Below are 57,671 nucleotides of genomic sequence, written 5' to 3' on the forward strand. Positions count from 1 at the left end.
CCCATACCGAACACGGAAGTTAAGCTCTTTAGCGCCGATGGTAGTTGGGGGCTTCCCCCTGTGAGAGTAGGACGTCGCTAGGCACACAAAACAGTTAGCTGATTGCTAGCTGTTTTTTTATATGTTCTTTAATAGATAGTTGGATAGCACGCATCTATAAATAATAAAGTTTTAATTGAAGAATTTTTTACTATATTTTATTAAAATATGAAAATAAACATTGTGTATTGAACATATTTATGTTATATTTATTAATGTCTTAATGAGGTCCCGTGGTGTAGCGGTTAACATGCCTGCCTGTCACGCAGGAGATCGCCGGTTCGATCCCGGTCGGGACCGCCATTTATTGATTATACAGCGCTTATGATATGAAAATATCATAAGCGCTTTTTTTATGTTGGCATAAAAAATTATCTTGAAAGAATATACAAATTGAAAAGAAGCCATGCACACGGATGTTATAGGAACTAAATTGTACATCATTACATATGAATAGTGAGACAAATAACATTTAAGCAAAAAAGTTTTTGAAGTTTCTCAAGCGACAGTGATGGATACTGATTTAGTAGTAGAGCGAATGTGTACGTTACGGGGGTGATTGTATGCGACATTACTACTTCTGGAGATTGATACATACAGGTATATTCATAGGATTATTAGTTATTTTGGGAGGCTGTGTAGATCGCATTATTGAAATAGAAGAGTCAAATACGTATCACTGGCAAAAAAATATGAATCAAACCGAATTTGAACAGTTAAAAGAGGGCATGACATATTTAGAAGTCATTGAAATTGCAGGAGGCTCTGGGGAAAAGGTAAAAAATAATCATTACCGCTGGGATGATGAAATACTGATGACGCAAGCCTATATAATTCAATTTAAGGATGAAAAATTGATAGGTAAAGAGGTTGTTATAATTAAGGGGCATTCGACTAGAGAGTAGACACGTCTTCAAAAGGATGACGTGTTTATTTTTTTTTGAAAATTGCTGGATGCTTTGAACATTTGCGCTTGTTTCGGTAAACTAGAAGTAATGTAGCTAAGAGAGGACAAAAAAATGATGTTTGAAATAATAATGAATTCACTTGAGGATACGGAACATTTTGCATTAAGGCTGGCGAATTTACTAGAAGCACAGGATACGATTACGTTAGAGGGGGATCTTGGAGCTGGTAAGACCACATTTACTAAGGCACTTGCAAAAGGATTAGGTGTGACGAGAACAGTTAATAGTCCAACGTATACAATTATTAAACAGTATGAGGGGCGTTTACCTTTTAATCATTTAGATGTATATCGATTGGCAGAAAGTGACGAAGATCTTGGCTGGGACGAGTTATTTTACGGAGATGCCGTGTCAGTTATTGAGTGGGCCCATTTAATTGAACAGGATTTACCGCGGGAACGTTTAGGAATTGAGATTCGTCGAATTGGGGAAAATGAACGTCAATTCGTGTTAACGCCTCATGGAGAGCGATATGAGGCATTATGTGAGGAGCTAATGAAATGATTTGGTTAGGAATTGAAACAGCGAATGCGCCGCTTTCTGTAGCTGTTGTAAAGGATGGCAAAGTAGTGGCGGAAGTTGTCCAAAATATTAAATTAACACATTCAGCAGGAGCGATGCCTGCCGTTGAAAATATTCTAGCGAATGCAGGGATAAAACCCAATGAATTAGATGGCATTGCTGTATCAGAGGGACCTGGTTCATATACGGGTGTACGCATCGGTGTAACGCTTGCTAAAACATTGGCATGGACATTACGCAAACCATTAGTAGGTGTATCTAGTTTAAAGGCATTAGCTGCAAATGCTACACTCTATGATGGACTAATTTGTCCTCTATTTGATGCACGTCGTGACAACGTCTACACAGCTGTTTATAAAGGAGCTGAACTCGATGTGGTTATAGAGGATTATCATGATCATATTGAGGGACTGTTAAGCCGTTTAAAGGCGTTTGAGTTGCCAATATTATTTATTGGAGCAGATGTTGATGCTTATTGGGGTAAGATCGTAGAGGTACTTGGTGATTACGCGCTTCGTACACCATTTAGTAATGACTTACCACGTGCTAGTGAGGTCGTACGGTTGGCAAGTATGCGAGACTTGCCAACTGTAGAGGCGATACATCACTTTATACCACAATACAAACGTATTGCAGAGGCTGAGGCAAATTGGTTAAGGGAACAAAAGGAGAAGGCCCATGAGCAGTAATGTTACATATCGGAAAATGTTATCTGATGATGTACCAGCAGTATTTGCAATTGAGCTTGCAACATTTCCAGTACCTTGGACGCTTGATTCTTTTTACTATGAAATGCATGAAAATCAGTATGCCTATTATGTGTTAGCAGTGGATGAAAGCAATAATATTATAGGTTTTTGTGGTATGTGGATGGTCATAGATGCTGCGCAAATTACGAATGTGGCTGTTACAGCGGCTACTCGTGGTCAGGGAATTGGAGAAGGCTTGATGCGAGAGGCGATACGCATTGCACGTGAACACGGAATGGATATAATGAGTCTAGAGGTGCGTGAGAGTAATATTGTGGCACAAAATCTTTATCGTAAGCTAGCGTTTCAAGATGGCGGCATACGTAAAGGCTATTATACAGATAACGGGGAGGATGCCCTTGTCATGTGGGTGAATTTATAATGGATAATCGAGTTATTTTAGCAATAGAATCGAGTTGTGATGAAACAGCAGCAGCAATCATTCGTAATGGCGCAGAGATTGTTTCAAATGTTGTCGCTTCACAAATTGAAAGTCATAAACGATTTGGTGGGGTTGTTCCAGAAATTGCATCACGTCACCATGTAGAACAAATTACAGTCGTCATTGAAGAGGCATTAGCAAAAGCAAATATGAAACCAGCAGATTTAGATGCAGTTGCGGTAACAGAAGGGCCAGGTCTTGTAGGAGCGCTGTTAATCGGTATAAATGCAGCGAAGGCTTTTGCATTTGCAAACAACTTGCCTATTTTAGGCGTACATCATATTGCAGGACATATTTATGCGAATGCACTGGTACAACCAATGGAGTTTCCACTACTGGCTCTTGTAGTATCGGGGGGACATACAGAACTGGTTTATATGAAAGCGCATGGCTCGTTTGAAGTAATTGGAGAAACACGTGATGATGCAGCAGGTGAAGCTTACGATAAGGTGGCGCGGGTATTGGGTTTGCCCTATCCTGGAGGACCGCGTATTGACCAATTAGCACATGAGGGGGGAGAAGCAGTTATTTTCCCTCGTGTATGGCTGGAGGAAGATTCCTATGATTTCAGCTTTAGTGGTTTGAAGTCTGCAGTCATTAACTATAAGCACAATATGGATCAACGAGGAGAAGAAATTTCCCCAACAGCTGTTGCAAAAGGCTTTCAGGAAAGTGTAGTTGAGGTGTTAACGGCAAAAACGTTGCGTGCAGCACGTCAGTATAATGTTAAGCAAGTCATTGCCGCTGGTGGTGTAGCAGCGAATAAGGGCTTACGTACATCACTTGAAGTGACATTTGCTAACGAAGGCATCCCATTTTTTGTGCCACCATTGAATTTATGTACAGACAACGCTGCAATGATTGGAGCTGCAGCATCGCCGATGTTTGAAGCTGGTAAACGTGGTAATTTGACGATGAACGGTCGCCCAGGAATGGAATTGAAGTCTTGGGTGGATTAGTGTCTTAGTAGCGTTAGGATGACTTTCACAACAACAAGGTATCTCAGAAATAATTCTGGGATACCTTTTTTTTACTTTTTCGAAAAGAAAATAGAAATTAAAAAACGAGAAAATATGTTCATCTACTAGGAAATAATAATTGACAAATTTTTCAGAAAATTATCCACAGGCAAGGATGAAATATCGGGTAAAAAAACTGCGAACATCCGTACTTATGCACAATTTGTTGATAACTTGTGCATAACTTGTGATTATTCTATATATAGTAGGATGTTTTTCACAAAAGTATGTGGATTAAATAATTTAAAATTGTGGACAATGTGGAAAAGTCTGTTGATATGTTGATATTACTAGATTTATAGTGTGTATAAATCTGTGGGCATTTTTTGTCGAAAAATAGCACTTGACCAATATATATGAAAAGATAAGGCGAGTAAAGAAAAAAACCATGTGACAAGGCACATGGCTTTACTAAATGTTATGCAATAATATTTTCTAGTTCTTCGTTTAACTCTAGCCACTCCATTTCAATTAGCTCATGTTGCTCTTTTGCGGTAGCTAATTCACTTTGCAATTGCGTAATTTTTTCGTGGTCTGTGAAAATTTCAGGATTACAAAGGGCTTCTTCTAAACGGACGATATCTATATCTATTTCTTGCATTTTCCCCTCTAATTCCTCGATGGAGCGTCGAATTTGACGCTCGCGTTTTTTTACTTCTTTATCAATTTTAGAGGTAGATGTCTTTTCGGGAACTGCTGTATGCGCTTGAGGAAGAGCAGCTGCTTTCATTTGTGCAATTTCTAAAAGTTCCTGTTTTTTCTCAAGGTAATAATCATAGTCACCTAGATACTCGAATGAGCCATCGCCTGACAGCTCGACTACTTTCGTAGCAATTCGATTGATGAAATAGCGGTCATGAGACACAAATAATAGTGTTCCAGGATAATCGATCAGTGCATTTTCTAGGACCTCTTTACTGTCTAAATCTAAGTGGTTGGTCGGCTCATCGAGAATAAGGAAGTTGGCCTTTTGCATCATCAATTTAGCTAATGCAAGTCGTGCTTTCTCACCACCGGATAGAGAAGTAACACTTTTATCAACATCTTCGCCACTAAATAGGAAGCGACCAAGTACTGTACGGATATCCTTTTCATTCATCAATGGCCATTCATCCCACAGCTCTTTTAATACACTTTTATTGCTCGAAAGTTTCGCTTGTTCTTGATCATAGTAGCTAATCTGTACATTTGTCCCGTAGCGAATTTCTCCTGCAAGTGCTGGCAGATCCTTCACAATGGTTTTCAATAAAGTTGATTTGCCGACCCCATTTGGTCCTACTAGTGCAATACGATCCTCACGGAAAGTACGAAGTGTGATACCATGTGAAATTTGCTTGTCAGCATAACCGACAGCTAAAGCATCAATAGACAACACATCGTTTCCACTTTGGCGGTCAATCGTAAAGCCGAAGCTAGCTGATTTTTCATCGCCATCGGGAGAGTCCATCCATTCTGTGCGCTCGAGCATTTTACGACGGCTTTGGGCCATTTTTGTCGTAGAGGCACGCGCTATATTTTTTTGAATAAACTCTTCAAGCTTGGCCTTTTCGTCTTGTTGACGTTCAAACATTTTCATGTCACGCTCGTAGTTTTTCGCTTTTTCGTCTAAATAGGCACTATAGTTTCCTGGATATTTTGTAACACGGTGACGAGAAACTTCATAGACGGTGGAAACCACTTGGTCTAAGAAATAGCGGTCATGAGAAACAATCAAAATTGCGCCTTCATATCCTTTTAAATATGTTTCTAACCACGAAAGCGTTTCGATATCTAAATGGTTAGTGGGCTCATCAAGTATTAATAAGTCAGGCTTACTTAATAAGAGCTTAGCAAGTGCTAAACGTGTACGCTGTCCCCCTGATAAGGAGCTAATAGCTTTTTTATAGTCTTCAGGGTAAAACTGCATGCCATGTAGCACAGAACGAGTATCTGATTCATATTGATAGCCGCCAGCATCCTTAAAATCGTGCTGTAATTGGTCATACTCAGACATTATTTTGGCATTCATATCGGCATTTTCATAAACAGCTGGATCAGCCATTTGTTGTTCAAGGGAACGCAAAGTATTTTCTTGTGCATGAAGCGCTTCGAAAATAGTCATCATTTCATCCCAAATCGATAATGTAGAGTTTAGCCCAGCATGTTGTTCTAAATATCCAATTTGTACACCCTTCGGAATAATGATATCACCAGAGTCATAGGACATTTGACCAGCAATTATTTTTAGTAAAGTAGATTTGCCAGCGCCGTTACGCCCTACTAATGCTACGCGATCACGGTGTTGAACTTCTAGTTTTACGCCACTTAAAATTTCATCTGCAATGAAGGATTTATATAGTTGATTGACTTGTAATACAATCATTCTTGACACCTCAATTCCTTCTTAGTGTAATGGATGAGAGAATTGCTTGCAATGTCAGTGCTTTACTTATTCTAAGCTGTCATGTAAGATTGAAACGATTTCCCTTTAGTTAGTGGCGTCTACTACGCCACTAACTAAAGGGAAATCCTCCAGTGGATGTCAAAAATTTTAATCGTATAAGCATGTTTCAAAATTAGTATTCAAATCCGTAAAAGCGAATTTGAAGTGTTTATAAGGAGGAAAAAGTTTGAAACAAGAAGTGAAAATTCCACAAGCCACTACCAAAAGACTTCCTCTTTACTATCGATTTATCCAAAACTTTGCCCAAGAAGGAATGGAACGTATTTCGTCGAAGGAACTGAGTGAAGCAATGAAAATTGATTCTGCGACTATTCGCCGTGACTTTTCTTATTTCGGAGCTCTTGGCAAAAAGGGATATGGCTATGATGTGCAACATCTATTAAAGTTTTTTAGCCAAACACTCGATCAGCATGAAGCAACAAAAGTCGCGTTAATTGGTGTAGGGAATTTAGGTAATGCGTTATTAAAGTATAATTTCCAGAAAAATCATAATACACATATCGTGGTTGCATTTGATTCAAAGGCACCAAAAGAAGGGAAAATGACAAGCAATATTCCTGTTTATCATCCTGATTTATTAGAGGAGAAGTATGCGGAATACGGTGCAGAACTTGCCATTTTAACGGTATCTCCACGCTCAGCACAAAAAATGGCAGACAGATTAGCAGCAATGAACGCAAAGGGTATATTAAATTTTACACCAGAGCGTATTACAGTACCGGAGAAGATGCAACTCTTAACAATTGATTTGTCTGTAGAATTGCAAGCATTAATTTATTTAATACGTAATCAGGAATAATAGAGATTACATAGTTGATTGATATTTTTGTCAAATCACAGTGCTAGATGTATAACGTAGAGAAGATATCTAGACGAAAAACTTTCACATATTATTAATTAGCAAATTGACGAAATATGCGTTAAAATGATGGATATAAAGAGGAGGTGGCTGTAATGGGTGGTATTGGTCCTATGAGCCTCATTATTATCGGTATTGTCGCGTTACTAATTTTTGGTCCTAAGAAGTTGCCAGAACTCGGTAAAGCATTTGGTTCAACACTGCGTGAATTCAAAAATGCTACTAAAGGTTTAGCCGACGAAGATGATGATGATAAGAAAAAGAAAGAATTAGATAAGTAAGTTAGGATGTTTGAGGAATGAATCCAAAAGATCTAACTGTTATTGAACATATAGAAGAATTAAGAAAACGGCTTTTCATTGTTGCCGTTTTCTTTGTTCTCGCTATGGCAGGGAGCTTCTTTATTGCGAAGCCACTCATTAAGTACATCCAGTATACTGGTGAGTCCAATAATATAGTGCTCCATGCTTTCAATGTAACGGCACCACTTGCAATTTATTTCCAAGTAATATTTTTAATCTCGTTTATTTTCACGTCACCTCTTTTGATGTATCAATTATGGGCTTTTATCAGCCCGGGGCTACGTGAAGTGGAACGAAAAGCGACACTGAGTTATATTCCGTATTCGTTTATATTATTCATTGCTGGTTTATCGTTTTCTTATTTTTTACTATTTCCATATGTCATGAAGTTCATGATGAATTTATCAAACGAATTAGAAATTCAACAAACAATCGGGATTAATGAATATTTTTCATTTTTATTTAAACTCACAATCCCGTTTGGTTTTTTATTTCAATTACCTATCGTGATTTTATTCTTTTCTCGTATCGGAATGTTGAGCCCTGAATTACTAATACGTGTTCGAAAATATTCATACTTTGGTTTATTTGTCTGTGCTGCATTAATAGCACCACCTGAATTAGGATCACATTTAATGGTATCCGTACCGTTATTTTTACTTTATGAATTTAGTATTTTGATTTCACGTGTGGGCTATAAGAAATACTTAAAGTCGGAAGAAATTCGTTTGAAGGAAGAACAAGAAGCTGAGCAAAAGCGTCAGGTTGAAGAAGCTCTTGAGCAACAGCGCCGTCAAATTGAAGAATTAAAATAATAGTTTACTAAATGAAGCTCGGTGCGTAATAGATGCACCGGGCTTTTTGGTATTTTAGAGGGCACAAAGGGTCTATAGCTACATCCTAGTAATGTTCTGTTAGTAGCAATTATGCTCAGGTATAATCAACTAGAACCCGGGCTATGTAAAATAACGTTTGACTATAGAAAAACCACTCAGCTAATACAGTACCAGAGCGGTTAGAGACTTTTATTGCATTTTTTCTAGTTCTTCAAGAAACTTTTGCAGTGGTTCTGCATAGAATTGTACAAGTGTCACAAAACCATTTAGCATTATATGTGCGATAATTGATGTCCATATCCGTTTTGTTTTGTGATATAAAAATGCAAAGATTAGACCACAAATTGTATAAAGCAAGATATGTGAAAAATCGAAGTGAATCAGCGCAAAAAAGATGGCACTAACGATGGCGGCTACCCAAAAGTTTGTTGTTTGGACAAGCGAACCAAAAATAACACGACGGAAGACGAATTCTTCCAAAATAGGTCCAAATACTACAATGGCCAAAATGGCAATGGGCGCACCTTTCGCAAGAGCTACAATGTCAGCTGTGTTTTGTGAGCCGCCTTCAATACCAAAGATGGCCATTTCAATAGCTGCACCGATCATTTGTCCGAAAAATACTAAGAAGAAACCAATGATGCCCCACATAATTGTTAGTGGTACTGTTTCCTTTTTACCTTGATAGACATCCCAAAAAGTTTTATCACGAGATGTTAAGATTAAACTTAGAAGCAGTGCAATCGCAAAGCTAAGTGCGATATACCAACCTTGTGTTATGGGGGCAGCTTGTTCAGCAGGTAAACCTGTCGTACTCATCACAACTTTGTGGAACGGCATAATGAGCCATCTACCTGATAATTGCATGATAATGTAAATCATTAAAACATAGAGAGCAGTTTTTTTATGTTTAATACCTACTAGAGAATTATTCACAGACAAAATCCTTTCCATTCATATAGCTTCCTTTCTATTGTAGAGGAATACGGAAAGAAAACAAAATTTTTCGTAGTTCTGGCTTGCAAAAAAAGAAGTGATTGATTATCATAATAAATGTGTTAGCACTCATTGGTGTAGAGTGCTAATAAACTCTCAACAAATATTTCATTAATAGGAGGTTGTTTCACTTGTTAAGACCACTAGGAGATCGTATTGTAATCGAACTAATCGAGGTAGAAGAAAAATCTGCATTTGGAATTGTACTACCGGATTCTGCGAAAGAAAAGCCGCAAGAAGGTAAAGTAGTAGCAGTTGGGACAGGTCGTTTTTTAGAAAACGGACAACGTGTAGAGCTTGACGTTAAAGTTGACGACCACATTATATTCTCTAAATACTCAGGTACAGAAGTTAAATATGAAGGCAATGAATATTTGATTTTACGCGAAAGCGATGTTCTTGCAATTATTCAATAAAACATAACTATATTAATTAAGCTTAACGAATATTCCATTTCAGGAGGGTAAATTCAAATGGCAAAAGATATTAAATTCTCAGAAGAAGCTCGTTCATTAATGCTTCAAGGTGTAGATAAACTAGCTAACGCAGTGAAAGTGACATTAGGTCCTAAAGGTCGTAACGTCGTTTTAGAAAAAAAATTCGGTTCACCACTTATTACAAATGATGGTGTAACTATTGCAAAAGAAATAGAGCTTGAAAATGCATATGAAAACATGGGTGCAAAATTAGTAGCAGAGGTTGCTTCTAAAACAAATGAAATCGCAGGGGACGGTACAACAACTGCAACTGTTCTTGCACAAGCGATCATTCGTGAAGGTCTGAAAAACGTAACAGCTGGTGCAAACCCAGTAGGTATCCGTAAAGGAATCGACAAAGCGGTAGCAGCTGCTCTAACTGAATTACATGCAATTTCTCGTCCAGTAAGTAACAAAGAAGAAATCGCACAAGTTGCGGCTATTTCTGCTGCTGACGAAGAAGTTGGTGAATTAATCGCAGAAGCTATGGAGCGCGTTGGTAACGATGGTGTTATCACAATCGAAGAGTCAAAAGGCTTCACAACTGAACTTGATGTTGTAGAAGGTATGCAATTCGACCGTGGCTATGCATCTCACTATATGGTAACAGATACAGATAAAATGGAAGCGGTACTTGATAACCCATACATTTTAATTACAGATAAAAAAATCACAAATATCCAAGAAGTTTTACCATTATTAGAACAAGTAGTACAACAAGGTCGGCCATTATTAATCATCGCTGAAGATGTTGAAGGTGAAGCTCTTGCCACACTTGTTGTAAACAAACTTCGTGGTACATTCAACGCTGTAGCGGTTAAAGCGCCTGGATTCGGTGATCGTCGTAAAGCGATGCTTGAGGACATTGCTATTTTGACAGGTGGTCAAGTAATTACTGAAGAATTAGGATTAGATCTAAAATCTGCGGATATTACTTCACTTGGTCGCGCAGCGAAAGTTGTTGTCACAAAAGACAATACAACAATCGTAGAAGGCGTTGGCGGTGCAGATGCAGTGGAAGGGCGTATTGGCCAAATCCGTGCACAACTTGCTGACACAACTTCCGAATTTGATAAAGAAAAATTACAAGAACGCCTTGCAAAACTTGCTGGCGGTGTAGCAGTCATCAAAGTTGGTGCTGCAACTGAAACAGAACTAAAAGAACGTAAACTCCGCATTGAAGATGCCCTAAACTCAACTCGTGCAGCAGTTGAAGAAGGTATTGTTTCAGGTGGTGGTACGGCACTTCTTAACGTATACGCAGCAGTTGAAAAAGCAGCGGACGTAGTTGATGGAGACGTAGCAACAGGTGTAAGAATCGTCCTTCGCGCATTAGAAGAGCCAGTTCGTCAAATCGCAAACAACGCAGGTCTTGAAGGATCAATCATCGTGGATCGCCTAAAACGCGAAGAAATCGGTGTAGGCTTCAATGCTGCGACAGGCGAATGGGTAAACATGGTGGAAGCGGGCGTAGTAGACCCAGCGAAAGTAACTCGTTCAGCTCTACAAAATGCAGCATCAGTGGCAGCTCTATTCTTAACAACAGAAGCGGTTGTAGCAGATATTCCAGAACCAGCAGGCGCAGGTATGGGTATGCCTGACATGGGCGGTATGGGCGGCATGATGTAATCGAACCTAAGGTTTGAATTGCTGTTATATTTTTTAAAATATATTTAATAAAACCTCTCAAGAATATTCTTGGGAGGTTTTTTGTGGTGATGATTCCATAAGGTGAGTGTAATAGAATAGTAGTTTTAAGACCGAATCATCGTTAAACCTTTATTTTATACATTATCAAAATTAGGAGAAGCCTATCATTAATTTTTAGGATTAATGATATGTTCTTCTTTTTTTTCGCATGTTTTCTGTCGCTATTGCAAAAATAGAGAAAATACTTAAATGTCATATTTCAATAGCAAACTACTAGTTCACAATTGGGTAAATCAATTTTTGATAAAATTTCTTGTTGTTTTTCAATTAATTATAATTTACAATACAAAAGTAATTGAAAATGATAATCGTTATCATTTGAAATCAGTATTGTAGATAGAGGTGAAATTTTGAATAAACAAGAAATAAACAGAATAGGGATGGGCAACATTTATTATGTGATTATTGTTCTTTTAATAGCCTTAATACTGTTATCCGCTGTTTTTTCTGTATCGATAGGACAAGTGAATATACCGTTCAAACAATCCATGGATATATTATTGCATACTATTACCAATGGACGGCTTGGCTCACTAGATAATGTCCAAAGTGAATCTTACTTGAATATTATTTTACAGGTGAGGATGCCTCGCGTTATTTTGGCATTGCTGATAGGTATTGGGCTGTCACTGTGTGGAGCTGTCATGCAAGCAGTCGTGCAAAATCCGCTCGCTGACCCTTATATACTTGGTATTTCATCAGGCGCCTCATTAGGTGCAACATTTGCCATTTTAGTTGGATTTGGAAGTAGTGCGCTTTTGGCTCAATTTGGTGTAGCATTCGGCGCTTTTGTTGGTGCAATGGTTACGTCAATGGCAGTCCTTATTTTATCTAGTATAGGCGGCAAAGCAACATCGGTGAAACTCGTTTTATCAGGGGTGGTTATTGGTGCATTGTGCAGTTCTTTCTCAAGTCTAATTATCTTTTTTGCTAATGATGCTGAAGGAATTAAAACAGTTACTTTTTGGTCAATGGGAAGCTTGGCCTCTGCAAGTTGGGAGAAAACACCTATCATGGCAATAGTAATTTTACTTGGTTGTGGTATGTTCCTGTTCCAACATCGCGTTTTAAATACGATGCTATTAGGTGATGAATCAGCTATTACGCTTGGTATTAATTTAAGTGTCTATCGTAAATTTTATATGATTGTTACTGCACTTATTACAGGAACAATGGTTGCGTACGCAGGAATGATTGGTTTTGTAGGTCTGATTATCCCACATATCACTAGAGGAATTTTTGGGGCTGATCATAAACGATTAATGCTTGGAACGTTACTTTTAGGAGGCCTTTTCATGATCTGGGCAGACATCTTGTCAAGAACATTAATACATAATGTGGAATTGCCTATTGGAATTATTACCTCTGTTATTGGTTCACCATTATTTATCTATATGATTGTAAAAAAAGGCTACAACTTCGGAGGGTAGAAAATGGAATTAACAGCAAACGAAATGGAAATAAGGATTGGGAAGAAAGAGATTGTAAAAAATGTTTCAATCCACGTCAAAAAACAACAATTTGTTGGCCTTATTGGACCAAATGGATGTGGGAAATCAACGCTATTAAAAAGTATTTATAAAAGCTTGGTTCCACAAAAGGGGATGGTTTTTTTAGATGATTTGGATGTATTAAAAACTTCAGAGAAAAAAATTTCTCAGCGATTGGGTGTAGTAGGGCAATTTAATGAAATGCATTTTGACTTATCGGTACAGCAAATGGTGATGTTGGGCAGGACGCCACATAAAAAAATGCTAGAGTCAGATAAACAAGAAGATTTTGAGATTGTGGAGGAAGCTTTAACGAGAACAAATTTACTAGAGTACAAAAATCGTGGTTTTTTATCGTTGTCTGGTGGAGAAAAGCAAAGGGTCATTTTAGCAAGAACCATTGCACAACAGCCAAAATTCATGATTTTAGATGAACCTACGAATCACTTAGATATTCGTTATCAGATTGAAATTTTGTCATGTGTTAAAAGTTTGAACATTGGTGTTCTTGCAGCACTTCATGATTTAGAGATGGCAGCGCATTATTGCGATTATCTATATGCGATAAAAGATGGCGAGGTCTATGCTCACGGTACACCCGAAGAGGTTCTAACATCAAATACAATTCAAGCATTATATCAAATAAAATGCCAAACATATACGAATCCTGTTACAAATGGATTAAGTTTTGCATATGGAATATAGGAGGATTACAGTGAAAAAGAAATTATTACTTGGAATTGGTTTAGCGGCCATGTTAACATTAACAGCTTGTGGGGGGACAACTACAAGTACCTCAAAGGAAACAGAAACGAAAGAACATTACCCATTGACGATAGAAAACTTTACGAAAGCTGAAGGCGGATCAACATGGGATAAGAAAGATCAAGTTTTTGATAAAGCACCTGAAAGAATAATGGCTAATACTCGTCCAGCGGCAGAACTATTATTGCATTTAGGCTTAGGCGATAAAATTGTAGGAGTAGGGGCGAACTTTGGAGAACCCGACAAATCAGTAGAGGAAGAATATTCGAAATTAAATATTCTAAGTGATGAGTATGTGGGTAAAGAAGTAACTTTAGGAACTAACCCAGACTTAGTCTTTGGACGAGGTGGTTTATTTGATAATGCAGATTGGGGTGTAGGTACAGTAGATACACTCAATGATATGAATGTTAAAACGTATGTACTAGAGTCATCTGTTACAGGCGGAACGTATGCTTCAATTTATAAAGATATTGAAAACATCGGTAAAATTTTTAGTGTTCAAGACAAAGCAGATAGCTTTATAAAAGAGCTAAAAGACAGACAAACGGCGATCACATCAAAATTAGAAAGCATTAAAGAGCACAAAACTTTTGCTTATTTGCATACAAACGATCCAAAAGAGCTTTTTGTCTATCCAGCACATGGTGAAACATTCTTCAATGATGCTTTTAATATGATTAAGTTAGATAATGTATTTAAGGATGAAGCAGGAGATGTAAGTGTTGAAACACTTATTGAGGCTGATCCAGATGTCTTAATCATACCGAACTGGGATGGCTCGGATCTTGGAAAAGTGCGTGAAGCGATCTATGCTAATCCAAAATTATCGAGCATGAAGGCAATCAAAAATAAACAGATGTATATAGTAGATTACAATTATTTATTTGGTTATGGCTATAACACAATAGATGGGATGGAACTTTTAGCAAAAGAAATGTATCCAGACTTGTTTAAATAGATTGAACGAGGCTATCTTGAAAATGATATTTGCTGTCATCCAATCAATCGAGATGGCATAAAAACATTGAGTTACACATACCTGAACCATATGAAAAACAAGAAGCCCCTTTGCAGTTAAATCGCTGTAATAGGGGCTTCTTGTTATGTCAAAATTCGTTTAGCGGTGGCTGTAATAAATATACTGACTTATGTTACTCATGGGGAAGATTAAATAAAAAAGCATCAGATTCCCATTGTTATAATTGTGGGCCGACAGGAGGGATGCATAAGTGTATACCACTTTTCATCCGTCCTAATCTCGACATCATTTGACTCCAACAGGTATCGGCTTCGGAAAATAGCCCACTTGGACGCCATAATTAACCATTGTTCGGATAAAGGTTGGACTTGGCTCAGCACAAGTGACATCCGTATTCATAAGAAATGCTTGTGTCTTATTCGTATTAAATATAAATGGGGAGTTGCTTGCTCCATCACCATCGAGTTGAGCAATGGCCAATGATAAATATTCGTGTAAAGCGTGTGGATGCTCCGCGTTCAATAACCAGTGTTCATACGCTTCTGCCGTTATAATTTCTAACTCATAGCCAAGATCCTTCAGACCTTCCATAAAATCGAGATATGGTAAGGGGACAGGGTTGCACAGGTGAAATGTATGTCCGTTCGATTTAGGCTGGCGAGCTAATGCAACAAGTGCTTGGCTTGCATAATTTATCGGTGTAAAATCAACAAGCCAGTTCGCTTCCGGCGTTTTCCCTAAACAAAGCACGGATTTAATCATGCGATAAAAAGCATTATCATCCATATTACGTTGAAATTTACCTGTTTCAGAGTGACAAGTTAAATTTCCTACGCGGTAAATAGAAACTGGCATCCCATCTTGCACAGCATTTCTAACAAGCTTCTCTGCCTCTAATTTACTTTGGTTATAAACATTTTCAAGTGAAACATCGTAGTCAACATCTCCATGACCTTCATTAGGTACCGATTGTCTTGCAGCGAGCTCCTCTGAAATACCAATGGTTGAAACATGATGGAAATGCACGCCGGCTTTGCGTTTCGCAAGGTCAAGCAAGTACCTCGTGCCCTCAATATTGACATCGTGAAATTGTGCAGCTGCTCCAAAATGTCTTACATCGGCACCACAATGAATAATCGCATCGATTTCTTCAGCAAGTGTACGTTCGTCCTCGGTTGATAAATTGAGTGCACGTTTTCCTAAATCACCCTGAATGACGGAAACGCGCTTTTCCAGCATGGCAACGCTTGCATCTTCAAAATAAAATTGTATAGTATCTTTTAATTTTTCATCCGGTGTTGCATGTGAACCTTCTCTAATCAGACAGTATATATGGACGTTCGTTTTATCCAATAGCTCGTATAAAACATGACTACCTAAGTAGCCGGTTGCCCCAGTTAGTAAAACAGTATTCATTGGCAATGGTTTTGTGCTTTGAGCGATTGGCAGAGCACTTGGTTCCATCAAATCCTTCAGTACAAAGTCAGCTGATTGAGTTTGAGCAGTTGCATCATTATCCTCAAACTGGTAGCTACTTATATAGTTCTCTAATTCTGCAATGGTTTGATAGTGGAAGAAATCTTGGATTTTTAGAATTGGTGCATGTTTTTTTACTTGAACAAGAATTTCAAGTATTTTGAGTGAATGTCCACCAATATGAAAGAAATTATCATGAATTCCTACACGCTCAATACCAAGTACATGCTCCCAGGCTTGCGCTAACATTTGCTGTATAGCATTTTCAGGTGCATCATAGCGACTTGTTACCGGTGTTGCAACATCCATCTTAGCTAATTGTTTACGATCGATTTTACCGGTAGGGGATAAGGGCATTTCTTGCACTTCAATTAAGCGCTCAGGTAGCATATATTCAGGTAGATTACGTGCCAAATACGTGCGGATTTCCTCTTGTTCTACATGTTCACCGCCGGATAAAGTGTAGTACGCGTATAAGCTATTATTGCCATCATCCATTTTCTTTGCGAGAATAACTGCTTCTTGAATGCTAGGTTGATTGGTCAACACAGCTTCGATTTCTCCTATCTCAATTCGAAATCCTCTTACTTTGATTTGTGAATCTTTGCGACCTACAAATTCAATGACGCCACTTGGTGATAAGCGTACTAAATCGCCTGTTCGATACATCAATTTCTCAGGCTCATGTGAAAATAAATGTGGGACAAATGCTTCAGCAGTTTTTTCAGGCTGATTTAAATAGCCAGCAGCTAAACCAGTACCTGCGATATATAATTCCCCGGGTTCATTGATAGGACAAAGTTGTCCTTCCTTATTGACAATATACATTTCATAATTTGCAATAGGTTTGCCGATAGGTATACTTGATTGACTGTCCTTTACATAATCTTTCACCCTGTAATAGGAAGACAAAACTGTGCATTCTGTTGGGCCATAGACATTAATAATTTCTGTATATATGCCGAATTTTTCTTGCCACTTTTGTATAACAGCAGACATAAGTGCTTCTCCACCAACTGACAAATATTTAAGAGATGACAATGAATCTTTGTGCTCTATAGGCAAATAGGTAGCAAGTTGAGTAAAGAAAGCATTCGGTACAGTAGCCGCTGTCACTTGTTCACGCTTAATCATATCAGCAAATGCCTCAATCGATACCCGTTCTAAGCTTGTTAACATATGCAATCTAGCACCGGAGAAGAAAGCTGTAAATGTTTCCGTTATAGATGGATCAAAACTATAGGAGATAAATTGAGAAAAGACATCTTGCTCGGAAGATTGATAAATTCTTTGATTATCCGTTATTAAATTGATAACAGAATAATGTCTGAGCATCGTCCCTTTTGGTTTGCCTGTAGATCCCGATGTATATATGATATAGGCTAAATCAGCAGGAGCTAAATCGATGTTGATATTGTCTTTTGAAAAAGCTTGTTCCGTTTGATTCAGTGTAAATATGGTACGAGAGTGAAAATCGCTATGTAATAAATCATTAAGTAATTGAGTATGTTCAACTTTGGTTAATATAAATGGAGCACCTGTATCGTTCAATAGGTAATGACAACGTTCTCTCGGGTAGCTTGGATCAATGGGCACATATACGCCACCAGCCTTTAAAATGCCGAGCAGGCTGACCACAGTTTCCGGGCAACGTTCCATGACAATCGCTACATAATTGCCTTTTTGTAGCCCATTCGCTACCAGCATATGTGCAACCTGATTGGAGTGTTCATTTAGCTGACGATAAGTCATTGTGCCACCATCAAAAGAAAGTGCAATTCGATCAGCAAACAGCAACGCTGATTGATAAAAAATTTCCGGTATAGTTTTATCTTTTTCATAACAGGCTTTTGTTTGATTTAACGCAAGATATAGGTTTTTTTCTTCATTCGTTATCAGTTGCGTACGATTGGCAAGTAGCATTTGTTGGTCATAAATATTTGTTTTATGATTTGGTGTAACTAAATCCAGTCCTTGTTTTAAATTCAATCATGACAACTCCTATCTTGTAAAAAAAGTATTCAATGGAAAAGTCATTCCCACTGAATACCTTTTCATTATGATTTCACTATAAATGTATGAACAACAGTCAATAATTCAGTGGACAGCTCAGTTAACACTTGCGCCTCGTCTGAAACTTTGTTGACAGTATTTAGCTGAGTAACTGACGCTTCAGCCACACCTCGAGTATTATCTCTAGAATGTACCGAAAATTCCTCCATATCCTGAACGGATGAAGTTACTTCCTCCATACCTGCTGCCATTTCTTCGATTGTTGCCGATAGTTCTTGAATTTGACCTGAAACTTGATGAATCGATGTTAGAATTTGGCCGAAAGACTTCTCGGAATCGTTAATCATTAGTAAGCCATTGTCTACTTCCTCCACAGCACGTATCATCACATTGACAGATTCATTTGTATCATGTTGGATATGAGATATTAGTGTAGAAATTTCTCTCGCGGATGCCTCTGATTGCTCAGCAAGTTTGCGTACCTCATCTGCGACCACAGCAAAACCACTTCCTGCCTCTCCTGCACGAGCAGCCTCAATTGCAGCGTTTAATGCGAGTAAATTTGTTTGAGATGCAATCCCTGTAATAATACCAACGATTTCCTCGATTTTACCTGAATGTGCACCTAACATTTTAACGGATGCAGCTGATTGATTTACCGCGTCACTGATTGCATTCATCTGCGCCACAGATTTGTTGGTAGAATCGTTTCCTTTTTCAGCTTCCTCTGATGCAAGAATAGAGGATTCCGATATTTGATTTGACGTCATAGCGATACGTTGGATCCCGATACTCATTTCTTCAATCGTTATTGTACTTTCTTGTGCTTTTTGCACTTGTAAATCCGCACCTCCAGCAATTTCTTGCATGGATGAAGCTACATTGTTATATGAATCTGTTGCCCCCTGCATATGTGTAGATAAGACATGTGCCGAATTTGAGACACGTGATGAAACATTGGTTGCACTTTGAATGACTGTTCTCAGATTTTCAATCATGAGATTAAAGTTATTTGTCAACAAACCGATTTCATCGTTTGATTTAACGGGCAAGACTTCCAGCTCCAAATTACCCTCAGCTACTTTTCGCGATTGTTGTGAAAGCTGTTGAATAGGTGTTAGCTTCCTTTTCAATAGCGAATAAACTACGATTGAAGAACCAATTAAAAATAGGACTGTCACTAATAGTGTCCATAATACTTCTGACATCGCTTTAGCGGTTACCATGGATACATCATAGTCAATTGCATAAGCGGCTAGGATAGAGCCATCCTCAGCTAATATAGGTGTTAATCCAGTTTTATAGCTGCCAAAGTCATCGCTGTAAATATCGGTTGCAGTTGCTTTCTGTGTTTCAAATACCTCTTTAATTCTTGCTAGAAAATCAGAGGATAGCCCCATTTCAATCATGTCTTGATTATATTGTGCACCCAAATCCAGAACGCTGGACGATAGAACGGGAGCATTTATATTTTCACCATTTACTGTAATAAGAAATAGGTTTGTGATAATGTCTGAAGCATCGTTGATTTTATCCATTTCCTTTGTCAAAAGACGCGCATCTGGATTATCAGCGCTTGGTTGTTCCAATATAGAATTTAATGTATTAATATCAATTGTCTGAGATAAAATCATCCCTTTATCATAAAGAGATTGATCCATATCTTTTAAATTGCTATTTTTTACAATATAATAGGAGAGTCCCATAGTGACTAATCCGAATAACAATAAAATACTTACCATTATCACCGTCAATTTTTTGCTGATTGACAAGTGCTTTTTCTTACTTTTTTTCATACTCTCTCTTCCTCCTAAAATTACATATAAGACATATTTCTAGTGAAAATGGACATCCGATGATGTAATGGCAAAATGTAAATGAAATAGACATAATGTTGCAAGTAGCTAGTTTTATGTAATTACATATGGTATTCTTTTTACTTTTTTGTCAGTATTTACTTGATAAAATAGTAAAGTAATCCATTCATTTCCTAATCTAAATCCACTATACTGCCTATAAATACGATTCACAACCCAAAAAACTAACTATTTAAACAGTAAAACTTTGATGCTACTATGAAATATTTAGTATTTTTTTACCATTTAACTTAGGTATCAATGCATATAGTTGTCCAAAAAAAATACTATAATAGTATGAATGTGAAATTGATAGTGGATGTCCTATCTTAACGTCTGTGTACTCAAATAAATGAATAATGCTGTCTTGTTCTTGACATAGTACCTCGAACTACATAATTCAACTTAAAGAAGAATAAGGAAATAACATGAATGGCTTCCCATAGTTCATACTGAACATTAAAGGAAGCCTTCTGTTTGTACACTTCTAAATTTTCTTTTCTAAGTTATGTCTTTTAATGTATTTGTTATAGGTTAAAGGCTAAGTATAAGTCAGAACAAAGATACTAAATGTGAATTTGTTATAAAATATAACAAAATTAATTATAATAGAAGAAAATACTTTTAAGGATGTTTAAACATAATGGCGATAATAAAAATCAAGAAAATAAAGGTGCAAAATTTAAGAAATGTACGCAAGGGTGAGATGACATTTGCGGTGGATTTTGAGTCCTTTTTTAAAGCAAATGTTGTTGGTCTATATGGACAAAATGGTTCAGGGAAAACGACAATTGTTGATGCATTTGGTTTACTGAAGACGCTCATTTCTGGTTGGCTTGCTGACGTTAAACTGCCTACTCGAGAAAAACGAATGATTATGGCAGGGGCGGACAAAGCAAGTATCGATATAGAATTTCTTGTGGAAAATCAATTTGGCACTTTTTATGTCCATTATTTCGTGGAGTTACAAGAAGATGGAAAAAGACTGTACACAACGGCCGAACGAGTGACTTACAGAGAAAACAAAAAAGGCAAACGCACAAAGGTTCTTGTGTATGTGACAGAAGAGGATGTGCAAATACGTAATGTATCCCTCGCAGATATGAATGAAAAACAGCGTGTTAAAATGCTTGTCATCCATCAATTAGCAAGAAAGCAATATACGTCTTTTATCTTTCACAAAGATCTAAAGCTATTGTTACGAGAGAAGTTGACAGAACTAGAAATGGAACTGTTGCATAATTTGGCAATCGACTTTAATCAAGACTTGCATGTCGTAAACAATCAAAACATCGCCCCTTTATTTGAAGAGCGGTTTATGCCATTTAGCGTCCATTTAGAAAGAACGCGTGGCTCAATTTCTTATGATTTGAATGGACCAGCGTTATTACCAGAAGATGCTTTTTATGTATTATGCGAAGTGATTGAACAAAGTAATCGCGTATTGGCCACGATTATTCCAGGGCTTACCATTAAGATCAATGTTATTACAGAACAGACATTGGATAATGGTGAAAAGGGGATACGTTTTGAGTTTTTATCGCAGCGAGGTGACCGAGAATTACCTCTTCGTACTGAATCAGAGGGGATTTTAAAAATTATTTCAGTTCTTAGTGTACTAATCGCTGTCTATAATAATCCGAATGCTTGTGTGGTAATCGATGAATTAGATTCAGGTATATTTGAATATTTATTAGGTGAGTTGTTAACAGTGATGGATGAGGGCGGGAAAGGACAGCTTATTTTTACGTCTCATAATTTACGTGTGTTAGAGGTGCTTGCCATTAAAAATTTATGGTTTACGACGACAAATGAAAATTGCCGCTATATACAACTCAAAGGCATTAAAGAAGTAAATAATGCGAGAGATGTCTATTTACGTGCCATTCAGCTAGGCGGACAGGACGAAGAGGTTTATAGGGAAACAAAAACATTTAAAATTAAACGTGCTTTTAGAAAAGCAGGTGTGCAATATGACTAAAAAGGTATTATTAATTATTGTAGAAGGACAAACTGAACAAATTGTTTTAGAAGATTATTTAGATGAGCATTTTGTTAATTCGACGATTCGCTTTGATGTGCAACGAGAGGATATCTTAACAAAATGGGATGCTAAAAAGAATATACCCAATATTAAAAACAGTGTAGCACGAGTTATTCATAACTATTTAGAAAAGTATAAATTTCTAGCCAAGGATCTAACCGCTGTTGTTCATATTACAGATGCAGATGGTTGTTTTATCGCACCAGAATTTGTACAGGTAAAGTCTGATATTGAACAAAATTTATATTATACAGAGGATGCAATATTCGTAAAAACAGAGAAGCGTAAAGAGCAGATTGAACAACGTAATGAGATGAAGGCTAATAACGCCAAAATTCTAATAGCCAATGATTATTTTAGTATTAATCGCTTAAAAGTACCTTATCAGCTATTTTATTTTTCCACTAATTTAGAGCATGTTTTGTGGAATGAGCGCAATGAAGTTGCGACTGAAAAGATTTTAAAAGCGGATACCTTTATTGAGAACTTATCCGGCTCGATTGAAGAATATCTTGGCGCGTTTCTTCCTGTGAATCCAGCACTTTCTTATCGGGAAAAAATGAAAGAAAGCTGGGCTTTTTTAATGGATGGCTGTAATTCTCTTCAACGTGGAACGAATGTGCCGTTATTGTTTGAAATGATTAAGTCCACTGTGCAAAAATAAAATATGACAAGCCTCCCATGACAAGAAGTAAATGGGGGGTTTTTTATGTTTAAAAATAAATAAGCGGTGGACCTTTTTTATATGGCTCTTATTTTTGTAGATTTAAATGTACGAACTTAAAAAATTACTACCTAACTATGTGTGTTTTACAATGACATGTTTTCCTTAACCATTTCATAAGCTTTATAGGTATGATTTCATCACGTTAAGGAGGAGGCAAGCACATTCAAATACATGTTGTGCGGGCAGGTGAGTCCATATGGAGTATTGCGCAAGCTTATGGGACATCAGTTCAGAGCATTGTAGACGCCAATCAAATTCCCGAACCTAATAAATTAGTCATTGGGCAAGCACTTGTAATTCCAATTGTGGGGAGTTTTTATTATGTGCAGCCTGGAGATAGTCTATGGTCAATTGGACAACGCTTTGGTATCAATTATTTAACGCTAGCACAGGTAAATGGCATGAATCCAAATCAGCCTTTATCAATTGGTATGCGACTTTATATTCCGCCAGCTCCGAAAACAAGGGCTGAAACATTGGCATATTTAGAGCCGAGGGGTACATCTGTAAGTGAAGCACTATTGAGTCAAGCAAGAGAAGCGGGACCTTATTTAACGTACCTTGCCTTATTTAGCTATGAGGTAAGGAGAGATGGGACACTAAAGGTGCCACCAAGCCAAGGTGTGCCCGAAATTGCTAATGATACCAGGGCGGCACTGGCAATGGTGATCTCCAATTTGGAAGATTTCCGGTTTAGTGGCGAGTTAGCAAGGGATATTTTCCAAAGTACGGCCGTACAAGATCTACTATTTGATAACATTATTAAAGAAGCAAAGCGAGTAGGTAGCATTAAGGATATACATTTTGATTTCGAAAATTTACCAGGTGATCAAAGAGAGGCATACAACAATTTTTTAAGAAGAGCAGTGGAGCGGTTCCATGCAGAGGGTTATACGGTTTCTACAGCACTTGCTCCGAAAACGAGTGCCGATCAGCAGGGTCCGTGGGGTGTTGCGCATGACTACAAAGCACATGGTGAAATTGTGGACTTTGTATTGCTAATGACTTATGAATGGGGCTATTCAGCGGGTCCACCTATGGCTGTTTCACCACTTCCTGAAGTAGAGGCAGTTGTAAAATATGCGGTAAGTGAAATACCTGCCAATAAAATATTGCTCGGACAGAACCTATATGGTTATGACTGGACACTGCCATTTGTGCAAGGAGGTCCCATTGCTGAGGCAGTTAGTCCACAAAGAGCTATTGAGATAGCTAAGAAATACAATGCAGCCATTCAATTTGATTGGAGGGCGCAAGCACCTTTCTTTGAATATTACGATGAACAAGGAAGAGCACATATTGTTTGGTTTGAAGACGCAAGATCTATACAAGCCAAGTTCAATTTAATCAAACAGTACAAGCTTCGAGGGGTTGGTTATTGGAAGCTAGGTCTACCATTCCCACAAAACTGGTTATTAATAGGCTCGAATTTTGATGTGGTGAAGAAATGAGGAATTATAGATATTACCTTTACTCAATACCCAATCTATTTTCTTCAAAGTGGAAATAATCTGTAAATAACATTCCCAATTTTGGTAATGTAGTATATAATTATGGTAAATAGTATTTTAGGAGGGATATTTTGGGTAAATTTAAAAAGTTAGGAATTATTTTGACGTCTACTGCATTTTCTGTTGGTGTGCTTTCACCCATTGCACATGCTTCTGCAAATGGAAAGGAATCACCAGAGAGAATTGAGATTCAAGTAGCTTCAACGGAGACGAATGTTACAAAAAGCACGCTTATTAAGCAATTGCGTACACTATTCCCCGATAAGTTTAATTTCGTAACAGATAATGATTTCCATACGGGACGTGGGCATTTCTTTAGAGATGATACGGCAATCCGTTACGAACTAGGCTTCCATAAAACAATCAATGGTAAAGATGTTTATGGTAGTTTTACCTTTAAGGGAGACGATTTAGAATTAGAAAATTTCCATTATCAACCTGCTAACATAGCAGATGCTGTCTACCCTGCAAAGTATTCAGAGGTTGAGGCTCAAAAAATTGCACAGGATTTTCTGAAAAAATTTCCGAATACGGCAAACTATAAACTGAGAGAAGATGGCTTCGGTTTTGGTTATGATATTAATATAAATAGACCGCTATCACAGCCAATTTCTTACTCATTTGTTTACTCGCCAACACATAATGGTGTGCCGATTAGCGATCAGCAAATCTCTATTGATGTTCTAGGTAATGGAGAAATTACTGGTATGTATCGTAATACAGAGTCTAATAGTAAGGCCACATTCGATGGTTTAGAACAGAAAAAGAATGAGGCAGATATACTGGCACAAGTTCGTGATAACTTGGCAGTAGAACTACGTTATTTTATTGATTATAACTATCACACAGGCGACCGTAATGTAAAACTTGTCTATATGCCAGCTGCAGGTTTCAACGGCGTACATGCTTTAACAGGACAGTGGCAAACAGCGAATGGCTTCACTTCAAATGTGCCAAAGACGAAAAGCGTAGAAAAGCTTTCATCACAACCACTTTCACCGAGAAAGAGTGGCATGACGATAGCAGAGGTTGAAGAATTTGCAAAATCTTTCTTGAAAGTTGATTCTGACAAAGCAAAGCTACAGATTGAAATGGTTGATGAAAGAGAAAATGAAAATGGCGAGACAATTTACTCAGTAGGTTATATGTACATGTATGCTAACGGTGGCTCAGGCTCATCATTTGAAATTAATAAAGCGACAGGTGAAATTTTACAGTACCATGACTTACGTAGAGAATTCACCCAAACAAGTGATAAAGAAACTACTATTTCTAAGGATGCAGCATTGACGAAGGCTATCGAATACTTAAAGGAATGGGCTCCATCCTATGTGCATGAATATTCGAAACCAATTGATGATGTTGAATTTAATCAATATAGCAAACAATATCACTTCTCCTTCCCGCGTGTTGTAAATAATATTGCAGTTGTTGGCGATGAATTGTATGTAACTATTGGTGCTGATGGTTCACTAGGTTCTTTATCGATTAATAAGCAAAAGATTGATAATTGGCCAAATGCAAGCAAGGCTATTTCGGCTGATAAAGCAAAAGCATCCTATAGTGAGGCACTTGAGTTACAGCTCCAGTATGCTAAGCAAGATAGTGAGGATAAACAGCACTTTGATTTAGTGTATTCTCCAATTTTTGGTGGTAATTTATACAATCAAATTGATGCCATCACTGGTGAATGGCTAAATAGTATAGAAGGATCAAAAGAAAAACCATTAATTTCTCATCCAACGGCTGCTGATGAGTTGAATTACTTATTGAACCAAAATGTGTTAGAAGTTAAAGACCCAGCAAGCTTTAATGCAAATACAGCTGTGACAAAGGGAGAGGCATTGAAAATAATGCTGAAATCTATGACATATGGCTACTTTGGTCCTCAGGGTGAAGAGGGTGGTAAGCAATCCTTCAGTAATATAGATAGTAAGCATCCATTGTATGCTATCGTTGAACAAGCTGTAACGATGGGCATTTTACAACCAGCTGATCAATTTGCAGTAGATGCAACATTGACTCGTCAAGAGCTTGCGGAATGGTATGTCCGTGTACTACGTTTAGAAAATGCTGCAAAGCATAGCGACATTTACAAGTTAAACTTCGCTGATGCTGGCACTATTGATCCAAAGTACGCAGGATACGTTGCTTTAGCAAGTGCGATGGGATTAATCGATGCGCAGCAAAATAATTTTAACGCTACTGAAAAAGTGACATATGCTGATCTAGCCGTTTCGACAATTCGTTTAGCACGTGCCATTAACGAGCACAATAGTAGTCGTAATTACTACTAATAATTTAACTTTATGCACTAGATGAATACCATTTAGCGGAAAGGGCGTCTCCTCATTTGAGGAGATGCTCTTTTTAGGTTTGTTTGCTCTCTATTTGGGAATAATAATGATAGAAAGGAGTGTGTGAAATGGGAAGTTTTAAGTTTTTATTAGTAGCGCTTTTACTAGCAGGAGTGCTGTATGGTTGTAATAAGGATGAGGTAAAAAATGTACCCGCTAATGCTCCTACTGAGCAAAATGCTACGCAACAAGTGAACGAAGATACTGCCGAGCTAACGGAGTTTAACTTTTTAGAGTTTTCATTGGATGTTGATTATTCTGCAACAGAGTCCTATGAGGTAGAATTTGAAAATAAAAAATCAGGCATCGAAGCAAAGTTAAAAGATGATCGTAACAATGAAAAGCTCCAAGGTGATGAGGCTTATACAAAGTTAGAGCCATTATTTAAACAATTGACATTTGATTCGACAACACCCAATGATAAAGTGATTGAACAGGTAATTTCAGTATTTCATATTGCAGACGACTTCCAATCTATTGAAGTTGAAGTGGAGTTTTCTGATGGCACCGAAAAAGAATTTAAACAAATAAAGTAAATAAAGTTCCCTATGCATTTATTTGTATAGGGAATTTCACACTGTAGACAAACTGGAAAAAAGATTTTAGGGTTTGCCTAGTCCGTATGAAGAGAGGTGAAAATAATTGCTGTTTGATAGACCCTGTGTTATTATTGTCTCGAATTAAAGATATTTAATTTCAAGGTAACTGAAATGAGGGAGTCGTATGAAGGAAGGCAATCGTAATTTAAAAGCTTTTACGGTCATGTTCCGAGCTTATCAAGCAATTCAAGATGCGACAAAGAAGGATTTACTTCAATATGATTTAAATCAAACAGAATTTGGGGTACTTGAATTTTTGTACCATTTTGGCGAACAGCCGATTCAAGTCATTGGTAAGAAAATATTAATTGCTAGCAGTAGTATTACGTATGTTATTGATAAGCTTGAGCACAAAGGTCTTGTTTATCGTCGTGCTTGTCCTAGAGATCGGCGTGTTACCTATGTATTATTAACACGCGAGGGACAGGTAATGATGGAAAGAATTTTCCCACAGCATGAGCAGGTTATAAATGAGATTTTTGAAGTATTAGATCCACATGAAGTGGAAACAATGACCCTGTTACTAAAAAAGGTTGGCCTTAATGCCGCTAAAAAATAAAAATTTTTTACACATATATCTCGAAACTGAGATAAATAGAAGGAGTTAATAATATGAATCACTTAAAGGGAATCCACCACGTTACAGCTATTACAAGTAGCGCTGAAGAAAATTATAAATTTTTTACGTATGTGTTAGGCATGCGTTTAGTGAAAAAAACGGTCAATCAGGATGACATTCAAACGTATCACTTATTCTTTGCAGATGACAAAGGTAGTGCAGGCACAGATATGACATTCTTTGACTTCCCAAATATTTCAAAGGGTGTTCATGGTACAGATGAGATTTCAAAAACATCTTTCCGCGTGCCAACTGATGGCGCTTTAAATTATTGGGTAAAACGATTAAATCGTCTAAAAGTTAAACATACAGGCATAAAAGAGCAATTCGGTAAGCAAACACTATCTTTCGTTGATTTTGATGACCAACAATATCAACTTATTTCAGACGAAAACAACACAGGTGTTGCTTCAGGCACACCATGGCAAGATGGTCCAATCCCTCTCGAGTATGCAATTACAGGATTAGGACCCGTATTTGTGCGAGTTGCTGATTTTAAATATTTTAAAGAAATGCTGGAAAAAGTAATGCTCTTCACAGAAATTGCAGAAGAAGGTGATTACCACTTATTTGAGGTTGGCGAGGGCGGTAACGGTGCACAAATAGTGGTAGAATATAACACAGTACTACCAGTAGCTCGTCAAGGTTTTGGTACTGTGCATCATGCTGCTTTCCGTGTAGAAGATCGTGCTGTTTTAAATGAGTGGACAGAACGTCTAGAAGGTTTTGGTTTTCATACATCTGGTTACGTAAACCGTCACTTTTTTGAATCACTCTATGCGCGTGTAGCACCGCAAATCTTATTTGAATGGGCAACAGATGGTCCAGGTTTTATGGGTGATGAGCCTTACGAAACGCTTGGTGAAAAATTATCATTGCCACCTTTCTTAGAACCTAAGCGTGCACAAATCGAAGGGTTAGTACGACCAATTAATACTGTAAGAAGTACGCATTCTTTCGATAAAGAATATGAGTAAAGTTTTAATATTTGGGGGTCGTATAAGTGGAATTTACAAAGCTAATTGATAAACGCCGTTCCGCAAACAATTTTATCCAAGAGGTCCAAATGACCGAGGAAGATATCCGTCCAATTTTAGAGGATGTGAAGCTTGCGCCATCTGCATTTAATTTACAACATGCAGAGTACATCATAGTCTTAGATGAACAAATGAAAGAAAGTGTACGCGAAGCGGCATATGGTCAATACAAGGTGCACACTGCTTCAGGCGTAATTTTAGTATTAGGAGATAAAGACGCCTATAAGCAAACGGCCCATATTAGCCAGGGGATGGTTGATTTGGGAATTATAACGGACTATGAGCTTCAGAATCTTATTGATGAAAATACGAATTTTTACGAAGAACGTGGCGAGGAATTTATGAAGGAAGATGCAATTCGTAATGCATCCCTTTCAGCTATGTTATTCATGTTGGCAGCGAAAAATCGTGGCTGGGACACATGTCCAATGATTGGTTTCGATCAAGAAAAAATGAGAGCTCTTTTCAATGTGCCAGACACGCATGAAATTGCACTGATGATTACAATCGGCAAGGAAAAAGAAAGTAGTCGTCGTTTACGTGGATATCGTAAACCGGTTGAAGAGTTTGCAACCTATTATTAAAGCGGAATACAATTAAATTGCAAAACAAATAATAATGGCAATGTACAATTAGGAGGAACATCATGAAAGTAGTAGCAATCGTAGGTAGTATCCGTAAAGAATCTTATAATATGCAACTAGCAAAATTCATTCAAAAACGTTATGCGGAAAAAGTGGAGCTTGAAGTATTAAGCTTACGTGATTTACCAATGTATGACCAAGATATTGAAAATGAAGCACCACAAACTGTGTTAGATTTTAAAGCAAAAGTAAAAGAAGCGGGTGCAGTACTTTGGGTAACACCAGAATATAATGGTACAGTGCCAGGTGTTATGGTGAATGCAATTGACTGGTTATCTCGTGTAGATAAAGTAATGGTTGGCAAACCATCTTTTGTAATGGGTGCATCAATGGGGAACTTAGGTACTGTCAAAGCACAATTACATTTACGTGATATTCTATTCTCACCAGGCATTAACTCTCCATTACTTGGAGGCAACGATGTGTATATTGGAGCAGTACACACAAAATTTGATGCTGAAGGTAATTTAACGGATGAGGGTACTGTTAAGTTCCTAGATCAAGTTATCGAGAATTTCTTAAACTGGGTGCCAAAATACGCTTAAAAAATAGAAGGATGATTTCTCTTTTGAATGGAGAAACATCCTTTTTGTTTTCAAATAAAGACTGTGAAATTGCTTCTGCATGAAATCTTCAAACTTTAACGTTATAATTTTATGAAAACCAAAATATGGCGGTAAGAAGATGAGTAAACTTTCATTAAAGCTTGGGATTATCTTTTTTGTTATATTATTTTGCATTGAGACGTTCATGATGTTCTTTTTACATGTTTCATTAGCCAATTCAAGGGTTGAGGAAGAACTGGACAGTTTACAAGCAAGGGGAAACTCGCATAGAACAATACTCGAACAAAATTTCAATTTGGAAACACTTTCTCATGTTGCATTAATGGAATCTGAAGCAAGGACAGATGTAGTGATAACAGATAAGGATGGAATAATATTAGCCCATTCACAATCACACCCTGAAACTCAAGATTACTTGAAGAACTTAAAGAAACCTGTCCCCTATATGGGCAGCATTTTAGCGGATAATTGGAAAAAAGAACAATTTATAGCCACGGTTAGCCCAATTCAAAAAGACCAAACAACGATTGGTTATGTGTTCATGTTTCAAAATACAGCGTCCATACATGCTTTAATGGAGCGATTAAATAAGCATTTCCTAATAGTTGGGATTGTCTCGGGATTGGTAACTATCGTAATCATCATTATATTATCTAGAAAGCTTGCTCAACCATTAATTCAAATGAAAGAAGCAACCCTAAAATTGACTAAAGGTGATTTTACAGTAGCTCTTACGACAAACGGTCAAGACGAGCTTAGTGATTTATCCAATGCGATACAGAAATTATCAGAGGAATTAAACCATTTGAGACAGGAAAGAAAAGAATTTTTATCGAGTATAGCACATGAATTAAGGACGCCTTTAACATTCATTAAAGGCTATAGCGACATTCTCATTAAGCGTGATTTAAGTGAGGAAGCTCGATATAAGTATTTAGTAATCATCAAAGAAGAAACCAATCGGCTTGCTCGTTTAATAAGAGATTTATTTGATTTAGCAAAGATGGATGAAAACTCCTTTGTCGTAGCTAAAGAACGTCTTAATATGACCGATTTTTTTGCAAATATTGAGGCGAGATTTAGTCCAGCTTTTCAGGAAAAACAAATTCATTTCACAGTGCAATGTGAAGATAAATTATCTTTAATGGCTGATCTATCAAGGTTTGAACAAATTATTATGAATCTACTTCATAATGCATTAGCATATTGCGCTGTTGGAGATACAACTATGGTACAAGTCAAACAACTCAACGAAACATTGCTAATAACGATTGAAGATACGGGAAAAGGTATTCCTAAAAAGGATCTTCCTTTTATTTTTGATCGTTTTTACAGGGTAGAAAAATCACGTACCCGTGCGCTAGGTGGTTCAGGAATAGGCCTTGCTATTGTTAAAGAGCTTGTACATGCACACGGTGGGGAAGTCACAGTACGTAGTGAAGAAACCAAAGGAACTACTTTTGAATTAATGTTTAAGGGAGTAGGAACGAATGAAAACAATCTTAGTAATTGATGATGAACCGAGAATGTTAGACTTATTAGCTCTCTATCTAGAGCCTAGTTTTCATTGCATTACAATGTCAGCTGTTCAAAATGCATTAAGCTATATAGAAGAACAACATGTGGATTTAGTATTGTTGGATGTCATGATGCCCGAAATGAATGGCTGGCAAGTATGTCAGGAAATTAGGAAGTATTGGGATGTACCCATTATTATGCTAACAGCTAAAGGGGAACAAGCTGATATTGTAAAAGGTTTAAATCTTGGGGCAGACGACTACATTGTAAAACCTTTCGACGAAGAAGAATTGCTTGCACGAATACATGCAGTGTTAAGAAGAACTAAACTTGTGGGACATGAAATAATGTTTGAAGGATTACGGTTAAATACAGAGTCCTTTGAATTGCATTTTCAGCTGGAAGAGATTCCTCTAACACCAAAAGAGTTTTCGATGATCGCATTATTTCTTGAATATCAAAATAAAGTTTTTTCAAGAGAGCATCTAATAAATACTGTGTGGGGATTTAATGTTTCGATTGAAGACCGGACAATTGATTCACATGTGCGTAATTTACGAGAAAAATTGAGGAAAAGTGGGTTTCCAGCTGATAATTATTTGCAAACCGTTTGGGGAATCGGCTACAAATGGCATAAATCCATTGATACAGACTGTTGATGACAAAATGAGCTGCTAAGGGTGTAAATACTCTAAATAAAAGTATGCTTGCATTAATGACTATAGAAAAAATCTTAGAATAGTACCTAAAACGAAAACAGATTGAGGGTCTGTCCCCAAAGTACAAACAACATGCTTAGAGGTATCCTATTATGCTGTTTTTTTGATGCAAAGGTAAACATCCGCGAAGACTCCTGTGAATCATATTTGCGACGAAAGAATGAGTGAAACGTAGCGACAGGAGCAGTCATATATGCGACGAAAGCGTGAGTGAAACGTAGCGACAGGAGCAGTCATATATGCGACGAAAGAATGAGTGAAACGTAGCGACAGGAGCAGTCATATATGCGACGAAAGCGTGAGTGAAACGTAGCGACAGGAGCAGGAAAAACAAGAGCATGAGACCCAGCAGGGAGCGTTAGCGACCGATGCGGCTCATGCCTTGCCCGCGGAAAGCGAAGCGGATTTTTACCATATAGGAAAGCGGATTGTATTGTTTGAAGGACTTTTTAGACAGCCCCTTCATCTATTCATTTTTTGTTAGTTCATCTTCAGTAACCCATTTGTGATTTTTAATAACATCTCCATTTGTCGTAGATACATAATCAATCATATAAATAGTGGTTTGTAGTGCCTCATCAATACGCACCATCGCATTTTCCATTCCTTCCATATGTGAAGCAGCCGTTTTTACTTCTGTTCCAGGTGTTAAAGGTGCGCTATCTGGATTTAATAATTCCTCATGAATGACCCATTTATGATTCTCCACACGTTTGCCACCTGTAGTTGGTTCATACGAGATAATGTAAGCAGTTGTATCATAAGCTCCAACAACAGTTGCTTCAGCACCTTTCATACCTTCCATATGGCCATCTGCAATAATAGCAGTACTACCAACAGGATATATTGGGTTTTCTGCGTTTTTCAGAGTTGCTGGTATTTCACCTGAACTGGAATGATTCATCGAAGAATGGTCCATTTCACTTTGTTGTTCAGCCTTGCTTTCTTTTTTTGTATCGGCTGTATTTTCTGAGCACGCGGATAATACCAGAACGGCAACTACCGTCAGTAAGCCTACACGCCATTTTTTTTGTAGTTTCAAAGCCAATTCCTCCTTCTTCATTTGCCGTAAATGTAGCAAATAAATGTGCAGAAATTATGGATGAAGACTGCATATCATATCTATTTTATAAATAGTAAAGTTCCACTCTAGAGTGGAGTTTCAGATTGACGACAAAAGGTATTCGGAATGATCACATTCCGAATACCTTTTGAAGCTTTATCAGAAATAGTAGTTACAAATAGCCACTATTAACGACAGTATTACGCTACGTTTAACCAACTTCTGCCACTTTAGAACTTTGCTATGACCATAAACTAGCTTCTTCAAATCCATAGCAGTAAAAGTAAGCACCGCCTGCATGGACAATTTTTTAATCCTTCGAAAGGTTGTCCAACGCATACCATACTTTTCTTCGCATCCGCACATACGCGTTCAATCGTCTCTTTACATCGTGCATAGATTTGTTACTTGTCACTTTGTTGAAATAAATGATGGACTGAAGCCATGCCCGCGAAAAGCGTCCGCCGTAGCGAAAATCAACGGGTTCTTATAGAAACTTCTATTTTTAAAAAAATAAGACTTACTGTAAAAACTCAACTTTGAGTATGTCTATAGTCTGAAACTCCACTCTCTAAAGTTATTGAGTGGAGTTTTTATCAAAATAGGTTTCGTATTATTTCACCGCAATAATTTTCAGCACTTTTTGCACACGATATGCGAAAATACCAGCGAATACGGCTAAGATAATATCCTTTGGCAATGGTGGCATCATCCAAAGCCATGCCATTTTATAGGTGAATCCTTCAGGTGCACTAGCCCATAGTTTATAAGCAAAATACATCCAGTTTGTACCAAGTAAATAATTAATGGTCATTGCACTTAGTGCGGCTATGACATAGCTTTTTTTCGTAGCACTTTTTTCTATTATAAGCCCTGCGATAAAGGCTGCTAAAATAAAAGTTACGATAAAGCCGAATGTCGGGCTTAAAATTTGTCCAAAACCCCCTCCGAAACGAGCAAATACAGGTGCCCCTGCTAAACCGATACACATATAGACGGTACAGGCGAGCGCTCCTTTTCTACTACCAAGAATAAGTCCTGCTAAAATAGCAAAAAACGTCTGTAATGTGATAGGCACGCTTCCAACTACCATGAAAGGTGCAAAGGAAGTAATATTTGCACCAATCATCATCAATGTAGAAAATAAGCCAATGTAGGCCAGGTCGACTGTTCTTAATTTATGATGTCCATGTTCAGCTACTGTTGTCATAATATCTCCTCTTTTTAGTAAAGTTGTTAGTGATATTTTAAGAAAATAAAAACTTTGTGTCAACTTTATAAATAAATTAAGTTAACGTAAAATTCCCTGTTTAGCGAGGAGATACATGGTTTAGATATGGTAAAAAGATAAAATATGTATAGACTACTATAATTATGTATGTTAGAATCGTCATAATTTTAATATTTCAGATACTATTGGTGTGATGCCTTTTAAAGCGTCACTTAAAAGGGAAATCGGTGTAAATCCGGTGCTGTCCCGCAACTGTAACGAGGAATTCTATGATATATAAGCCACTGTTTTTTAAATGGGAAGGCTGTCATAGCAATGATGAATCGAAGCCAGGAGACCTGCCAATTAGTTGTTACCTGTAATGCCCACGAGGATGCAAGCAATTACGGACAATTGAAGGATACATTTCTTACTTTTGTTTATTCGAGGGTATTTCTATGCAAATTTTTTGCGTAGAATACCTTTTTTTATTGCTTCACATCTATCATTTTTGACTAGGAGTTAATAAACAGATGAAGAAACAGTACCTGTTCCCAAAGAATAAATTTATCTTACTTTCTATCCTGCTTCTCCTATTGCTATTCATTTCAATTACTTTCGCCATCATGATTGGTTCCGTTTCTATAACACCGTTGTATGTTTGGAAAGTTATCCTTTCAAAAATTCCACTTGTCCAAAATTGGATAGAGCAAGATTGGAGTCGCTCACAAGAAATTATTATTTGGCAAATTCGTGTGCCACGTGTTTTACTTGCCGCAATCGTTGGGGGAGGATTAGCTATTGCTGGTGCTGCCATCCAAGCACTCGTTCGTAATTCAATTGCGGATCCGTATATTTTAGGGGTTTCATCTGGTGCAACAGTTGGGGCTACGGCGGTCATAATTTTAGGCGCCTTTTCATTTTTAGGCATATACGCACTTTCTATCGCTGCGTTTTTAGGCTCTTTACTAGCGATTGTATTAGTGTTTTTCTTATCACGTGTAGGTGGGCGAATTTCTATCTTTCGCTTGTTACTAGCAGGAATGGCCGTATCATTTATTTTATCAGCCACTTCGAATTTTATATTAATGATGTCGAAGCAAGAGGGTGGCATGAAAGCAGTAATGTACTGGATGCTAGGGAGTCTAGCAGGTGCTAAATGGAATAATCTACTCATCCCAACAATTATTTTTGTCGTTGTCTTTGCCTTGCTTTGGCTCCATTATCGGAATTTGAATTTGCTTCTACTTGGAGAAGAGGCAGCAGTAACATTAGGTGTTAATCTACAACAATTCCGAATACAACTTGTTGTTCTTGTATCTCTACTTACAGGCGTACTTGTTGCGGTAAGTGGCTCGATTGGGTTTGTTGGCTTGATTATTCCACATATTGTCCGGTTAATTATAGGTTCAAATTATAAATATGTTATCCCCATTAGTGCTTTATTAGGAGCGATTTTCTTAGTTTGGGCAGATGCGCTTGCACGAATACTAATTGCGCCAGAGGAAATGCCAATTGGTATTATTACTGCATTTTGTGGAGGGCCATTTTTCATTTGGTTACTGCGTCGTAACAATTATTCTTTCGGTGAAGGAGACTAAAACATATGACATTAGAAGCGAAACAAGTATCATTCTCCATTCATGATCAGCGTATTTTACATGAGGTGAGCATTCAAATAAAAGAAAAGCAATTTGTCGGCTTAATTGGTCCCAATGGCAGTGGAAAATCAACACTTTTAAAAAATATGTATCGTCTATTAAAGCCAGAAAGTGGAACGGTTTTACTGAACGAGAAAGACATTTTGAAGCAAACGAGTAAAACTATTGCAAAAAATCTAGCTGTTGTTAGTCAGGAAACTCCTGTATTATTCGATTTTCAAGTACGAGATCTGGTTAGCATGGGAAGAACTCCTCATAAAAAATTGTTTGAACTTGACCATGAAGATGACTTTCAAATTGTCAAAGAAGCATTATCGCAAACGGGTATTGCCCATTTAGAAACCCGTAGCTTTAGCTCTCTTTCAGGAGGAGAAAAGAAACGAGTGATGGTTGCTCGTGCTCTCGCTCAACAAGCACAGGTGATTATTCTAGATGAACCAACGAATCATTTAGATATTCAGCACCAATTACAACTGATGGATTTAATTCAAACACTACATTTGACTGTAGTGGCAGCGCTCCACGATTTGAATATCGCTGCTATGTATTGCGATACTATTTATGTGTTACAGCAGGGAAGAATCGTACACTATGGAACGCCAGCAGAAGTGCTCACACCAACTTTACTAAGAGAGGTATTTGGTGTATATGCAGATATTCAAGTACACCCGTTGACAGGAAAACCGTACTTAACATATGTGTCTGAACAATTCACAAAAAAAGCTTTGAAAGAAAGTTCAATTATATAAATGTGAAATTATATTGGCATGTACATAGGAACACACAATAGAAAGCTGGATGTATTAAGTCAAAAGATGAAAAATGGACATTTCCCAGTTTATTTGAGAAACGTCCATTTTTACTTATTATTTTAAATGAGGCGCGGTTATTTGTAGATAATACTTCATCAGCTTCAAAAATTTTGCCACAAATATTAGTGACACCGAAGTTTGTTCAACGTGCCCTTTAGAATCAAATAAGCACACGCCACCAGCTTCTTTAGCAACCGCATCCTTGGTCCGTTTATACGGCGGTTTTGACTGACAATATGTTGAACTAAAGCTAAAGCCTGACTCAATTGATATATGAAAAATCAAAGTCATTATTTGCTTTATGCCACCGCTTTTAAACCAGCTACACCAATGATAATGGCAATGATGCTAATGATTCGGGTGAAGTTTTTAGATTCTCCGAAGAAAATAATATTAACGACTACTGCACCAACCGTACCAATGCCAATCCACACAACATAGGCAATACTTAACTGTAAATAGTTAAAGGATGCATATAAAAGGGCGAATGACAGACCGAAGCCGCCAATATATAATAATAAATTACGTACAGTTTTTTTCTGACTATAAAAACGTAAACCAATTACACCGATAATTTCTGCAATAGATGCTAGTAGTACGAGTAACCAACCCATTATACATTTGCCCCTTTCTCTGTATCTTTATCTTTTGGAGAGTTATCTGCCAGCTTAAGCCCTATAACACCAAGAACTAAAATAAACATAAAGATGCCTTTAATAGAGCTAAATTCACCGTCAAAAATAAAAATATCCATCAGGGCCGTACCAATTGTTCCTGCACCAGCAAAAACCGCATAAACAGTTCCAGTAGGTAGGTTTTCACAAGCCTTCGATAGAAAATGAAAATCAACGGCAATCAGGACTACAATAATAACCCAATGCCACCAAGCGCTTGCTACATTAAAGCCAAATATCCAAAACAATTCAAATAAACTCGTTAAACCAACATAAATCCAATCTTTTTGCATAGATAAAATCCTTTCTATTAACAATTTATATGACTGACAATCAGTCAATTTAATATAAAAGAGAACGTCACTAGTTGTGACGTAGACCGAGTGCATGATGTAAAAAATCTAGAAGCTCTAGCTTTTGAAGTCTAATTGTTTCGTCCTCACTATCATCATACAAATAAATCTGTTCGGCTGCAGATTCTACTAAACCAATAATAAGTTTCGTGGAGCGTGTTGTATTTAGAGAATCGCGTATAATTCCCTGTTTTTGTGCAACCGATAAGAAATCGTTCATCCATTCATAGTAGGGTGCATAGATATTTTCCCATTCTTTCATATGCTCCGTTTGTGTGATACCAGCATAAATAAGAGCAAAAACATCTCGATATTCTTCGGTTAAAGAAAAGACAATATCAATCACTTGTTCAAGTTGCTGTTCAAATGATTCCTGCCCATGGACACCTTGTTCAATTGCTGTAATAATTTTTTCGACCATGACTTTAGCAATCGCAGGCATGACAGACAATCGTGATGGAAAGTAAAGATAAAATGTGCCTTGTGCAATCCCAGCAGCTTTTACGATATCGGATACTTTCGCTTTTTCTATCCCTTTTTCTCGAAATACTTCAATAGCAGCTTGAATAATTTTTTCTTCTTTTGACATCTGAAATCCCTCGCTTTTGGAATGCTTATTTAGTATGTTACAGAATAGATGACATGAAGTCAAAGAAAATGACTGATAATCAGTCATTTATTTTTTGTATATATAGGAGCTTTTCCGGGAACTTTACTTTTGAAAGGAGAAGTGATGAAAAATGGAAGACGTTAAGATTGCTCAATTAGATAAGCAACAGCTCGATAAAATAAATGAGCTAGAAAAGAAAATAGGTGTTACATTAGTGGCGTATGATTGTGCGACAATGTCCTCGCAAGGTTCGGGTGCTTATCAGACCAATAATAGCACTCATAATAATCATCCATCATAAGTGAAAAATGCCTTGCAGCTATGTAAGGTTTTTTCATTTTTTATTGGAAAGTAATGGCTTAAAGGAGAGATTTTCATTGTTTAAAGAGTACTATGCAGATTTACATATTCATATTGGTCGTACGGTAAGTGGGCGTGTTGTGAAAATTACGGGTAGTAAGACTTTAACATTAGCCCGAATTTTAGAGACAGCTAGTGCTAGAAAAGGGCTAGATATAATTGGAATCATTGATTGTCATTCACCCGAAGTAATAGAGGAAATGACCAAAATGATTGAACAGGGTGAGCTGGAAGAATTAGCTGAAGGGGGGCTTCGCTTTCAAGAAACAACACTTATCCCAGGCTCGGAAATTGAAATATTCGATAGTAGTTGTCAAGGTCCTATTCATGTGCTGGCCTATTTTCCAACGCTTACGGTAATGAAGGAGTTTTCGGATTGGATGCTTAAACATATGAAAAATATCCATTTGAGTTCGCAACGTATTTATTGTGACGGTCGAACACTACAAGAAAAAGTGTGTGATATAGGGGGACTTTTTATTCCTGCGCATGTATTTACACCTTTTAAAAGCTTGTTTGGTAAAGGCGTACATCGCAGTTTAACGGAAGTATTTGATCCACAGTTAATTGATGCAATCGAACTTGGCTTAAGCTCAGATACAAATATGGTGAGTGCCATAAGGGAACTTCAACAATATCCTTTCGTGACAAATTCCGATGCGCATTCATTAGGGAAAATAGCACGTGAATATCAAAAGCTACGATTAAAGCAGGCTAACTTTACAGAATTGAAAAACGCGCTTCATGAATGGGAAGGTCGAGCGATTGTAGCCAATTACGGATTGAATCCCTTGCTTGGTAAATACCATCAAACGGTGTGTACAAAATGTGGGGAACAGTTAAAAGCTGAGGCAACGAGCTGTACAGTTTGCGGGAGTATGCAAATTATAAAAGGTGTTGCAACACGTATTAAGGAACTATCAGAGCCGATTGTAAATGTGCGCGAGAGACCACCTTATATACATCAAATACCTCTTGAATTTATTCCAGGTTTAGGACCGAAAATGATGGAACGGTTAATCGAGGCTTTTGGAACAGAGATGGCTATCTTGCATCGTGTGACAATAGAACAGCTTGAACAAATCGTGCCACATAAAATTGCTACAATGATTGATTTTGCCCGAATAGGCCAATTAAGTATTGCAGTTGGTGGCGGTGGTATTTATGGAAAGGTTCAGGTCGAGAAGAGAAACAAATAGCTCGGCACATAATTGAAAATAAAAATGCGTTGAAAAATCTTGCAATTATTTACCCTATTTTTATCCTTTATCTAGTAAACTAGTTACTATTAGATTGTTAGGAGGAGTAGGAACATGCAATTTTCAAAGAAGTTCCGTTTTTTAGCTGCTAGTGTACTAGCATTACAATTAACAATTCCAGTAGTTGCGAGTGCACAGGAAACGAGCGATACAATAGCACCGAGCTGGATTGAACAGGCAGATTACGTTGCCCTAGGAGATTCCTTGGCACATGGTATGAATGAAGTCGGTGCCATCGGGTTAGGGTATACAGATTTTGTAGCGCAAGTGTTGCAACAAGAGGGGTTTATCACTTCTTATAATAAGGGATTTGCTTATTCAGGCTATACAACAAAAAACGTCTTGGCGGATTTACAAGGTGATGTAGAAAAACCAGTGACCGGCTTTGGCTACGCGAGCGAGCAGGCAAAACTTCGAGCATCAATTCAAGAAGCTGAACTAATAACCCTAACAGCTGGTGCTAATGATTTATTGCCAATTTTACAAGATTCACTTGCAACAGGTGTGAACGCAGCACAAATATTAAAAGCATCCCAAGAAGCAATGCAGAATATTGCAGCTATTTTAGAAGAGATTTATCGCCTCAATCCACAAGCGCAAGTTTATGTCATGGGTTACTATAATTCTTTCCCCTACTTGAATGAGGATTTACAGACACAATTTAAAATGTTACTAGCAGTCATGAATACTTCAATTAAAACAACTGTACAGAAAGCGGGGGCAGTTTTCGTTCCTACTTTTGAAGTTGTAGCAAAAGATGTAGCGAACTATTTACCAAACCCAGAAAATATTCATTTAAGTGAAGCGGGTTATTTAGCAGTAGCAAACGAAGCATTTCTACCAATCATTAAAGCAAATAAAATGTGGGATGCATCTAGTGCAATACAAGTAAACGTTAAAAATAGTACAGCTGTACAGGTGACTTGGCAGGAAGCAACTGATAATGTAGGGGTGACAAATTACAATATCTATGTGAATGGAAAACTGTCTTCTACACAAAGTGCTGATAAAACATCTATTACGCTTGAAAATTTAGCAGAGAATACTGCTTTGACTGTTGCTGTAAAAGCAGTTGATGCGGCAGGTAATGAAAGTATACAAAGTCCAGCCGTAACAGTTACAACGGATGGTACATTAAACTTTACAGATACAGAAAATCATTGGGCAAAAGATTTTATTCAAAAAGCAGCGCAGGCGGGTATTATGAAGGGCTATTCTGATGGTACGTTTAAACCAGAGCACAATGTAACACGCGTACAGGCTGCGGCAATGCTTGTTCGAAGCCTAGGCTTAACAACATCAGAAAAAGCACCTTTTACAGATATTTCGAGCTATGATGCTGAGACTCAAACAGAAATTGCAGCGGCGTATACACATGGCTTGATAAAGGGGAACAAGGGCAAGTTTAACCCGGGTCAACCTGTTACTCGTGCACAATTAGCGTTAATGATTAACCGTGCCTATGAACAAAAGTTACAGCAAACTTATGTGGCAAAGGGGGAATTACCTTTTACAGATATCGCCCCATATAATGATGAAACAAAACGTGCAATAGCTATGCTCTATAATGTTGGTATTGTTACAGGAAGTGATGGTAAGTTTTCACCAAGTACAGCAACCAAACGCAGTCATGCAGCTAAAATATTCGTAAATTTTAGTGAGCTGTTAAAATAGAAATTTAAATGCAAATGAAAAAGCGGTTCAATAAATCTATTTTACAGATTTATTGAACCGCTATTAATTGATGTAACTATGATAGTTTGGCGATAATACCTTCTTCATCGTCTAACACAAGCTCGATCCCCGTTGAGAATGGATCGCCATGTAGCACATCTTTAATCCATACACGTAATGCACCAATCATTGCAGCCGTATTTAAGATTTCTGTTTGCCCGGCGCTATCAACTTCGGCACCAAAGCCTGTTTCATCATCATACATAAGCTCAACCATTATTTCATCTGGTTGCATTTTTTTGTGATATGCTTGTGATAAGCAGATGGCATTAATGATATCTTGCTCATTAATTATTTGTGCCATTGAGTAGCTTCCTGTTCTTTTCGTTTTTTATCTTTGAATATATTGAAGATTTTTATAACTAGCATCACGATAACTGCGATCGCTGCAAAGTTAATTAATAAACCTAGAATATTACCAAGTATACCCATGCCGCCAAATAGACTACCAAATAGCAAGCCAGCTAAACCACCTAGCATTAAACCCTTCATGAGACCACCGGAGAAGAAGCCGCCCTTTTTAGCAGTTGTTGAATCTTTTTTATTAGTAGAAGTCGTATTTTTATTTGTTGTTGCATTATTTTTGTCTTTTGATGTATCCTGAGATTTTTGAATATTTGAGCTGTTGTTATTGTTTGAGAAGCCCTTTTTACCTGATTTGTACGATTTTGCTTCTGCAGTTGGTGTGTCTGAAACTAAAAGTGTCGCACCAACAGACGCAAACATGAGTGTCGCTGCAAAAATAGCAGCAAGAATTTTTTTCATTACTTACATTCCTCCAACATAATCTTTTATTTTGTCATAAACTAGTATTACTAATAATTTTACATGAATTAACGCGAAAAATAAAATAATCGCTTCAATTAATTTAGGAATAATGCAATATATGAACAAGTCGTGTCATGATAAAAGAAGGATAATACGATAACACTACTGAATGGGGTGAACATAATGATTCAATCATTACTAGTATTTATAGCACTGTTTTTAACATTGTATTTGACTGACAAAAGGCGATTTCTCAATGCAGTTGTACTTGGCTTATTAGGGCTTTATTTGTTAAGAGAAATAATCATATACTACCCTTTATTGATTCCCAATGAGCAAGGAATAGTGTCTGAGATGGGGATAATAATTCTACTGGGAAGTTTTCCTAGTATAATGTTTATATTGTCGATTGCCATGTTTTTTAATAGTAAAGTTTTACTTGAAAAGGAAGGACGTAAATTTCGTAATTTATTATTAGCTATTTTTGGTTTAAGCTTTTTTCTTATGATGATTTGGTATGTATTTATCATTTTTACGAATATCGAAAATGCTATTTGGCATATCCTTTTCTTTTATGCATTTTTAATTTTTGGCTATACCATGTTTTTATATACGAGCGTGCTGGCCTACGCAACCGTTTACCATTTCACACCTATATCCTATGAACCTGACTATATTATTGCACTGGGCTCAGGGCTAATTGGCGATAAAGTGCCACCTCTTTTAGCTAGTCGCTTAGATGAAGCGGTGAAGCAATATAAAAAATACGGTGAACGACCTGATATTATCGTCTCAGGTGGGCAAGGTAATGACGAAAAAGTATCCGAGGCATTTGCTATGAAAAAATATATAGTTGATGTGCACCAATTACCAGCTCAAAAAGTACTAATGGAAGATAAATCGACGAATACTGAACAGAACATGGCCTTCTCAAAAGCAATAATGGATGCACATGCACAGGGGCGAAAATATCGTTCTTTGTTTGTCACAAATAATTTTCATGTATTCCGAGCAAGTATTTATGCAAAAAGGGCGAAGCTTGATGCAGAAGGTGTTGGTTCAAAAACAGCTTTTTATTATATACCTAATGCTTTTACTCGCGAATTTATTGGTTTATTAGAAATGTATAAATGGGTTCACGTGACGGTCTTTTTATTCATTACATTATTTGTAGGATTAATACTGAGAGCATATGTGTAACCATTCTTGAACTGCCTTCCATATAATGATGATAAGGCAGTTTTTTTACATAGCGCGCAAGGGAGGGAATTCAATGTATGGACAATTTTTAGCAAAGCAAAATAAGGAACGAATTGGATCCTTACAACAGCTAACACATACACATAATACATGGTTTGCACAAAATATCGCATTACTGACTTTTGAGGAAGTGCAACTAACGACCTTGCAAAAAATGCTCCATCAAGTTGTTCAGGGGCTTTTAAGGAAAAATCAGCAACGGCATCTACAAATTGTACACCCAGAGCAAACACAAACGATAAAGGAAAATGTTTTAACTCTTTTAGCTGAATATGATGATTTATTACGGGAAGCAATCCCTCTCCCAATTTATATTTTAATTTGGCAAATTACTTCACTAGAGAAATTAGCCTATACAAATGAAGTTGTTGACGATGTACTGGATGTAGTGGAATGGTATTTTATCCATCAAGATGAAGAAGTTAAAGTAGTTGAAGAAGAATTAGATTATGAAGAAATAATTGACTTATATAAAGAAGCGATTGAAGAAAAAGATGCCGAAGCGCAATTTGAGCTTGGAGAATATTATAGTGCAGATGATAGCGAATCCTTTCAGCCCGAAAAATCGATAAAGTGGTTTGAATTGGCAGCGTTGCAGGGCAATGCTGAGGCCCAATATGCACTTGGAAACTATTATTTTGAGGGTATCGGTGTGACAGAGAGTTATGATCGTGCGTTCAAATTATATGAGGCGGCAGCAATGCAAGGGCATGCAGATGCAGCGAATAACTTAGCTGATATGTATTTTAATGGTGAGAGTGTACCAGAAAATATGGTGCTTGCGAAGCGATGGTTTGACTTTGCCGCAACACAAGGTGTAGCAGAGTCTATGTTTACATTAGGTATTATATACGAGCAAGGTTTAGGTGTGACAATTGATGAAGAACAAGCATTTCTTGCCTATAAGAAATCATCCGAATCAGGTTATGTAGAGGCACAATATAGACTGGGTGGAATTTATTTAGAGGGTCAGTTAGGGCAAACACGAGATGTGAATCGTGGTTTGTATTGGTATGAAAAGGCTGCGGGACAATATCATGTTGATGCCTTTTATGACTTAGGTTTTATTTGGAGTAAAGGCTTAACAGGTATTCGTAATATTGAAAAAGGTATTCATTGGTTTAAACAAGCGGCACTACAAGGAGATCCAGAAGCAAAATTGCAGCTTGGACATATCTATAACAAAGGAGAGGGCATGCCGAGAAATATGAAAGAAGCTAAAAAATGGTATGGTCTTGCTGCGGAAGCAGGTATCGAAGAAGCCACTTTATTGCTTGAAGAATTAGAGGAATTGTAAATTTTATGTAAAAAAATTACGAGTATTTAGAATCGTTTTTAATATTGGATATTTTTAAGTATAAATGACTATTGTTTAATCTTTTTATAGGATAGTACACATAGGGTGTGGTTATCATTTTATATGTTAGGTAAAGTGATCGCCAATAATTATGTCAAAGGTAATGAGAGAAATAGATAAAGCCATAAAGCGTGGAAAAACAGAGTTTAATGATTAAGGCTGCTCCAAAAACCTGGAGTAGCTTTTTTGATGTTTGTTGATAATTTTGGTAAATATATTATATAGGTGTTTCTATATCACAATAATAATTGGTAAAAAATAGATAATAAAAAATTGACAATCAGGGATAAACTGTATAATGTATATGAAGTATTTGAATTTAACAATTAGTGATTTTTTGATTATTTTTGTGAAATTATATTATGTTATTTTATTGTAATATTATCTAAGGAAACGGAATCTTTTAGAGTTTTTTTAAATATATATTGATAAACGGACGGATAAAGTACGAGGCTCAGCTTTTTAAAAGTAATCGTTAATGAAAGAGGGAAAATGTGTGATTTTTCAAAAACAGAAAAAGGCAACGGCATTAGATTTGCAACAGTACACAGTTAAGATGGATGTTTCTAACCGCCTGCCGATGGTAAAGCAGATTGAAATGCTTAATTTAACGAAGCAGGATTTACAATATTTAAAAGCTTTCAAACCATTTGTTGAGGACAATATTAATCACATTGTTGACCGATTTTATGACATGATTGTCACTGAGCGTAGTTTAGTAGACATCATTAATAGACATAGTTCTGTGGAAAAGCTGAAAGTCACACTCCGTCGTCATATTATTGAAATGTTTAATGGAAGTATAGATGAAGAATTTTATAAAAGACGAATTAATATTGCAAAAGTACATGTACATATTGGACTTAGAACACAATGGTATATTTGTGCGTTCCAAGATTTATCTATATCATTTACAGACTTAGTAGAAAAACATGTAGAGCATCCGATGGACCAATTTAACACGATTCGTGCTATTTCTAAGATTTCAAATTTTGAACAACAACTTGTATTAGAATCATTTGAAAACACCGTCATGCAACTCAAGGAAAATGTAGAGCGTGGAAAAGAAGAGGTGGAGAAAAAAATCGTTGAATCTTCAGAGGGACTCGCTACAATCTCTCAAGAGACAAATGCCTCCTTCTGTCTTTTAAATAGGCAATCAGGTGAAATGAAGCAATTAGCAAAAAAATCACTTCAAGTGTCTACTTTAGCGGAAAGCCAAGCGCTAGAAGGTCGAGAACGATTGCAAAATCAATCCACGAACATGAATAATATTATTCACTCACTCGATGACATTACCGATAACGTTGAGCAATTGTCAGATATGTCAAAGGAAATGGAATTAATAATGAGTGTTGTAACGAATATTGCGAATCAGACAAATCTACTAGCATTAAATGCTGCGATTGAAGCCGCCCGTGCTGGAGATGCCGGCAAAGGCTTTAGTGTGGTGGCAGATGAAGTTCGGAAATTATCAGATCAAACGAAAGAATCGGTCACAGCTGTTGCAAAGTTATTGCAAAAGACGAATGAACGTACAGATAAACTTGTTCATTCACTTAGTAATATTCAGGAAGAAGTAGCGTCTGGTGAGGAAAATATGGTACAGACGGAAGGTCAATTCAATAAAATATTGGATGCTATGACACAAGCCAAGTGTCAAAATGACCGTATGGAAAAGGAAGTACAGGCTGTTGCAGAGGTTTTAAGTGAGCTTGGTATTTCTTTTAACGAAGTAACCCATTCAGCTGACAAATTAGCGAACTTTGCACAAAATTTAACTTAAACTAGAAACCTACTGTGCTTGTCACAGGAAATGGAGCTATCCAACACGTTGGATAGCTCCATTTTTGCTAAATTTGTAAAGGGTTTAACGTAATTCTCATGAAAAAGAGTTTATACTGAAGGGAGGGAAATAAAGAAAATAATAGGGGCGGTAAAGATGAAAACAGTAGTTGTATTAGGTGGCGGAATTACAGGATTATGTACGATGCATTATTTACAACGCCAGGTGAAGGAAAAAGGCTTGGATGTAAAACTAGTACTCATTGAAAAAAATGCCTACTTAGGTGGCAAGCTACATTCTGCATATGAACAGGGCTTCATAATGGAAACAGGTGCAGATTCCATTGTGGCTCGTCATAAAGGGGTCATGGAACTAGTGCAAGAGCTTGGGTTTGAAGAAGATCTTGTCTACAACGAAACAGGCATATCGTATATCTACACAAATAATGAGTTATATGCAATCCCAGCAGATTCAACATTTGGTATTCCAATGAGTTTAGCATCTCTTGAAGCCAGTACACTTGTATCACAAGCAGGAAAGCAAGAGGCATTAAAAGATTTAACAATGCCAAATGTAGGATTTACTAAGGAAAGCTCTATTGGTGAGTTTTTAACATATTATTTAGGCGAAGAGCTCGTACAAAATCAAATAGCACCAGTACTAGCTGGGGTATATTCGGGTGACTTAAATCAGCTATCAATTGGCTCAACGCTACCATATTTAATCGATTATAAAAATGACTATGGTAGTGTTATCAAAGGTTTTGATGCGAACCGCGAGCAATTTGTGAAAGCTGCAAATAAAAAATTTATTTCATTTAAAAAGGGTTTATCGTCGCTTATTGACCGACTTGAAGAAACGTTAACGGATGTAGAAATTGTCAAAGGAATAGCGACAACGCACATAAAGAAACATGACGAACACTATGTAATTACTTTGGCCAATGGTGTAACAATTGAAGCAAATCATGTCGTATTAGCAGTACCTAACGAGGCTGTACAATATTTATTGCAGGACACATCATTAAATAGTTATTTTGAACGATTTAATACGGCATCTGCAATTACAATTTATTTAGGCTTTGATGTGCCAGATGCAGTCCTCCCGGTGGATGGAACGGGCTTTATTGCGTCACATAATTCGAATTTACAATGCAATGCGGCAACGTGGACGAGCCAAAAATGGAAGCATACATCAGCGGATAGTAAATTACTTGTCCGACTGTTTTATAAGAGCATTAACCCTGCGTATGAGGAATTACGTGCAATGACAGATGAGGAATTGACTGTTATCGCTCTAGAGGACGTTAGAAAAAGTTTAGGCATTGAGGAAAAACCAACTGTTGTAAATGTTGCGAAATGGATTGATCAAATGCCAAAATATGATTTAGCTCATCAGGAAGCATTAAAGGGATTAACAACAGAACTTGCAGAAAGATACCCTAATTTATCAATTGCAGGTTGTTCCTATTTCGGCGTAGGGGTCGGTGCTTGTATTCAAAATGGTAAAAAAATTGGTGAAGAGCTTGCTGAAAAATTATCGTAATTTTTAAGAAAAACTCAAAAAACATTTATTTCGTGTGAAAAATCCTTTGTTATGTGAAATAGTCTTGACTCTACCGATTGTATCCGATATGATTCTTTTAATTATTTAAAAAATTCATACTATATTCTTATCAAGAGAAGCTGAGGGACTGGCCCTGCGACGCTTCAGCAACCAACTTCGTGTCAGGTGCTAAATCCAGAAGACCTTTTTGGTCCGAAGATGAGAAGGAAAAAACAATTACGATTCTGTTAAAGCCTTCTTTTTTTGTAAAAGAAGGCTTTTTATATTTTGACAACAAGGGAAGCGAGGTTACGTTTTATGGGATTACTTGAAAAGCTAAAAACACATGTCTTAACAGCAGATGGTGCAATAGGAACAGTATTATATGGTTATGGTTTAGAGTACTGTCACGAGGAAATGAATGTACAACGACCCGAATTAATAGAAAAGATACATCGTGAATATATTGCAGCTGGCGCTGATATTATCCAAACCAATACATATGGTGCCAATGCGATTAAATTAGCTCGCTACGGGTTAGAAACTCGTGTGCAGCAGTTCAATGAAGCGGCCATTACGATTGCGAAGCGTGCAGCAGCGGATGGCGGACAATTTGTACTTGGCACAATCGGAGGAATCCGTGGTATTCGCAAAAGTGATGCAACATTAGAAGAAATTCTAGTGACTGTTGAAGAACAGGCAACCGTGTTACTTGCAGGCAATCCAGATGGCCTTTTACTAGAAACATATTATGATTTTGAAGAGTTAACAGCAACATTATCTATGTTACGGACTAAAACAAATTTACCGATTATTGCACAGGTATCTATGCATGAGCCAGGGGTATTACAAAATGGAATGACATTAAATCATGCCTTACACGAGTTAGAGACACTTGGTGCGGATGTAGTTGGTGTTAACTGTCGATTAGGCCCCCATCATACAATTCAAGCGTTTGAAGGGGTAGAACTTCCTGACAAGGCATTTATGTCAGCCTATCCGAATGCTTCCCTGTTAGATTTGGAGGATGGGCGTGTCGTGTATGAATCGGAAGCAGATTATTTTGGTCGTGCGGCAGTTGCTCTACGAGATCAAGGTGTACGTTTAATCGGGGGATGTTGTGGGACGACACCAAAGCATATTGAGGCTGTTAAAAAATATTTAGAAGAGCTTGCACCTGTAAAACAAAAGTATGCAAAGCCAGAAAAGATTGAGATCGTTCGCGAGGCAGAGCCAGCAACGTACGAACCGTTACATGAAAAGGTCAAACGTGAGCGTTCTATCATTGTGGAACTAGATACACCAAGGCATTTAGAAATTGACGGTTTTATGTATGGAGCCAAAAAGTTATATGACGCAGGCGCGGATGTGGTGATGATGGCAGATAATTCTTTAGCATCCCCGCGTATTAGCAATGTTGCGATGGGCGCTTTGCTTAAAGGAACACAGGGTATACGACCACTGACACATATTACGTGCCGTGACCGTAACTTAATTGGTTTACAATCACATTTGATGGGCTTAAATGCACTAGGGATTCATGATATTTTAGCAGTTACTGGGGATCCCACAAAGGTGGGGGACTTCCCAGGTGCGACAAGCGTTTATGATGTATCATCAATGGAACTAATTCAACTCATTAAGCAGCTAAATGAAGGGGTATCATTCTCAGGAAAGCCTCTTCGTAAAAAGGCAAACTTCTCGGTAGCGGCTGCATTTAATCCGAATGTACGGGTATTGGACCGTGCCGTGGCACGATTAGAGAAGAAGATTGAACATGGTGCGGATTACTTCATATCACAGCCTGTGTATACGAAGGAAAAAATCATAGAAATTTACGAGGCAACAAAGCATTTAGACACACCGATTTATATTGGAATTATGCCCGTTACGAGCTATAAGAGTGCAGAGTTTTTACATCATGAAGTACCGGGCATTAAATTATCGGATGATGCATTAGCGCGAATGAAGGTTTGTGGGGAAGATAAGGAACGTGCCACACTGGAAGGAATTGCGATTGCAAAAGAATTAGTAGAAGTAGCTTCGGAATATTTCAATGGTATTTACTTAATCACACCGTTCTTACGCTATGACATGACACTAGAGTTGATGAAATATATTGAGCAATTGGATGAACAGAAAAAAGGGGTACGTATAGATGGCTAAGCACTTAATTGAAGAGCAACTAGAGAAAAGAATATTAATTCTTGATGGCGCAATGGGTACAATGCTACAAAATGAAAACTTATCTGCAGAAGATTTTGGCGGTGAGGAGCTTGATGGTTGTAACGAAAATCTTGTGCTAACAAGACCGGATATACTTGATAAGGTTCACCGAAAATATTTAGAAGCAGGTGCAGATATTATTTGTACAAATACGTTTGGGGGCACACCACTCGTATTAAATGAATATAATCTTGGCGCAAAGGCCGAAGAAATTAATAAGCGTGCTGTGGAAATTGCTCGTAAAGTTGTGGATCAGTTTTCGACACAAGCATGGCCTCGTTTTGTGGCCGGAGCGATGGGACCGACAACCAAAACATTATCCGTAACCGGTGGTATTGCATTTGATGAGCTTGAGGAAAACTTCTATGTGCAGGCGAAGGCATTAATAGAAGCAGGTGCAGATGTTCTTTTACTAGAAACAAGTCAGGATATGTTGAACGTCAAGGCGGGGACACTGGGAGTATCACGCGCCTTTGAAACTACGGGAAAAGAAATTCCAGTGATGATTTCAGGTACGATTGAACCAATGGGTACAACACTTGCAGGACAAACAATTGATGCATTTTATATTTCAATTGAGCATATTAAGCCGTTATCAGTTGGCTTGAACTGTGCAACAGGTCCGGAGTTCATGACAGACCATATTCGTTCACTGGCAGAGCTTTCTACAGGCTATATTAGCTGTTATCCGAATGCAGGGTTACCGGATGAAGAAGGTTGTTATCATGAATCACCAGAATCACTGTCACAAAAATTAAAAGGCTTTGCTGAAAAAGGTTGGCTAAATATTGTGGGCGGTTGCTGTGGAACGACACCAGCGCATATTGCAGCAATCCGCGAGGCGATAAAAGATGAAAAACCTCGTCAATTACCTGAAGCGACACATGGACATGTTGTATCTGGGATTGATCCACTAGTCTATGACGATTCAATGCGACCATTATTTATTGGGGAGCGTACAAATGTTATTGGTTCCCGTAAGTTTAAAAACTTAATTATAGATGGCAAGTTTGAGGAAGCGGCAGAAATTGCACGTGCGCAAGTGAAAAATGGAGCGCATGTTATTGATATTTGTTTAGCTAATCCAGACCGTGATGAATTAGCAGATATGCGTGGTTTCATGCAAGAGGTAGTAAAAAAGGTTAAAGTGCCACTCGTAATTGACTCTACAGATGAAAACGTGATTGAGGAAGCATTGAAATTCTCTCAAGGTAAGGCCATCATTAACTCCATTAACCTTGAGGATGGCGAGGAACGTTTTGATGCGGTTATGCCTCTTGTGAAAAAATATGGTGGCTCACTAGTTGTCGGTACAATTGACGAACAAGGTATGGCGGTAGATCGTCAGCGCAAGTTAGAAATTGCCGAACGTTCGTATCAATTATTAACGGAAAAATGGGGCCTAGCACCAGAAGACATTATTTTTGATCCGTTAATGTTCCCCGTTGGTACAGGAGATGAGCAATATATTGGCTCAGCACTTGAAACTATTGAGGGAATTCGACTTATCAAAGAAAAAATGCCAAGAGCATTGACAGTGCTCGGCGTTAGTAATATTTCATTCGGTTTACCACCAGTAGGTCGTGAGGTTTTGAATGCCGTCTATCTATATCACTGTACACTTGCTGGCTTAGATTACGCGATTGTCAATACGGAGAAGTTAGAGCGTTATGCATCAATTCCTGAAGAGGAAATTAAGCTTGCCAATGATTTATTATTCAATACGAATGATGAAACACTTGCAGTATTCACCGATTTTTATCGTGATAAGAAGAAAGAAAAAACGGAAGCGGATATTCCAAAAACAGTGGAAGGTCGCTTAGCTTACTATATTTTAGAGGGTACAAAAGAAGGTTTAATTGAAGATTTAGACGCTGCTCGTGTAATCTATGATGCACCACTTGATATTATTAATGGTCCATTAATGGCAGGGATGGCTGAGGTAGGTCGCTTATTTAACGATAATCAGCTCATCGTGGCGGAAGTTCTACAATCGGCAGGTGTTATGAAGGCCGCAGTAGCGCATCTTGAGCAATTCATGGAAAAAGATGAAGAAAGCGCAGGCAAAGGTAAAATGGTGCTTGCTACTGTAAAAGGCGATGTGCATGATATCGGTAAAAACTTAGTTGATATCATTTTAAGTAACAATGGCTTTAAGGTAGTGGATCTTGGCATCAAAGTTACACCAGCGCAGTTAATAGAAGCCGTTCGCAAGGAGAAACCTGATTTCATCGGACTTTCTGGCCTACTTGTAAAATCTGCGCAACAAATGGTTATTACCGCACAGGACTTTAAGGAAGCAGGTATTGATGTCCCGATTTTAGTAGGTGGCGCAGCGTTGTCTCGTCGCTTTACAGAAACGAAAATTGCTAACGAGTATGATGGTCCTGTTATTTATTCTAAAGATGCGATGCAAGGTTTAGAGCAAGCAAATCTATTAATGGGTACGGAGACTCGAGAGAACTTCTTAACTGAAATTGCAGACTCACGTCAAAAACGATTAGAAGCCGATGAAAAACGTGCGGCTCGCCCTGTGAAAGAAGTAACGGTTAAGCCAGCGCGTACAGTCAAGGATGCACAGGTTTACTTACCGGCAGATGTTCGTCGCCATGTGAAAAAAGAGTATTCAGTGTCTCATTTATATCCTTACGTAAATATGCGCACATTACTTGGGCATCATTTAGGCTTAAAAGGGCAAGTGCAACAATTACTAGACGCCGGGGACTCACGTGCTACAGAACTAAAAGATTTAGTGGATGGCTATCTACAAAGCGATTTACTAAAACCATCCGGCATGTATCAGTTTTTCCCAGCGCAAGCACATGGTGATGATGTAGTGGTTTATGATCCAGCAGATAGTAAAACAGAAATTGAGCGTTTTACATTCCCTCGTCAACAGATTGAGCCTTTTATGTGCCTAGCGGATTTCTTAAAAACAGTAGAAAGTGGCGAAATGGATTACATTGCACTTATGGTTGTAACAGCTGGACAAGGCGTAATGGCAACAGCACGACAGTTAAAAGAACAAGGGAAATTTCTAGAAAGTCATGCGCTGCAATCAACGGCTCTTGAATTAGCTGAAGGTTTTGCTGAGCGCATGCATCAAGAAATCCGTGATCAATGGGGCTTCCCGGATGCTACAGACTTCACGATGCGCGACCGTTTTGCGGCGAAATATCAAGGACAGCGTTTCTCATTTGGCTACCCAGCGTGTCCAAACTTAGAAGACCAAGAAAAATTATTCGGCTTATTGAAGCCGGAGGATATTGGTGTTCAGCTAACAGAGGGCTTTATGATGGAACCGGAAGCTTCTGTGTCAGCAATGGTCTTTGCCCATCCAGATGCACGATATTTCAATGTGTAATTTTATGTCAGTTGGTTTGACTCTGTGTAGTAGGCATTAAAGGTCACCTCGGCGGATGTCATGGATATTGACTTTGTACTATTCAAAACCCCCTGACATCAATTACGCCAAGTGATAACGGATTATGTATAACATGTAAAATACCTGCTGTTTACAGAGGATGTATTTTCTTAAAGTAAGGATGTGGATATAAATGATTCGAATAATGGAAGTAAAAGATTTACCCGAAGTTTTAGACATCTACAATGACATCATTTTAACGAGCACAGCTGTCTACCGTTATGAGACGCAAACATTAAATGAAAAGAAACAGTGGTTTGACGAGCAACAACAATCTGGTAATCCATTGCTAGTCTTTGAGGAAAACGGAGAAGTGGCAGGTTTTGCTACTTATAGTCAGTTTCGCCCATACCCTGGTTACAAGCATACGATGGAGCATTCAGTGTATGTACATAAGGAACATTATCAGAAAGGTATTGCGACTAAACTGATGCGTGAATTAATACGTATTGCAGAGGAGCAAGGGGTCAAAACACTTGTGGCGGGTATTGATGCTGAAAACTTAGGAAGTATGAAAGCGCATGAAAAGTTAGGTTTTGAATATGCGGGAACGATAAAAAATGCAGGCTATAAATTTGAAGAATGGCTGGATTTAGTATTTTATCAACTACATTTAAGCGGACCGAAAATATAAAAAGGCTATGACATTCACATCTGTATTTCGGAAGCGACGTTCATCATTTTTAGTGAAAGTAGAGAAATGAAGTACTCCTGTATGAAAGCCAAATCTTAAAAACCAATGATAGGGCCATACTCGTTTCAATTACTTTAATAGTTTGACGCATTGAACGGATACGTGGACGCCCTATGGTAAATATAGGTTTCTACTAAAGGATAGATAAACAAAAAATCAATCGCTAACATTTCTAGTTATTCACGCTCATTGATTTGATTTTTCGTCATCATGTTTATCATCACTTCAAGTATGTTTAGCAGGTTAGAGCAGAATTATCAATAGGCGATACAAGTTGATTGGAGTGGAAGGCGCGACACTCCTGCAGGAACAGCACGTGCGGAAAATCCATTTTTGCGGCGATCCGCCGCAAAAATTAGTTGGTGCCGTGCCTGCGGAAAGGGAGCGCCTGGAACGGAAACCAACGTTTTCTTACTATTTATTCTAAAAAGAAAAAAGCCTGTAGACACTCATATTTTTTTGGAGTTGGTCTACAGTCAGAAAGGATATGACATTTGTCATATCCTTTTTATGATGTTTGCGTCTGTTGCTCATTATACTCTTGTTTTATGATGAGGTCATAAGCAAAAGGAAACGAGGGAAAACGAAATGGCTACAGATAAAGAAAAAACAAAAAAGCTGCGCCAAGATGTAGCACCATTTGCAAAATCGGATACTGGAAAAAGTATTTTTCAAATGGTGAATACAATTGTACCGTTAATTGTTCTATGGGTTGCTGGATATATGTTAGTTAATGTTTCACCATGGTTAACTGCAGGTTTAAGTGTAATTTCAGCTGGGTTTGTCGTACGAGCATTTATTATTTTCCATGACTGTACACACGGTTCATTTTTCAAAAGTAAAAAAGCAAATGACTGGGTTGGTTTATTTACTGGGGTAATCACTTCATTTCCGTATGAAAAATGGAAGCGTGAGCATACAATTCACCACGCAACAAGTTCGAACTTAGATAAGCGTGGAATCGGTGATATTGATATGATGACAGTGGAAGAGTATATAGAAGCTTCTAAAGGGCAACGTTTATGGTATCGTTTTTATCGTAATCCACTTGTAATGTTCGGCTTAGGTCCGTTATATATGGTGTTAGTGTTAAATCGTTTTAATCGTAAGGATGCAAAATCAAAGGAACGTGCCAATACACATATTACGAATGTTATTATTGTAGGTATATGTGCAGCATTAATTTACTTCTTAGGGTGGCAAGCATTCTTGTTAGTGCAGGGTGTAACATTATTCGTTGCAGGCTCACTTGGCATTTGGCTATTTTACATCCAGCATACGTATGAGGATTCTTACTTTGAACATGACACAGAGTGGGATTATGTAAAAGCAGCTGTTGAAGGCAGTTCATACTATAAATTACCAAAGGTATTGCAATGGGCAACGGGTAACATCGGTTTCCACCATGTCCACCATTTAGCACCTCGTGTACCTAACTATAATCTTGAAAAAGCGCATAATGAAACACCACCGTTACAAACAGCAACAACAATTACATTACGTACAAGTTTTGAATCGTTACGTTATAAATTATATGACGAAGAGCAAGGGAAATTTGTATCATTTAAAGATGTTAATGAAATTATTAAACGAAAAGCGAAAGGCAGTATAGCTGCTTAGTGGAAATTGATCAGCCATCTCTTCTGGGGATGGCTGTTTTACATAAAGTGATTTTTTGTACGGAAACGATGAGGTGAAGCGACAGCAACGAAAGGTTTGACCGTGCGAAAGCGAAGCGACAGCAACGAGAGATAGGCGCATATGCGCTTTTCTTGTTATAATAAAGGGAAAAAGTAGGAAAGATCGTGAGGTTATGATGAGAAAGTGGCATAGTATAATTCCGAATAGTCCCATACTGAGTATTTATTTATGGATTATTTTTTGTTTTCTACCGTTTTTCTTTATTTTTAAAAAATCTTCTTATATTGAAATATCGATAGGAATTACCTTTTTAATGCTGTATTTTATTTTTTATCGTTTTTCCGTAAATTCGAAAAATGGGCTTGTTTATATGTGGATTAGCTTCGAAATGGTCATTAATATCATTTTGACAATATTGTATGGCTATGTGTATTTGTCCATATTTACTGCGTTTTTCATTGGAAATATTCGTAGACCTGTAGGCTTTTATATTATGTACGGGCTGCATATAGGCTTTACTGTTATTTCTACTGGGGTTGGATTCTTCGTGGAATTACACTTATTTTTATCTCAACTTCCGTTTGTAGTGCTAACGATTTTAGCGGTAGTGCTTTTACCTCTTACCATTTATTCGAAAAATAAGCGTGAGAATTTAGAAGGGCAATTGGAAACGGCCAATGAAAGAATTGCGGAATTGATTATTTTTGAGGAACGTCAACGCATTGCGCGTGATCTACACGATACATTGGGTCAAAAATTATCAATGATTGGATTGAAAAGTGACCTAGCCACAAGACTTATTGAGCGAGATCCGCAACAGGCGTTAGTAGAGATTAGAGATATTCGTCAAACTGCCAGTATTGCGCTTAAAGAGGTTCGTGAATTAGTTTCAGATATGCGTACAGCGAAATTTGAGGATGAGATTATGCGTATTTCTCAAATCCTAAAAG

The 57,671-nt window shown here is 37.6% G+C and carries 49 protein-coding genes, 1 tRNA gene, 2 pseudogenes and 2 riboswitches (1 of these 54 only partly in view); of the genes and pseudogenes, 39 read left to right on the plus strand and 13 right to left on the minus strand.

Annotated features, from left to right (window positions below; genetic code table 11):
- Positions 1–266: 266 nt before the first annotated feature.
- The 6 genes from H131_RS00425 (at position 267) to tsaD (ending at position 3,679) form a co-directional block, all read left to right on the plus strand.
- Positions 267–342: transfer RNA gene (locus H131_RS00425), tRNA-Asp, on the plus strand.
- A 260-nt stretch (positions 343–602) separates the two neighbouring features.
- The gene (locus tag H131_RS00430; RefSeq protein ID WP_010857058.1) at positions 603–944 is read left to right on the plus strand and encodes a hypothetical protein; all 342 of its coding nucleotides are present in this window, start codon (positions 603–605) and stop codon (positions 942–944) included.
- 117 nt (positions 945–1,061) lie between these two features.
- Complete coding sequence (gene tsaE, locus H131_RS00435) at positions 1,062–1,511, plus strand: tRNA (adenosine(37)-N6)-threonylcarbamoyltransferase complex ATPase subunit type 1 TsaE (RefSeq protein ID WP_080647701.1); 450 nt, start codon at positions 1,062–1,064, stop codon at positions 1,509–1,511.
- A complete protein-coding gene (gene tsaB / locus H131_RS00440) occupies positions 1,508–2,218 on the plus strand; it encodes a tRNA (adenosine(37)-N6)-threonylcarbamoyltransferase complex dimerization subunit type 1 TsaB (protein WP_010857060.1) in 711 nt (236 codons plus the stop codon). Before tsaE ends, tsaB begins: the two co-directional genes overlap by 4 nt.
- Positions 2,208–2,660 carry a ribosomal protein S18-alanine N-acetyltransferase gene (rimI, locus tag H131_RS00445; RefSeq protein WP_010857061.1) on the plus strand — a complete coding sequence of 151 codons (453 nt, stop codon included), beginning with the start codon at positions 2,208–2,210 and terminating at the stop codon, positions 2,658–2,660. The genes tsaB and rimI overlap by 11 nt, the downstream gene beginning before the upstream one ends.
- Positions 2,660–3,679, plus strand: coding sequence for a tRNA (adenosine(37)-N6)-threonylcarbamoyltransferase complex transferase subunit TsaD (tsaD, locus tag H131_RS00450; protein WP_010857062.1), 1,020 nt, complete (start codon positions 2,660–2,662; stop codon positions 3,677–3,679). The genes rimI and tsaD overlap by 1 nt, the downstream gene beginning before the upstream one ends.
- 478 nt (positions 3,680–4,157) lie before the next feature.
- On the opposite strand, the gene H131_RS00455 is transcribed toward tsaD, so the two are convergent.
- Entirely contained in the window at positions 4,158–6,101 is a 1,944-nt protein-coding gene (locus H131_RS00455) for an ABC transporter ATP-binding protein (RefSeq protein ID WP_010857063.1), read from the minus strand.
- A gap of 247 nt (positions 6,102–6,348) precedes the next feature.
- Here H131_RS00455 and H131_RS00460 point away from each other — a divergent pair, with 247 nt between their 5' ends.
- The 3 genes from H131_RS00460 to tatC all read left to right on the plus strand — a co-directional run bounded on the left by H131_RS00460 (position 6,349) and on the right by tatC (position 8,158).
- Positions 6,349–6,981 carry a redox-sensing transcriptional repressor Rex gene (locus H131_RS00460; RefSeq protein WP_010857064.1) on the plus strand — a complete coding sequence of 211 codons (633 nt, stop codon included), beginning with the start codon at positions 6,349–6,351 and terminating at the stop codon, positions 6,979–6,981.
- A gap of 155 nt (positions 6,982–7,136) precedes the next feature.
- Positions 7,137–7,322 carry a twin-arginine translocase TatA/TatE family subunit gene (locus tag H131_RS00465; protein WP_010857065.1) on the plus strand — a complete coding sequence of 62 codons (186 nt, stop codon included), beginning with the start codon at positions 7,137–7,139 and terminating at the stop codon, positions 7,320–7,322.
- 17 nt (positions 7,323–7,339) lie between these two features.
- Positions 7,340–8,158, plus strand: a complete 819-nt coding sequence (gene tatC / locus H131_RS00470; protein ID WP_010857066.1) for a twin-arginine translocase subunit TatC — start codon at positions 7,340–7,342, stop codon at positions 8,156–8,158.
- A gap of 210 nt (positions 8,159–8,368) precedes the next feature.
- Here the strand turns inward: tatC and H131_RS00475 are convergent, their stop codons facing one another.
- On the minus strand, positions 8,369–9,133 hold the full coding sequence (locus tag H131_RS00475) for a CPBP family intramembrane glutamic endopeptidase (protein WP_010857067.1): 765 nt from the start codon (positions 9,131–9,133) through the stop codon (positions 8,369–8,371).
- A 173-nt stretch (positions 9,134–9,306) separates the two neighbouring features.
- Between H131_RS00475 and groES the strand changes: the two genes are divergently transcribed.
- The 5 genes from groES (at position 9,307) to H131_RS00500 (ending at position 14,577) form a co-directional block, all read left to right on the plus strand.
- Entirely contained in the window at positions 9,307–9,591 is a 285-nt protein-coding gene (gene groES / locus H131_RS00480) for a co-chaperone GroES (protein WP_010857068.1), read from the plus strand.
- Positions 9,592–9,648: 57 nt separating this feature from the next.
- A complete protein-coding gene (groL, locus tag H131_RS00485) occupies positions 9,649–11,280 on the plus strand; it encodes a chaperonin GroEL (RefSeq protein WP_010857069.1) in 1,632 nt (543 codons plus the stop codon).
- Positions 11,281–11,741: 461 nt separating this feature from the next.
- Positions 11,742–12,791: a FecCD family ABC transporter permease gene (locus tag H131_RS00490; protein WP_419185154.1), complete on the plus strand. Its 1,050-nt coding sequence runs from the start codon at positions 11,742–11,744 to the stop codon at positions 12,789–12,791.
- A gap of 3 nt (positions 12,792–12,794) precedes the next feature.
- A complete protein-coding gene (locus tag H131_RS00495; RefSeq protein WP_010857071.1) occupies positions 12,795–13,556 on the plus strand; it encodes an ABC transporter ATP-binding protein in 762 nt (253 codons plus the stop codon).
- A 10-nt stretch (positions 13,557–13,566) separates the two neighbouring features.
- Positions 13,567–14,577, plus strand: a complete 1,011-nt coding sequence (locus H131_RS00500; protein ID WP_010857072.1) for an ABC transporter substrate-binding protein — start codon at positions 13,567–13,569, stop codon at positions 14,575–14,577.
- Positions 14,578–14,883: 306 nt separating this feature from the next.
- Here the strand turns inward: H131_RS00500 and H131_RS00505 are convergent, their stop codons facing one another.
- Positions 14,884–18,063: a non-ribosomal peptide synthetase family protein gene (locus H131_RS00505; RefSeq protein WP_010857073.1), complete on the minus strand. Its 3,180-nt coding sequence runs from the start codon at positions 18,061–18,063 to the stop codon at positions 14,884–14,886.
- Between the two features lie 68 nt (positions 18,064–18,131).
- Positions 18,132–19,883, minus strand: coding sequence for a methyl-accepting chemotaxis protein (locus tag H131_RS00510; protein ID WP_010857074.1), 1,752 nt, complete (start codon positions 19,881–19,883; stop codon positions 18,132–18,134).
- 703 nt (positions 19,884–20,586) lie between these two features.
- Here H131_RS00510 and H131_RS00515 point away from each other — a divergent pair.
- From H131_RS00515 to H131_RS00565, 11 genes are all read left to right on the plus strand, one after another.
- On the plus strand, positions 20,587–21,924 hold the full coding sequence (locus tag H131_RS00515; protein WP_010857075.1) for an AAA family ATPase: 1,338 nt from the start codon (positions 20,587–20,589) through the stop codon (positions 21,922–21,924).
- Positions 21,917–22,651 carry a hypothetical protein gene (locus tag H131_RS00520; RefSeq protein WP_010857076.1) on the plus strand — a complete coding sequence of 245 codons (735 nt, stop codon included), beginning with the start codon at positions 21,917–21,919 and terminating at the stop codon, positions 22,649–22,651. The genes H131_RS00515 and H131_RS00520 overlap by 8 nt, the downstream gene beginning before the upstream one ends.
- A gap of 224 nt (positions 22,652–22,875) precedes the next feature.
- Positions 22,876–24,165 (plus strand): glycoside hydrolase family 18 protein, encoded by a 1,290-nt coding sequence (locus tag H131_RS00525; protein ID WP_036129661.1) that lies wholly within the window; start codon positions 22,876–22,878, stop codon positions 24,163–24,165.
- 131 nt (positions 24,166–24,296) lie between these two features.
- On the plus strand, positions 24,297–26,522 hold the full coding sequence (locus H131_RS00530) for a YcdB/YcdC domain-containing protein (RefSeq protein WP_010857078.1): 2,226 nt from the start codon (positions 24,297–24,299) through the stop codon (positions 26,520–26,522).
- A gap of 128 nt (positions 26,523–26,650) precedes the next feature.
- Positions 26,651–27,118, plus strand: a complete 468-nt coding sequence (locus tag H131_RS00535; RefSeq protein ID WP_010857079.1) for a YusW family protein — start codon at positions 26,651–26,653, stop codon at positions 27,116–27,118.
- Positions 27,119–27,305: 187 nt separating this feature from the next.
- Entirely contained in the window at positions 27,306–27,740 is a 435-nt protein-coding gene (locus tag H131_RS00540) for a MarR family winged helix-turn-helix transcriptional regulator (RefSeq protein WP_010857080.1), read from the plus strand.
- A 53-nt stretch (positions 27,741–27,793) separates the two neighbouring features.
- On the plus strand, positions 27,794–28,777 hold the full coding sequence (locus H131_RS00545) for a ring-cleaving dioxygenase (RefSeq protein WP_010857081.1): 984 nt from the start codon (positions 27,794–27,796) through the stop codon (positions 28,775–28,777).
- A gap of 26 nt (positions 28,778–28,803) precedes the next feature.
- A complete protein-coding gene (locus tag H131_RS00550; protein WP_010857082.1) occupies positions 28,804–29,421 on the plus strand; it encodes a nitroreductase family protein in 618 nt (205 codons plus the stop codon).
- Between the two features lie 62 nt (positions 29,422–29,483).
- Positions 29,484–30,026: an NADPH-dependent FMN reductase gene (locus H131_RS00555; protein ID WP_010857083.1), complete on the plus strand. Its 543-nt coding sequence runs from the start codon at positions 29,484–29,486 to the stop codon at positions 30,024–30,026.
- Between the two features lie 139 nt (positions 30,027–30,165).
- A complete protein-coding gene (locus H131_RS00560; protein ID WP_010857084.1) occupies positions 30,166–31,560 on the plus strand; it encodes a sensor histidine kinase in 1,395 nt (464 codons plus the stop codon).
- Entirely contained in the window at positions 31,538–32,224 is a 687-nt protein-coding gene (locus tag H131_RS00565) for a response regulator transcription factor (RefSeq protein WP_010857085.1), read from the plus strand. The genes H131_RS00560 and H131_RS00565 overlap by 23 nt, the downstream gene beginning before the upstream one ends.
- Positions 32,225–32,750: 526 nt before the next feature.
- Here H131_RS00565 and H131_RS00570 read toward each other — a convergent pair.
- The 3 genes and pseudogenes from H131_RS00570 to H131_RS00575 form a co-directional block, all read right to left on the minus strand.
- A complete protein-coding gene (locus tag H131_RS00570; protein ID WP_010857086.1) occupies positions 32,751–33,326 on the minus strand; it encodes a YdhK family protein in 576 nt (191 codons plus the stop codon).
- Positions 33,327–33,602: 276 nt separating this feature from the next.
- Positions 33,603–33,751, minus strand: a pseudogene (locus H131_RS26240) (transposase); the annotation flags it as partial.
- Between the two features lie 209 nt (positions 33,752–33,960).
- Positions 33,961–34,557: a biotin transporter BioY gene (locus tag H131_RS00575; RefSeq protein ID WP_010857088.1), complete on the minus strand. Its 597-nt coding sequence runs from the start codon at positions 34,555–34,557 to the stop codon at positions 33,961–33,963.
- Positions 34,558–34,747: 190 nt separating this feature from the next.
- Positions 34,748–34,938, plus strand: a riboswitch (cobalamin riboswitch).
- 152 nt (positions 34,939–35,090) lie between these two features.
- Here H131_RS00575 and H131_RS00580 point away from each other — a divergent pair.
- Positions 35,091–36,158: a FecCD family ABC transporter permease gene (locus H131_RS00580; RefSeq protein WP_010857089.1), complete on the plus strand. Its 1,068-nt coding sequence runs from the start codon at positions 35,091–35,093 to the stop codon at positions 36,156–36,158.
- Positions 36,159–36,163: 5 nt separating this feature from the next.
- The gene (locus H131_RS00585; protein ID WP_010857090.1) at positions 36,164–36,967 is read left to right on the plus strand and encodes an ABC transporter ATP-binding protein; all 804 of its coding nucleotides are present in this window, start codon (positions 36,164–36,166) and stop codon (positions 36,965–36,967) included.
- A 362-nt stretch (positions 36,968–37,329) separates the two neighbouring features.
- On the opposite strand, the gene H131_RS00595 is transcribed toward H131_RS00585, so the two are convergent.
- The 3 genes from H131_RS00595 to H131_RS00605 form a co-directional block, all read right to left on the minus strand.
- Entirely contained in the window at positions 37,330–37,644 is a 315-nt protein-coding gene (locus H131_RS00595) for a DMT family transporter (protein ID WP_010857092.1), read from the minus strand.
- Positions 37,644–37,997, minus strand: coding sequence for a DMT family transporter (locus H131_RS00600; protein ID WP_010857093.1), 354 nt, complete (start codon positions 37,995–37,997; stop codon positions 37,644–37,646). Before H131_RS00600 ends, H131_RS00595 begins: the two co-directional genes overlap by 1 nt.
- A gap of 70 nt (positions 37,998–38,067) precedes the next feature.
- On the minus strand, positions 38,068–38,646 hold the full coding sequence (locus tag H131_RS00605; protein WP_010857094.1) for a TetR/AcrR family transcriptional regulator: 579 nt from the start codon (positions 38,644–38,646) through the stop codon (positions 38,068–38,070).
- 151 nt (positions 38,647–38,797) lie between these two features.
- Here H131_RS00605 and H131_RS24870 point away from each other — a divergent pair, with 151 nt between their 5' ends.
- The 3 genes from H131_RS24870 to H131_RS00615 all read left to right on the plus strand — a co-directional run bounded on the left by H131_RS24870 (position 38,798) and on the right by H131_RS00615 (position 41,960).
- On the plus strand, positions 38,798–38,968 hold the full coding sequence (locus H131_RS24870) for a hypothetical protein (protein WP_010857095.1): 171 nt from the start codon (positions 38,798–38,800) through the stop codon (positions 38,966–38,968).
- A gap of 76 nt (positions 38,969–39,044) precedes the next feature.
- A complete protein-coding gene (locus H131_RS00610; protein WP_010857096.1) occupies positions 39,045–40,226 on the plus strand; it encodes an endonuclease Q family protein in 1,182 nt (393 codons plus the stop codon).
- 114 nt (positions 40,227–40,340) lie between these two features.
- The gene (locus H131_RS00615) at positions 40,341–41,960 is read left to right on the plus strand and encodes an S-layer homology domain-containing protein (RefSeq protein ID WP_010857097.1); all 1,620 of its coding nucleotides are present in this window, start codon (positions 40,341–40,343) and stop codon (positions 41,958–41,960) included.
- 76 nt (positions 41,961–42,036) lie between these two features.
- Here H131_RS00615 and H131_RS00620 read toward each other — a convergent pair whose 3' ends face one another.
- Both H131_RS00620 and H131_RS00625 read right to left on the minus strand, forming a co-directional pair.
- The gene (locus H131_RS00620; protein WP_010857098.1) at positions 42,037–42,324 is read right to left on the minus strand and encodes a DUF2653 family protein; all 288 of its coding nucleotides are present in this window, start codon (positions 42,322–42,324) and stop codon (positions 42,037–42,039) included.
- Positions 42,312–42,785: a hypothetical protein gene (locus tag H131_RS00625; protein ID WP_010857099.1), complete on the minus strand. Its 474-nt coding sequence runs from the start codon at positions 42,783–42,785 to the stop codon at positions 42,312–42,314. The genes H131_RS00620 and H131_RS00625 overlap by 13 nt, the downstream gene beginning before the upstream one ends.
- Before the next feature lie 186 nt (positions 42,786–42,971).
- On the opposite strand from H131_RS00625, the gene H131_RS00630 reads away from it, so the two are divergent.
- The 7 genes from H131_RS00630 (at position 42,972) to H131_RS00660 (ending at position 55,020) form a co-directional block, all read left to right on the plus strand.
- Positions 42,972–43,988 (plus strand): YdcF family protein, encoded by a 1,017-nt coding sequence (locus H131_RS00630; protein WP_036129664.1) that lies wholly within the window; start codon positions 42,972–42,974, stop codon positions 43,986–43,988.
- 73 nt (positions 43,989–44,061) lie between these two features.
- A complete protein-coding gene (locus H131_RS00635; RefSeq protein ID WP_010857101.1) occupies positions 44,062–45,345 on the plus strand; it encodes an SEL1-like repeat protein in 1,284 nt (427 codons plus the stop codon).
- Between the two features lie 556 nt (positions 45,346–45,901).
- Complete coding sequence (locus H131_RS00640) at positions 45,902–47,191, plus strand: globin-coupled sensor protein (protein WP_010857102.1); 1,290 nt, start codon at positions 45,902–45,904, stop codon at positions 47,189–47,191.
- Positions 47,192–47,347: 156 nt separating this feature from the next.
- A complete protein-coding gene (gene hemG, locus H131_RS00645; RefSeq protein WP_010857103.1) occupies positions 47,348–48,736 on the plus strand; it encodes a protoporphyrinogen oxidase in 1,389 nt (462 codons plus the stop codon).
- 124 nt (positions 48,737–48,860) lie between these two features.
- Positions 48,861–48,962, plus strand: a riboswitch (SAM riboswitch).
- Positions 48,963–49,054: 92 nt separating this feature from the next.
- Entirely contained in the window at positions 49,055–50,902 is a 1,848-nt protein-coding gene (locus H131_RS00650; protein WP_010857104.1) for a bifunctional homocysteine S-methyltransferase/methylenetetrahydrofolate reductase, read from the plus strand.
- Entirely contained in the window at positions 50,895–54,326 is a 3,432-nt protein-coding gene (gene metH, locus H131_RS00655; protein ID WP_010857105.1) for a methionine synthase, read from the plus strand. Before H131_RS00650 ends, metH begins: the two co-directional genes overlap by 8 nt.
- A gap of 193 nt (positions 54,327–54,519) precedes the next feature.
- On the plus strand, positions 54,520–55,020 hold the full coding sequence (locus H131_RS00660; RefSeq protein WP_010857106.1) for a GNAT family N-acetyltransferase: 501 nt from the start codon (positions 54,520–54,522) through the stop codon (positions 55,018–55,020).
- A 15-nt stretch (positions 55,021–55,035) separates the two neighbouring features.
- On the opposite strand, the pseudogene H131_RS24160 reads toward H131_RS00660, so the two are convergent.
- Positions 55,036–55,250, minus strand: a pseudogene (locus H131_RS24160) (transposase); the annotation flags it as partial.
- Between the two features lie 418 nt (positions 55,251–55,668).
- On the opposite strand from H131_RS24160, the gene desA reads away from it, so the two are divergent.
- A complete protein-coding gene (gene desA, locus H131_RS00665) occupies positions 55,669–56,700 on the plus strand; it encodes a Delta(5) desaturase DesA (protein ID WP_010857107.1) in 1,032 nt (343 codons plus the stop codon).
- A 196-nt stretch (positions 56,701–56,896) separates the two neighbouring features.
- Positions 56,897–57,671, plus strand: the 5' portion of a protein-coding gene (locus H131_RS00670) for a sensor histidine kinase (protein ID WP_419185146.1). It continues 371 nt past the right edge of the window; 775 of the gene's 1,146 nt are visible here — the first part of the coding sequence; its start codon is at positions 56,897–56,899; its stop codon lies off the right edge, out of view.

The sequence above is a fragment of the Lysinibacillus sphaericus OT4b.31 genome, from assembly GCF_000392615.1.
GTDB lineage: Bacteria > Bacillota > Bacilli > Bacillales_A > Planococcaceae > Lysinibacillus > Lysinibacillus sphaericus_B.

What these genes read in the sequence shown, in the direction of transcription:
- H131_RS00430 (WP_010857058.1), top strand. Translation starts at nt 603, where the DNA reads ATGCGACATTACTACTTCTGGAGATTGATACATACAGGTATATTCATA.
- tsaE (WP_080647701.1), top strand. Translation starts at nt 1,062, where the DNA reads ATGTTTGAAATAATAATGAATTCACTTGAGGATACGGAACATTTTGCA.
- tsaB (WP_010857060.1), top strand. Translation starts at nt 1,508, where the DNA reads ATGATTTGGTTAGGAATTGAAACAGCGAATGCGCCGCTTTCTGTAGCT.
- rimI (WP_010857061.1), top strand. Translation starts at nt 2,208, where the DNA reads ATGAGCAGTAATGTTACATATCGGAAAATGTTATCTGATGATGTACCA.
- tsaD (WP_010857062.1), top strand. Translation starts at nt 2,660, where the DNA reads ATGGATAATCGAGTTATTTTAGCAATAGAATCGAGTTGTGATGAAACA.
- H131_RS00455 (WP_010857063.1), bottom strand. Translation starts at nt 6,101, where the DNA reads ATGATTGTATTACAAGTCAATCAACTATATAAATCCTTCATTGCAGAT.
- H131_RS00465 (WP_010857065.1), top strand. Translation starts at nt 7,137, where the DNA reads ATGGGTGGTATTGGTCCTATGAGCCTCATTATTATCGGTATTGTCGCG.
- tatC (WP_010857066.1), top strand. Translation starts at nt 7,340, where the DNA reads ATGAATCCAAAAGATCTAACTGTTATTGAACATATAGAAGAATTAAGA.
- H131_RS00475 (WP_010857067.1), bottom strand. Translation starts at nt 9,133, where the DNA reads ATGGAAAGGATTTTGTCTGTGAATAATTCTCTAGTAGGTATTAAACAT.
- groL (WP_010857069.1), top strand. Translation starts at nt 9,649, where the DNA reads ATGGCAAAAGATATTAAATTCTCAGAAGAAGCTCGTTCATTAATGCTT.
- H131_RS00490 (WP_419185154.1), top strand. Translation starts at nt 11,742, where the DNA reads ATGGGCAACATTTATTATGTGATTATTGTTCTTTTAATAGCCTTAATA.
- H131_RS00495 (WP_010857071.1), top strand. Translation starts at nt 12,795, where the DNA reads ATGGAATTAACAGCAAACGAAATGGAAATAAGGATTGGGAAGAAAGAG.
- H131_RS00510 (WP_010857074.1), bottom strand. Translation starts at nt 19,883, where the DNA reads ATGAAAAAAAGTAAGAAAAAGCACTTGTCAATCAGCAAAAAATTGACG.
- H131_RS00515 (WP_010857075.1), top strand. Translation starts at nt 20,587, where the DNA reads ATGGCGATAATAAAAATCAAGAAAATAAAGGTGCAAAATTTAAGAAAT.
- H131_RS00520 (WP_010857076.1), top strand. Translation starts at nt 21,917, where the DNA reads ATGACTAAAAAGGTATTATTAATTATTGTAGAAGGACAAACTGAACAA.
- H131_RS00535 (WP_010857079.1), top strand. Translation starts at nt 26,651, where the DNA reads ATGGGAAGTTTTAAGTTTTTATTAGTAGCGCTTTTACTAGCAGGAGTG.
- H131_RS00540 (WP_010857080.1), top strand. Translation starts at nt 27,306, where the DNA reads ATGAAGGAAGGCAATCGTAATTTAAAAGCTTTTACGGTCATGTTCCGA.
- H131_RS00545 (WP_010857081.1), top strand. Translation starts at nt 27,794, where the DNA reads ATGAATCACTTAAAGGGAATCCACCACGTTACAGCTATTACAAGTAGC.
- H131_RS00555 (WP_010857083.1), top strand. Translation starts at nt 29,484, where the DNA reads ATGAAAGTAGTAGCAATCGTAGGTAGTATCCGTAAAGAATCTTATAAT.
- H131_RS00560 (WP_010857084.1), top strand. Translation starts at nt 30,166, where the DNA reads ATGAGTAAACTTTCATTAAAGCTTGGGATTATCTTTTTTGTTATATTA.
- H131_RS00565 (WP_010857085.1), top strand. Translation starts at nt 31,538, where the DNA reads ATGAAAACAATCTTAGTAATTGATGATGAACCGAGAATGTTAGACTTA.
- H131_RS00575 (WP_010857088.1), bottom strand. Translation starts at nt 34,557, where the DNA reads ATGACAACAGTAGCTGAACATGGACATCATAAATTAAGAACAGTCGAC.
- H131_RS00580 (WP_010857089.1), top strand. Translation starts at nt 35,091, where the DNA reads ATGAAGAAACAGTACCTGTTCCCAAAGAATAAATTTATCTTACTTTCT.
- H131_RS00585 (WP_010857090.1), top strand. Translation starts at nt 36,164, where the DNA reads ATGACATTAGAAGCGAAACAAGTATCATTCTCCATTCATGATCAGCGT.
- H131_RS00595 (WP_010857092.1), bottom strand. Translation starts at nt 37,644, where the DNA reads ATGGGTTGGTTACTCGTACTACTAGCATCTATTGCAGAAATTATCGGT.
- H131_RS00600 (WP_010857093.1), bottom strand. Translation starts at nt 37,997, where the DNA reads ATGCAAAAAGATTGGATTTATGTTGGTTTAACGAGTTTATTTGAATTG.
- H131_RS00605 (WP_010857094.1), bottom strand. Translation starts at nt 38,646, where the DNA reads ATGTCAAAAGAAGAAAAAATTATTCAAGCTGCTATTGAAGTATTTCGA.
- H131_RS24870 (WP_010857095.1), top strand. Translation starts at nt 38,798, where the DNA reads ATGGAAGACGTTAAGATTGCTCAATTAGATAAGCAACAGCTCGATAAA.
- H131_RS00615 (WP_010857097.1), top strand. Translation starts at nt 40,341, where the DNA reads ATGCAATTTTCAAAGAAGTTCCGTTTTTTAGCTGCTAGTGTACTAGCA.
- H131_RS00620 (WP_010857098.1), bottom strand. Translation starts at nt 42,324, where the DNA reads ATGGCACAAATAATTAATGAGCAAGATATCATTAATGCCATCTGCTTA.
- H131_RS00625 (WP_010857099.1), bottom strand. Translation starts at nt 42,785, where the DNA reads ATGAAAAAAATTCTTGCTGCTATTTTTGCAGCGACACTCATGTTTGCG.
- H131_RS00630 (WP_036129664.1), top strand. Translation starts at nt 42,972, where the DNA reads ATGATTCAATCATTACTAGTATTTATAGCACTGTTTTTAACATTGTAT.
- H131_RS00635 (WP_010857101.1), top strand. Translation starts at nt 44,062, where the DNA reads ATGTATGGACAATTTTTAGCAAAGCAAAATAAGGAACGAATTGGATCC.
- hemG (WP_010857103.1), top strand. Translation starts at nt 47,348, where the DNA reads ATGAAAACAGTAGTTGTATTAGGTGGCGGAATTACAGGATTATGTACG.
- H131_RS00650 (WP_010857104.1), top strand. Translation starts at nt 49,055, where the DNA reads ATGGGATTACTTGAAAAGCTAAAAACACATGTCTTAACAGCAGATGGT.
- metH (WP_010857105.1), top strand. Translation starts at nt 50,895, where the DNA reads ATGGCTAAGCACTTAATTGAAGAGCAACTAGAGAAAAGAATATTAATT.
- H131_RS00660 (WP_010857106.1), top strand. Translation starts at nt 54,520, where the DNA reads ATGATTCGAATAATGGAAGTAAAAGATTTACCCGAAGTTTTAGACATC.
- desA (WP_010857107.1), top strand. Translation starts at nt 55,669, where the DNA reads ATGGCTACAGATAAAGAAAAAACAAAAAAGCTGCGCCAAGATGTAGCA.